This window comes from Vibrio sp. 10N.222.49.A3 (assembly GCF_041475145.1).
GTDB lineage: Bacteria > Pseudomonadota > Gammaproteobacteria > Enterobacterales > Vibrionaceae > Vibrio > Vibrio tasmaniensis_A.
This window is the reverse complement of sequence record NZ_JBFRVM010000024.1, coordinates 1-42,987: the sequence shown is the minus strand read 5'-3', so window position 1 is coordinate 42,987 and position 42,987 is coordinate 1. Positions and strand designations below refer to the sequence as shown.

Annotated in this window: 36 protein-coding genes and 1 other annotated feature; of the genes, 14 read left to right on the top strand and 22 right to left on the bottom strand. The window is 43.7% G+C overall.

Features of this window, described 5'->3' with window-relative positions; genetic code table 11:
- Positions 1–99 precede the first annotated feature (99 nt).
- Positions 100–221 (top strand) — a sequence feature (Phe leader region).
- Between the two features lie 12 nt (positions 222–233).
- From pheA to yjjX, 3 genes are all read left to right on the top strand, one after another.
- Entirely contained in the window at positions 234–1,409 is a 1,176-nt protein-coding gene (gene pheA, locus AB4589_RS04720) for a prephenate dehydratase (protein WP_009848464.1), read from the top strand.
- Between the two features lie 357 nt (positions 1,410–1,766).
- Complete coding sequence (locus AB4589_RS04715) at positions 1,767–4,145, top strand: EAL domain-containing protein (protein ID WP_372099569.1); 2,379 nt, start codon at positions 1,767–1,769, stop codon at positions 4,143–4,145.
- Complete coding sequence (gene yjjX / locus AB4589_RS04710) at positions 4,108–4,629, top strand: inosine/xanthosine triphosphatase (RefSeq protein ID WP_009848462.1); 522 nt, start codon at positions 4,108–4,110, stop codon at positions 4,627–4,629. The genes AB4589_RS04715 and yjjX overlap by 38 nt, the downstream gene beginning before the upstream one ends.
- A 117-nt stretch (positions 4,630–4,746) precedes the next feature.
- Here yjjX and trpR read toward each other — a convergent pair whose 3' ends face one another.
- The gene (gene trpR, locus AB4589_RS04705) at positions 4,747–5,043 is read right to left on the bottom strand and encodes a trp operon repressor (RefSeq protein WP_009848461.1); all 297 of its coding nucleotides are present in this window, start codon (positions 5,041–5,043) and stop codon (positions 4,747–4,749) included.
- Positions 5,044–5,215: 172 nt separating this feature from the next.
- Positions 5,216–7,165 (bottom strand): transglycosylase SLT domain-containing protein, encoded by a 1,950-nt coding sequence (locus AB4589_RS04700; RefSeq protein WP_372099567.1) that lies wholly within the window; start codon positions 7,163–7,165, stop codon positions 5,216–5,218.
- Positions 7,166–7,428: 263 nt separating this feature from the next.
- On the opposite strand from AB4589_RS04700, the gene ettA reads away from it, so the two are divergent.
- The 3 genes from ettA (at position 7,429) to AB4589_RS04685 (ending at position 10,615) form a co-directional block, all read left to right on the top strand.
- Positions 7,429–9,096, top strand: a complete 1,668-nt coding sequence (gene ettA / locus AB4589_RS04695) for an energy-dependent translational throttle protein EttA (RefSeq protein WP_009848459.1) — start codon at positions 7,429–7,431, stop codon at positions 9,094–9,096.
- A gap of 90 nt (positions 9,097–9,186) precedes the next feature.
- Positions 9,187–9,555, top strand: coding sequence for a PilZ domain-containing protein (locus AB4589_RS04690; protein WP_372099565.1), 369 nt, complete (start codon positions 9,187–9,189; stop codon positions 9,553–9,555).
- Positions 9,556–9,604: 49 nt separating this feature from the next.
- Entirely contained in the window at positions 9,605–10,615 is a 1,011-nt protein-coding gene (locus AB4589_RS04685; RefSeq protein ID WP_371710026.1) for a M23 family metallopeptidase, read from the top strand.
- 133 nt (positions 10,616–10,748) lie between these two features.
- Here the strand turns inward: AB4589_RS04685 and tyrA are convergent, their stop codons facing one another.
- The 3 genes from tyrA to nagZ all read right to left on the bottom strand — a co-directional run bounded on the left by tyrA (position 10,749) and on the right by nagZ (position 14,303).
- Positions 10,749–11,876 (bottom strand): bifunctional chorismate mutase/prephenate dehydrogenase, encoded by a 1,128-nt coding sequence (tyrA, locus tag AB4589_RS04680; protein ID WP_372099563.1) that lies wholly within the window; start codon positions 11,874–11,876, stop codon positions 10,749–10,751.
- A 117-nt stretch (positions 11,877–11,993) separates the two neighbouring features.
- Positions 11,994–13,067 carry a 3-deoxy-7-phosphoheptulonate synthase gene (locus AB4589_RS04675; protein WP_372099561.1) on the bottom strand — a complete coding sequence of 358 codons (1,074 nt, stop codon included), beginning with the start codon at positions 13,065–13,067 and terminating at the stop codon, positions 11,994–11,996.
- Positions 13,068–13,313: 246 nt separating this feature from the next.
- The gene (gene nagZ, locus AB4589_RS04670) at positions 13,314–14,303 is read right to left on the bottom strand and encodes a beta-N-acetylhexosaminidase (RefSeq protein ID WP_102249721.1); all 990 of its coding nucleotides are present in this window, start codon (positions 14,301–14,303) and stop codon (positions 13,314–13,316) included.
- Between the two features lie 121 nt (positions 14,304–14,424).
- Here nagZ and AB4589_RS04665 point away from each other — a divergent pair, with 121 nt between their 5' ends.
- On the top strand, positions 14,425–15,540 hold the full coding sequence (locus tag AB4589_RS04665; RefSeq protein ID WP_371710028.1) for an anhydro-N-acetylmuramic acid kinase: 1,116 nt from the start codon (positions 14,425–14,427) through the stop codon (positions 15,538–15,540).
- Between the two features lie 45 nt (positions 15,541–15,585).
- The gene (gene murQ, locus AB4589_RS04660) at positions 15,586–16,506 is read left to right on the top strand and encodes an N-acetylmuramic acid 6-phosphate etherase (protein ID WP_371710030.1); all 921 of its coding nucleotides are present in this window, start codon (positions 15,586–15,588) and stop codon (positions 16,504–16,506) included.
- A gap of 265 nt (positions 16,507–16,771) precedes the next feature.
- On the opposite strand, the gene AB4589_RS04655 is transcribed toward murQ, so the two are convergent.
- Positions 16,772–17,122 carry a DUF2799 domain-containing protein gene (locus tag AB4589_RS04655; RefSeq protein WP_009848451.1) on the bottom strand — a complete coding sequence of 117 codons (351 nt, stop codon included), beginning with the start codon at positions 17,120–17,122 and terminating at the stop codon, positions 16,772–16,774.
- A 332-nt stretch (positions 17,123–17,454) separates the two neighbouring features.
- Between AB4589_RS04655 and AB4589_RS04650 the strand changes: the two genes are divergently transcribed.
- The 3 genes from AB4589_RS04650 (at position 17,455) to btsR (ending at position 21,713) form a co-directional block, all read left to right on the top strand.
- The gene (locus tag AB4589_RS04650; RefSeq protein ID WP_372099558.1) at positions 17,455–18,948 is read left to right on the top strand and encodes a carbon starvation protein A; all 1,494 of its coding nucleotides are present in this window, start codon (positions 17,455–17,457) and stop codon (positions 18,946–18,948) included.
- A gap of 257 nt (positions 18,949–19,205) precedes the next feature.
- Complete coding sequence (locus tag AB4589_RS04645) at positions 19,206–20,876, top strand: LytS/YhcK type 5TM receptor domain-containing protein (RefSeq protein ID WP_371703608.1); 1,671 nt, start codon at positions 19,206–19,208, stop codon at positions 20,874–20,876.
- A 105-nt stretch (positions 20,877–20,981) separates the two neighbouring features.
- Positions 20,982–21,713 carry a two-component system response regulator BtsR gene (gene btsR, locus AB4589_RS04640; protein WP_372099555.1) on the top strand — a complete coding sequence of 244 codons (732 nt, stop codon included), beginning with the start codon at positions 20,982–20,984 and terminating at the stop codon, positions 21,711–21,713.
- Between the two features lie 157 nt (positions 21,714–21,870).
- On the opposite strand, the gene ispH is transcribed toward btsR, so the two are convergent.
- The 6 genes from ispH to murJ all read right to left on the bottom strand — a co-directional run bounded on the left by ispH (position 21,871) and on the right by murJ (position 29,778).
- The gene (ispH, locus tag AB4589_RS04635) at positions 21,871–22,827 is read right to left on the bottom strand and encodes a 4-hydroxy-3-methylbut-2-enyl diphosphate reductase (protein WP_029222924.1); all 957 of its coding nucleotides are present in this window, start codon (positions 22,825–22,827) and stop codon (positions 21,871–21,873) included.
- A 175-nt stretch (positions 22,828–23,002) separates the two neighbouring features.
- The gene (gene fkpB, locus AB4589_RS04630; protein ID WP_135444419.1) at positions 23,003–23,434 is read right to left on the bottom strand and encodes an FKBP-type peptidyl-prolyl cis-trans isomerase; all 432 of its coding nucleotides are present in this window, start codon (positions 23,432–23,434) and stop codon (positions 23,003–23,005) included.
- Positions 23,435–23,628: 194 nt separating this feature from the next.
- Entirely contained in the window at positions 23,629–24,129 is a 501-nt protein-coding gene (gene lspA, locus AB4589_RS04625; protein ID WP_009848445.1) for a signal peptidase II, read from the bottom strand.
- A 158-nt stretch (positions 24,130–24,287) separates the two neighbouring features.
- Positions 24,288–27,146: an isoleucine--tRNA ligase gene (gene ileS / locus AB4589_RS04620; protein WP_372099553.1), complete on the bottom strand. Its 2,859-nt coding sequence runs from the start codon at positions 27,144–27,146 to the stop codon at positions 24,288–24,290.
- 63 nt (positions 27,147–27,209) lie between these two features.
- A complete protein-coding gene (ribF, locus tag AB4589_RS04615; RefSeq protein ID WP_012603275.1) occupies positions 27,210–28,145 on the bottom strand; it encodes a bifunctional riboflavin kinase/FAD synthetase in 936 nt (311 codons plus the stop codon).
- Positions 28,146–28,215: 70 nt separating this feature from the next.
- A complete protein-coding gene (gene murJ, locus AB4589_RS04610) occupies positions 28,216–29,778 on the bottom strand; it encodes a murein biosynthesis integral membrane protein MurJ (protein ID WP_372099551.1) in 1,563 nt (520 codons plus the stop codon).
- Positions 29,779–30,028: 250 nt separating this feature from the next.
- Between murJ and rpsT the strand changes: the two genes are divergently transcribed.
- A complete protein-coding gene (gene rpsT / locus AB4589_RS04605; RefSeq protein WP_012603273.1) occupies positions 30,029–30,289 on the top strand; it encodes a 30S ribosomal protein S20 in 261 nt (86 codons plus the stop codon).
- Between the two features lie 220 nt (positions 30,290–30,509).
- Here the strand turns inward: rpsT and AB4589_RS04600 are convergent, their stop codons facing one another.
- Entirely contained in the window at positions 30,510–30,803 is a 294-nt protein-coding gene (locus AB4589_RS04600; protein WP_009848443.1) for a metalloregulator ArsR/SmtB family transcription factor, read from the bottom strand.
- 100 nt (positions 30,804–30,903) lie between these two features.
- The gene (gene nhaR / locus AB4589_RS04595) at positions 30,904–31,794 is read right to left on the bottom strand and encodes a transcriptional activator NhaR (RefSeq protein ID WP_009848442.1); all 891 of its coding nucleotides are present in this window, start codon (positions 31,792–31,794) and stop codon (positions 30,904–30,906) included.
- A gap of 388 nt (positions 31,795–32,182) precedes the next feature.
- Between nhaR and AB4589_RS04590 the strand changes: the two genes are divergently transcribed.
- Entirely contained in the window at positions 32,183–33,328 is a 1,146-nt protein-coding gene (locus tag AB4589_RS04590; RefSeq protein ID WP_017102996.1) for a Na/Pi symporter, read from the top strand.
- 305 nt (positions 33,329–33,633) lie between these two features.
- Here the strand turns inward: AB4589_RS04590 and AB4589_RS04585 are convergent, their stop codons facing one another.
- The 7 genes from AB4589_RS04585 to rppH all read right to left on the bottom strand — a co-directional run bounded on the left by AB4589_RS04585 (position 33,634) and on the right by rppH (position 41,185).
- Entirely contained in the window at positions 33,634–34,110 is a 477-nt protein-coding gene (locus AB4589_RS04585; RefSeq protein ID WP_372099549.1) for a hypothetical protein, read from the bottom strand.
- 217 nt (positions 34,111–34,327) lie between these two features.
- Entirely contained in the window at positions 34,328–35,722 is a 1,395-nt protein-coding gene (locus tag AB4589_RS04580; RefSeq protein WP_372099548.1) for a transcriptional regulator, read from the bottom strand.
- 152 nt (positions 35,723–35,874) lie between these two features.
- Positions 35,875–36,726 (bottom strand): thymidylate synthase, encoded by an 852-nt coding sequence (locus AB4589_RS04575; protein ID WP_017098344.1) that lies wholly within the window; start codon positions 36,724–36,726, stop codon positions 35,875–35,877.
- A gap of 9 nt (positions 36,727–36,735) precedes the next feature.
- Complete coding sequence (gene lgt, locus AB4589_RS04570; protein WP_372099546.1) at positions 36,736–37,557, bottom strand: prolipoprotein diacylglyceryl transferase; 822 nt, start codon at positions 37,555–37,557, stop codon at positions 36,736–36,738.
- Between the two features lie 57 nt (positions 37,558–37,614).
- Positions 37,615–38,406, bottom strand: coding sequence for a sulfite exporter TauE/SafE family protein (locus AB4589_RS04565; protein ID WP_372099544.1), 792 nt, complete (start codon positions 38,404–38,406; stop codon positions 37,615–37,617).
- An 8-nt stretch (positions 38,407–38,414) separates the two neighbouring features.
- The gene (ptsP, locus tag AB4589_RS04560) at positions 38,415–40,664 is read right to left on the bottom strand and encodes a phosphoenolpyruvate--protein phosphotransferase (protein WP_372099542.1); all 2,250 of its coding nucleotides are present in this window, start codon (positions 40,662–40,664) and stop codon (positions 38,415–38,417) included.
- A 2-nt stretch (positions 40,665–40,666) separates the two neighbouring features.
- Entirely contained in the window at positions 40,667–41,185 is a 519-nt protein-coding gene (gene rppH, locus AB4589_RS04555; protein ID WP_009848435.1) for an RNA pyrophosphohydrolase, read from the bottom strand.
- Positions 41,186–41,801: 616 nt separating this feature from the next.
- Between rppH and mutH the strand changes: the two genes are divergently transcribed.
- Entirely contained in the window at positions 41,802–42,467 is a 666-nt protein-coding gene (mutH, locus tag AB4589_RS04550) for a DNA mismatch repair endonuclease MutH (RefSeq protein WP_086017877.1), read from the top strand.
- A 98-nt stretch (positions 42,468–42,565) separates the two neighbouring features.
- Here mutH and AB4589_RS04545 read toward each other — a convergent pair whose 3' ends face one another.
- A complete protein-coding gene (locus AB4589_RS04545) occupies positions 42,566–42,877 on the bottom strand; it encodes a DUF6482 family protein (RefSeq protein WP_304568374.1) in 312 nt (103 codons plus the stop codon).
- Between the last annotated feature and the right edge of the window lie 110 nt (positions 42,878–42,987).

The following is a 42,987-nucleotide window of genomic DNA, read 5'->3' as shown; positions in this document are numbered from 1 at the left end:
CTGATCGGCATTAGCGCCTCAGGGCGCTATTTTTTTGCTTGACGCTCGTAGCTCGCTTGCTTATTGTGTTTAAACATTCATAAAACAATCACTTTTTATGCACTCTCACTCTTTGTTTATTTTTGACTTCTTTTTTCTTCCGTAAATCGGAGGCTAAGTCGTTTTAGAAAAACAAGTCAAAAACGAACAAGAAGCCTCCCACACTAGGGGGGCTTTTTTATAAGGACACATTTATGACTGACCGAACAATTTCACTAGATGATATCCGCCTTCGTCTCAACGATTTAGACGACGAACTCCTAAAATTACTTTCAGAGCGTCGTAAGCTGAGTATCGAAGTCGCTAAAAGCAAGGTAGAAACGTCAAAACCCGTTCGTGATGCAGTACGAGAGCAACAACTACTAGTCAAATTGATCAACAACGGTAAAGATAAATACGAGCTTGATGCGCAGTACATTACTAAGTTGTTTCATACCATCATTGAAGATTCGGTTCTGCTGCAACAGTCATACCTGCAAAACCTTGCGAATCCACAAAGCCGTAAACCACTAGCTCGCGTTGCATTCTTAGGTTCTAAGGGATCGTATTCTCACCTTGCGAGCCGTGAATACTTCAGCCGCAAGAATATGGAATTGATTGAGCTGAACTGTAATCATTTCAAAGAAGTCGCATCGACTGTAGAATCGGGCCATGCCGACTACGGTGTACTGCCGATTGAAAATACCAGTTCAGGGTCAATTAACGAAGTCTACGATCTGCTACAACACACAACGCTTTACATCGTTGGTGAACTTTCTCAACCGATTGAACACTGCCTTGTCGCGAAAAATGATATTCGTTTAGAAGACATTAAAACGCTCTATTCGCATCCACAACCTCATCAACAATGCAGTGAGTTTTTAAGCCGCCTTAAAGATGTCAGCCTTGAATCTTGTGCAAGCACAGCTGATGCTATGAAAAAGGTGAAAGATCTAGACGGTGATGATGTGGCAGCGATTGGTAATGCATCGAGCGGCAAGCTTTATGGACTTCAACCAATCCAAGGTAACATTGCAAATCAAACTGAGAACCACACTCGTTTCATCGTGGTCGCTCGTAAGCCTGTTGAAGTATCGACTCAGATCCCAGCTAAGACGACGCTTATCATGTCAACTTCTCAAGAAGCCGGTTCTTTGGTTGAAACACTACTGATTCTGCAACGCTTAGGTATTAACATGACCAAGCTGGAATCTCGTCCTATCATGGGTAACCCTTGGGAAGAGATGTTCTATGTGGATTTAGAAGCACACTTAGATTCAGATAATATGCAGCAAGCGATAACGGAACTAACAGCCATAACTCGTCACCTAAAAGTGTTAGGTTGCTACCCAAGTGAGAACATTAAGGCTACTCAGGTTAAGTTGTCTTAACTTTTTATTATCTGTTCCCCCATTTTAACTGCTATAAGCTTTTCACTAATACAAGCATTTGGCCTACTGCAGGCCAAATGCTAAAAGAAAGTAACTAATGGAATAAAACTCGAACTAAGGAATACGCAAAGTCTGTATACTTAAAAATGAATTGGTTGTGTTACTGATTCTCACTCCTATCCACTTCAATCACCCCCACCGTACTTACTTAAACACTCATTACTGATAATTTAATCAGTAAATACAAAAACTTAAAACCCAAACAAAACTCTTCAAACACAATATAATCGATGGCAAGAACTCTCGAAATAACATAAACTTACGTGCTAAAATTTATAAACCATGTTGTGAATAACCATGAAGCTAAGTACTAAAATATTACTTGTGATTGCCCCCGTAATACTGATCAGTACAGCGGCTTCTAGCTATATCATCTATTCCACGCAAAAAAACAGCTTTATCAAACGTGAAGACAATGCCCTGCAATTAAGCATGGAAAAATTAGCAGGCTATTTTCAACAGTCTCGTTCTTTCCTCAACAATTACTCCTACACCCTCACCAATAGTGACCTGGTTAAGCGTTATTTTATGGTTGATGAAAATGTCGACCACCAACGTGAACTTACTGATAACCTAAACGAAACGATTAAGTTATTGCAAGATGGTAACGACAGTTTTACAAGGGTCGCGTTGCTTGATAGCGATCGAGCTCTTAAATATTACGCTGACAATACCAATGATCCTTTCGCAAAAATGGATCCCAAGATATTAGAGTTCATTGAGCATCAATATCAAAAAACGTTAGCAACTTCGAGTACGGACTACATACAGAATTCCCAAGGTGAAGGGGGATTAGTTCATTATGATGTTATTGATAAAAAAACAGTTTCGACACCAATAAACGATCCACCCAACAATGTGTTTTTTGTGGTTGTATCTGTCTCTCTTGATAAGTTTAATTCACTACGAAAACAGATAGAGTTCGACTATCAAACTAGTTTGTTTTTTACCCCTACGTTAGTGACACAGGGGCGTGAGTTAACACAATCTATAAAGCTAGCACCTGGCCTCTACGCCACGCTCGATCCTGCACCATTCTTATTAGACAACAAACTCAAATCTATCTGGAATGAACTGAGCCTATCCTTTGCCCTATCTGCATTTGTCAGTGTTGCCTTACTGCTGATCCTGCTATCTCGCTGGGTGATAAACCCGATCACCCGTTTAGATAGGCAGCTTCAAGAGGTTGAGAAAAAACAGAGAAAAAACATTGAGCGCCTAGGAACAAATGATGAGTTGGGGCGCTTATCCCAACGCTTTTATGATATGTACCAAGAGTTGGATGACACGTACCAACAGACTAAGTTGTTGGCAGAAAATGATCAGTTGACCCAAATAGCCAATAGGCACCAGTTTCAAACCTTCGTGCAGCAGTCGTTGTCAAAACCTAGTTCGAACACCGAAACCTGGGTTCTCTACTTTGATTTAGATAACTTCAAATTTGTGAACGACAAATACGGGCATCAGATCGGCGACTCGATTCTCGTCAGTTTTGCTCAGCGTATCTCCAATATTTGTAACCACTACAAAACAGAATTAAATGCCCACTGTCTGCCAGCCCGACTTTCTGGGGACGAGTTCGTTGTATACATTAATGCTCCAAATCACCAAGAAAATATCGCACATCGATTTTCGAATGATTTACTCACCCCACTACAAAAGGGGTTTGTCACCGAGTCAGGTAATTTCCCGATTACGGTAAGTATTGGTATTGCGACCCACCCTAATGATGGCGATACAATCGAGAAGCTTCTTTCGAATGCTGATACCGCGATGTATCAAGCCAAACATGCAGGTAAAAACCAATTCGCAGATTACTCGTTAGACTTAGATAAAACCATTCAGCGTCAAGCCAGTATTGAGAGCGCCCTCAGAGAAAATAATTTTGATGAAGAGTTTAAGCTCGTTTACATGCCTTATATGGACTCAACAGGAAGTTATATTATTGGTGTAGAAGTGCTATTACGTTGGCACTCAAAACACCTTGGTTTAGTGCCACCCGATGAATTCATTCCTATCGCCGAACAAACCGGATTATTTGAAATAATTGATCGCTGGGTTATCCAGAATGCATTTGCTTCATTCCATCAACTTCAAGCTCAATTCGATCACTCTATTCAGCTATCGATTAACTTATCTTCAGCCGGGATTAAAACCACTCACCTTGCTGATTTCATCAAAGAGCATGCGAAAATCAATCAGATTCCGCCCAATTTGATCGATTTTGAAATCACAGAAACCTTTTACTCAAACTCTCAGGGGTTCCCATTACTTAACCAGTTATCATACATGGGCTATAGATTAGCAATCGACGACTTTGGTTCTGGTTACACCTCGATCACTCAACTGGTTCAATATCCAACTCAGAAGATTAAATTGGATAAAACCTTTTTGGACACCTTGATTGAGACAGATAACCAGAACATAGTGAAACCCATTATCGGGCTATGCCATGCTCAAGGGAAAAAGGTCACAGCCGAAGGAATTGAAACTCAATGCATGCATCAGTGGTTACAAGATGCGCAGTGCGATATGCTACAAGGCTATTATTTTGGTAAGCCAATGCCATTAGAAGAGCTGACGGAATGGTACCGACAGCATCAACTCAATTTTATCGATAATAAAAAGAATCAACCACATGAAATCTGTAATCATCGCATCGCTGAATCCAGCTAAAATTAGCGCCGTTAAAAGTGCATTCTTATCGGCTTTTCCTGATACTGAATTTGATTTCAAAGGCATCAGTGTCCCTAGTGGCGTCGCCGATCAACCCATGAGCAACGACGAAACCTATCAAGGTGCGGTAAATCGTGTTTACAACACGATCCAAGCTCAGCCTAATGCAGATTTTTATGTGGGATTAGAAGCTGGAATAGAAAAAAACGTTACCTTTGCATGGATGGTGATCGAAGCAAATGGCCTACGTGGAGAATCGCGTTCAGCAAGTTTGATGTTGCCACCTGCAGTACTTGAAAAGTTAGAACATGCGAACGAGCTAGGGGATGTGATGGATGAAGTGTTTGGCACCGATAATATCAAACAAAAAGGCGGTGCGATTGGCCTACTAACGCATAACCAACTAACACGCAGCTCTGTCTATCATCAGGCTTTAATTTTAGCGCTGATCCCATTTGTGAATCCAGAGCACTTTCCTATCTAGATCTTCGCTAAACTTCGAAAGCCTCAGAGAACAATCACCAGAATTAAAAAACGCTAACATTCAGTTAGCGTTTTTATCGAATTAATAGACACACTACTCAGAGGTTGCTTAACTCAGTTATTGTTTGAGCAAAAGGTCGGCGATCACGGCTTTCTCTTGTTCAGATTTGGCCTTTAGCTCATTTGAGCCTCTGGTTATCGTCGCGACGCCTACTCCCAGCATTTGGCTAACCTGTCGTTGAGACATCTCACCTTTCATCAGCTCACAAAAGATATTAATTCGAGCAACCAAAGCATCTCGCTCGTCTGGTGTCATCATCATGGTCAACAATAGTTCATGTTGATCTTTTTCGACAGCCGTCTTTACCAAGTCCATCAGTTGTTGCCAATTCTCATATTCAGGTTGTGATGCCATATCTCTACACTTACTTTTAAATTCTGACTTTAAAGAGTCGCTTAACGATTGAAAGCGTCGAACACTTTATACCGAAACACTTGATGTGATCCAATGTAAAAAGGCAGTAAGTGGAAATGGTTCGCACTCACTGCCTTTAATATTACTCAGCTTGGAGAAAAATGCAGAGAGCTTAGTATTTCGTTTTTGCCTCATGGGGCGCTAAAAACGTCCCTTTCTCACCCAGGAGATCTCGATAGTAAGTCTCAAACATCAAGATATTCTGAACGTAACCACGAGTCTCTTTGAATGGGATCATCTCGATAAAAGCAAAAGCATCGAGCTTTTCATCGCTGCGTGATCGCCACTGTTTCACACGACTAGGGCCAGCATTATACGCGGCAAATGCGAAGATGCGGTTATCATCATATTGAGCGAGTAGGCCATCTAGATAGTGGCTACCAATCTCAATGTTCTTGCCGACATCATAAAGATCATCGCTGCCCTGGTACTTAATCTTATGTTTATTGGCCGTGTATTGTGCCGTCTTTGGCATAATTTGCATGATGCCACGCGCGCCAACTGGAGAGCGAGCCTCTGAATCCATCGCACTCTCTTGTCTTGCTAAAGACATCAAAGTAATTGGATCAAAATCGTGCTTCTCGGCATAGAAATTAAACCACCACTTATGAGCGACAGGGAAACGTAACGCAATGTTATCCCACATCTTCGCAGAAATACTCGCCGTTACCGTAAAGTGATTCCATCGCTGTGTCGCAGCATGAGCTGCAAGCATCGCTTTTTGCTCTTTATCTGCATGACTTAATAACCAGCGCCACTCACTCTTTGCAGCCGCTATTTTATCTCGCTCAATCAGCTCACCGATACGAACCAAAGAAGTGTCGAATGGTTTCACCATTTCTGCACTGTATTTAAGGGTCGACGTTGGATAGCTAACTGGCTTATTTAATTGCTTAGCCGCAGCCACACTGTAGAAATTACGCTGACCCAAGATATCTGACAGTCGTTTGTTACCCTTAGCAGTATCGCCTAGTGCAATCTCAGCTCTACCCTGCCAATACTGCCAGCGAAGCGAAGCCTGATGCTTATCATCTAAGCGCGCAATCCACTCTTTCAAGCCAGTCCAATCGGCATGCTGAATCGCTAAGCGAGCACGTCTTTCCAACAAGACTTGCTTTGATGAACTCGCGAGCATTTTGTCTCGCCACGCCATCAACTCTTCAGAGTCGGTATTGATCAAGCGGAACGCTAGGTAATCCGCGAGCTCTTGGGATTTTTCTTTCGAAAATTTTTGAGCTTTCACAACATCATCAAAAACCTCTTGAGCGCTGCTTGCGAATTTCCTTACTAGCTTCTCGAAACCAAATTCAGTTTGAGCTTGGTAGAATTCATTCGCTGGGTGCTTCTTAGCAAACGCGAGTACATTTTCAGGCTTGTTGTACAACGCCTTCATCTGCTTCGCTTGAGTAATTGACTCATCATGATCTAATTGCTTAACCAAGTAGCTCATTAACTTACCGTTTCGACTCTCGAACGCTAAAAGCATTCTGTCCAGAATCAGCTGATCCGTTCTTAAGCCCGCTTCATCCCAACTTTCGAAAAGTGAATCACAGTTATCATCAACACCACTGCCACTTAACCAAAGTTGTTTCGCACCTTTAAAGGCGAGATCTTGATTACCTTGTTCATAATTAGCGCGGTAATAGATACATTGATATTTTTCACCAACAGGCTCTTGGGTTTGAAACTCAAGGATCGTCTTCCACTGTTTTTGAGCCGCCAATAAATCTAAATAAGGCGCTCGTATACGATTGGAAAACGGCAGTGCTTTGTTCTCTTCAATAAAAGCATCCACCTCGCTTGGCGTTCGATCACCTAAGCCCAATAAAAAGGCGCGATAGTCAGTGTAAGGTGTTAACGGGTATGTTTGAATTTTATTACGAAGTGCTGAATAAGCTTTTAGATCACGGTTGTCTAAAACCTCTTGCGCTCTGTCATAAACATCACGCTGCATTTCAAGCTCGGAAGCATTGCTGGCCATAGCCATTGGAGCCTGTGAAAATGAAAACAAAATTGCCGATGCAGCGACAGCAATTTTCGTATTACCAATGCGAAAAAACATTCGCTCTTTCCTTAGTGCGTGTATGAATACGTGAAGTCTATTTACGCCCGACATCACATCAAATGTAAAGAGTTTGAGTGTAAATATTGTTAATATTTAACACATCGCCTCGAAAGCTTATTAAATATAGTTTTAATGACCAATGTGACAATAATAGGTGAGGATTAGTTCAAGAATGGCTTTTCTGTCCTAGGAGTAACATCTTTGAGGATATTGGTATAAAATAGCAAACAATTTTGAACAATAATTAGGATCGATCGGCAATGGCTGAATACGTATATACCATGTCTCGGGTGAGCAAAACTGTTCCACCTAAGCGTCAAATTCTTAAAGACATTTCTCTTAGCTTTTTTCCTGGCGCTAAAATCGGTGTTTTGGGTCTAAATGGTTCAGGTAAATCTACCCTACTACGTATCATGGCTGGTATTGATACTGATATTGATGGTGAAGCACGTGCACAACAAGGTCTAAAAGTAGGTTACCTACCTCAAGAACCTGTACTAGACGAATCAAAAACCGTTCGTGAAATCGTAGAAGAAGCGGTTTCAGATGTTGCTGACGCACTTAAGCGCATCGACGCAGTATATGCCGCTTACGCAGAACCTGATGCAGATTTCGATGCATTAGCGAAAGAGCAAGGTGAGCTTGAAGCACTGATCCAAGCAAAAGATGGTCATAACCTAGAGACAGCTCTAGAGCGAGCTGCAGATGCACTTCGTCTTCCTGAGTGGGATGCGAAAATCGAATTCCTATCAGGTGGTGAACGTCGTCGTGTTGCTATCTGTCGTCTACTTCTTGAGAAGCCAGACATGCTGCTTCTTGATGAACCAACCAACCACTTGGATGCAGAATCAGTTGCTTGGCTTGAGCATTTCCTTGTTGATTACAGCGGTACTGTTGTGGCGATTACCCACGACCGTTACTTCCTAGACAACGCTGCAGGTTGGATTCTAGAACTTGACCGTGGTGAAGGTATCCCATGGGAAGGTAACTACACATCTTGGCTAGAACAGAAAGATGAGCGTTTGAAGCAAGAAAAAGCTGGCGAAAGCGCACGTCAAAAAACGATTGAGAAAGAACTTGAATGGGTTCGTCAAAACCCTAAAGGTCGTCAAGCTAAGTCTAAAGCTCGTATGGCTCGTTTTGAAGAAATGACGACTGGCCAATACCAGAAGCGTAACGAAACCAACGAATTGTTCATCCCACCAGGTGAGCGTTTAGGTGACAAAGTACTTGAAGTTAAGAACCTAACGAAGTCATTTGGTGATCGCGTTCTTATCGATGACCTATCATTCAGCATGCCTAAAGGCGCTATCGTTGGTATCGTTGGTGCCAATGGTGCGGGTAAATCAACACTATTCAAGATGCTAAGTGGCGCAGAACAGCCAGATTCAGGCACAGTTGAACTTGGCGAAACGGTTAAGCTTGCTTCTGTTGATCAGTTCCGTGACAGCATGGACGACACAAAAACAGTATTCCAAGAGATCTCTGAAGGCGCTGATATCATTAAGATCAACAACTTCGAAATCCCTGCTCGTGCATACTGCTCTCGTTTCAACTTCAAAGGCAACGACCAACAAAAGATCATCGGTCAGCTTTCTGGTGGTGAACGCAACCGTGTTCACCTAGCGAAACTGCTAAAAGCGGGCGGTAACGTACTGCTACTCGATGAACCAACCAATGACCTTGATGTTGAGACACTACGAGCTCTTGAAGAAGCACTACTTGAGTTCCCTGGCTGTGCAATGGTTATCTCGCATGACCGTTGGTTCCTTGACCGTATTGCGACCCATATCTTAGACTACCGTGATGAAGGTCAAGTTAACTTCTACGAAGGTAACTATACTGAATATACAGAGTGGCTGAAAAAGACTCTAGGTGCACAAGCGGCAGAACCTCACCGCATCAAGTACAAGCGTATTGCTAAGTAAATTAGCTTGTATTTTGAACAAAGGCCGCGATAATAGCGGCCTTTGATATATCTGGCTTACTATTTACCTATTGATATAGAGAAATTACCTATGCTTGAAAGACGTCAATTTTCACGAGTTATTTATCAAGTCCCGACTGAGATCTCACAAGGACAAGTAAAAGTATCAGGCTCGGTGCAAGACTTATCTCTTCATGGTTTACTCATTCAGTGTGATAAATGGCAGCAACTCAGCCACGATGCTCCTGTTCAAGTCAGCTTTAAGCTCACCAACAGTGATATCAATATTCAGTTAGAAGCAACGATAGTCTCGACCATCAATACCTCAATGCGTTTACGTATAGAGCATTTAGATATTGATAGTATCAGCCACCTTAAGCGCCTTGTGGAACTTAACGTTGGCGACGATGAACTGCTTTATAGAGAGATTGAACACCTTACCGATTTAGGTAGTGAGTGACGTCTCCATTCCCCTTTTTCTATTAGAAGCATTTAGTTAATACAGAACCATGTCTAAAAAAGTTTCCATTACAATCCCCTTAACCCAAGGGGATCAGACGTTTTATTTCGGTCGAAAAGCCGTACTAATATGTACCACAGCCCTTTTTTCAGTGCCTCTATTGATTGGCGGAGCTGCATACATGCACTTTGAGGGTAAACAAGAACTCGCCCTCCAAGCCGATGATGCACAACAATTGATTGAAACACTTATTGTTGAAAAAGAACAAACCGACTTTCTTTACGCTGAGCAGGTAGAAACCAATCACTCACTGTCTCAAGCATTAACCGAGAAAGAAGGCACTATTCAGTTACTTGGTAAGCGTGTATTTGATGTGGAATCAGTGCTTGGCCTGACCGATGAAGAGCCGCTGACTGATGACGTCTCTTTAGAAGACCGAATTGATGCAGCTGCAGTAGATTCGGCAGTCAGAGCCACAATGTTTCGTTTAATTCCAAATGACAGCCCTATGGCTTATCAACGCATATCATCCTCTTATGGTCGTCGCTCTAACCCTATAACAGGTAAACGCCACGTTCATACTGGTATCGACCTAACGTGTAAGCGTGGTGAAGATATAGTAGCGCCAGCAGATGGCGTAATTGAAACCGTGCGCCCAAGTAAGAAGGGCTTCGGTAACTTTATAACGATGCGTCACTCATTCGGTTTCATGAGCTCTTATGCGCACCTACAGAAGTTCAAAGTACGTAGCGGTCAATTTGTGAGTAAAGGCGATGTGATTGCGAGCTGTGGTAACTCAGGTAACTCAACCGGGCCACACTTGCACTATGAGGTACGCTTTCTTGGTCGTTCATTGAACCCTCAATACTTGATGGATTGGACACCTGAGAACTTCAACTACGTGTTTGAGAAAGAGAAAAAGGTTAAGTGGGGTCCATTGGTTCAACTGATTGATAATGTGGTTCGCTTGCAGATCAACCTGACTAACGTGCCTTACATTAGCTCGACCATAGACACCGTATCGAGTGAAGATAGTAAGAAACCTATCACTACTAACTAGTTATTGGTTATTGATTTGGCCTATGATGTTCTAATTGCTTTTAGCCTACAGTAGACCAAATGCTTTCATAGCATTCAGTACAAACAAAAAGAGCGACCATCAGGTCGCTCTTTTTTATGATTTCAAATCGTAATTAGCCACGATGAATCGAGTCATGCGCTTGCTTTAAAAGATTTTGGCTCTCTTGCAAGAACTGCTGCGAGTAGTCGCCAAACCAATCACTGACTTGATTAAAGCTATCAACGAATTTGGCTTTATCTTTCCCATCCAAGATTTCCAATGCTTCACCGAAACGACTATGGAAACGTCGAATCATCTCAATGTTCTCATCTGAAGAAAGAATGATATCACCGTACAAGTTCGGGTCTTGAGCAAACAGACGACCAACCATCGCAATCTCAAGTCGGTAGATTGGCGAGCTTAACTTCAAAAGTTGATCAATGTTCGGGTTCTCTTTACTTAGGTGCAAGCCGTAAGCAAAAGAAGTGAAGTGACGAAGAGCTTGAATCAGAGTCATGCCGTGATCGTGTTCCGCAGCATCCATCTGGCAAAGGCTCGCGCCCCAAATACCAAATTGATTCAGCAACCATTGGTAGCTTTCAGAGCCACGCCCATCACTGTAAACAATCACTTGTTTCGCAAGGCTTGGAACATCTGGACCAAACATTGGGTGCAACCCAACCACAGGGCCTTGATGCATGTTCATCATGGCTTGTAGAGGCTTTGATTTAATCGACGTCAAATCACAAAGAATACAATCGCTTGGTAGGTTACCCAGCTTCGCAATCACACCTTCCGTCAGGTGGATTGGAACCGTGACAACCACAAGACCGGCATTATCTAAGATCTCATCGGCTTTGTCCCAATCTTGACTGCCAAGGATTTTCACTTCGTAGCCAGAAAGCTTGAACATACGGCCAAACAGACCACCTAGTTGACCATTACCACCAACGATAACCACTGAACGCAAATCTGGGTTAAGGCACTTAAAACCAGAATCTTTTTCACTGGCATAAGACTCACGCATCGTACGACGCAAAATATCTTCGATTAACTGTGGCGGAACCCCTATTTTCTCGGCTTCTTGACGACGAGATGCCAACATCGCGGCTTCACGTTCTGGTACATAAATAGGTAGACCATGTTCACTTTTCACTTCGCCGACTTTCTCTACTAGAGCCAGTCGTTGAGCCAGTAAATCCAACATTTGTTTATCGACAGCATCGATTTGGTCGCGTAATTCGTTCAGTTCAACGGCCATTTTATTCCTTACTCATCTATAAGCCCGTACTAATCTAAAAGCCCGCATTGACGCAGGTTCGTTAGCGACAGATCTTAAAATGCCCCATTAGATGAGGCACTTAAATTTAAACTCTGACTAACCTTTCAAGCGGTTCTCTAAGAACGGGACTAATTCCGTATGTGCATGTTTCAATAGTGCCTCAGTTGAATCCCAATTGATACACGCGTCGGTAATAGATACACCGTATTTCATCTCATTGAGAGGTATATCTGAAGATTGGTTTCCTTCGTTAATATGGCTCTCAATCATCAGGCCAATAATCGATTTATTGCCTTCACGCACTTGGTGGATAACGTCTTCAGCAACCAACGGTTGGCGGCGGAAATCTTTACGAGAGTTCGCATGACTACAGTCGACCATTAGTGCCGCCTCTAAGCCAGACTTGCCCAGCTCTTGCTCACATTCGTGTACCGATACTGAATCGTAGTTCGTCTGCTTACCGCCACGTAAAATTACGTGACCATTTGGGTTACCTTGCGTCGTGAGTAGTGCGACTTGACCTTCACGACTGATACCCATGAAACGGTGGCTAGAAGAAGCCGCCTGCATTGCATTGATTGCAGTACCTAGATTGCCATCCGTACCATTTTTAAAGCCGATTGGCATTGAAAGACCACTCGCCATTTCACGGTGAGTTTGTGATTCAGTCGTACGAGCGCCGATTGCTGCCCAGCTGAATGTATCTGCTAGGTATTGCGGACTGATTGGATCTAGCGCTTCCGTCGCTAGTGGGATTTCCATCTCAGCAAGTTCAACAAGTAACTCACGACCAACATGTAAACCATGCTCAATATCGAAAGTGCCATCTAGGTGAGGGTCATTGATCAAGCCTTTCCAACCAACAGTGGTACGAGGCTTCTCAAAGTAAACACGCATTACAATATACAGTTGATCGCTAAGCTGCTCAGATAAAGCTTTTAAGCGTTTCGCGTACTCTTTCGCCGCTTCAATATCATGGATAGAACATGGGCCACATACTACAAGCATGCGATGATCTTTCTTATGAATAATGTCTGCAATAGTTTGACGAGACTCTTGAATGAAACGACGAGCATTATCACTCAAAGGCAGTTTTGCTTTTAACTCCTCTGGAGTAATCAGTACTTGTTCGTCGATGATATTGACATTGCTTAATTCACTTTTCTGCATAACTCAACCTGTATATTTATTTTTACACCCAATATTTCCATTTGGGCTAACAATCTTTAAAAACACAATAACAGCTACAAAAACGATTGCAAGTGTAAACAATAAAAAACATTTAGTGTAAATTTAAATTTACACACTCACTTTAATTAACTCTAATACACAAACCAGCTTAAACTGCACCTCACACATACAAAAAAGGCGATATTTCTCATATCGCCTTCTTCAAACTTATAGAGTGTTTATTTATCACCCAGCATTTAACATTCGCTTAATTTGCTCTGAGGCCTCTTTCCATCGACTATCCGAGTGAAGCGTCGATAAATCAAAGCTGTGCTTTTTAAGCAATGAGTTGGCTAAAGGCACCTCTTGAATTGCTAAATGATCAAGAGCCTCAATTTGTGCATCTCGCTTATTACACATCAGCACCATGTCACAGCCAGCATTCAAGGCTGCTTTCGCTCTATCTGCTGGTCCGCCCATAATGGCAGCGCCTTCCATCGTTAAGTCGTCAGAAAAAACTAAGCCTTTGAATCCAAGCTGCTGCTTCAATACTTTCTGCAGCCAATACAGTGAACCGCTCGCTGGTTGATCATCATAGTGAGAGAAAACCACGTGTGCTGGCATCATCGCATCTAATATTCCAGCTTCAATTTGCGCCTTGAAAATTGCCATGTCGGTTTCAAAGATATCATCTCTAGGATCGTAAGGCGTTTCTAAGTGAGAGTCAGCAATCACACCACCGTGTCCAGGAAAGTGCTTGCCTGTTGTCGCCATACCAACCGACTTCATGCCTTTGATGAAAGCGCTGCTGTGACGAACAATGGTATCAATATCTTCACCAAACGCTCGGCTACCAATCGCTTTACAGTCGTGGCCTTTGTCTAATACCGGCGCAAAGCTCAGATCGATATCATGGGCAATCAATTCCGCCGCCATCAACCAGCCGGCTTGTTCTGCTAACTGCTCACCATCGTTCTTAGTCGCAAATTCTTGAGCTGCAGGGATAATTGAAAAACCATCGCGAAAGCGCTGAACTCGGCCGCCTTCTTGGTCAACGCCAATCAAAATAGGACGTTTCGCTACCTTGCGGATCTCTTTATTTAACGCCGAAAGCTGTTTGCTATCGTGGTAGTTTCGAGCGAATAAGATGAGACCACCAACGGTTGGGTGCTCTAAAATTTCTCTGTCTTCAGCTGTCAGTTCGTAGCCCGCGACATCTACCCACAACGGTCCCATATTTATCCCTTATTAAACCTAATTTCATAAACTTCCCGAGATTATTCTCTTTAAATTTGCTTTACAATGTTTTTAAACCAATCTGTGGAAGACTTTAAGAATGCAGTGCAAGAGCTTAGGAATGGATCGTAAAGAACTGTATATCGGTGTGATGTCGGGGACGAGTATGGACGGTGTTGATACGGCCTTGGTTTCGATTGAAGATTCGCGCATCACATTGCTCGCTCATGATGAGTTCCCAATGCCTGATGATCTCAAAGCGCGTCTGCTTGAAGTTTGTATTGGTCAGAAAACGGATTTGATTGCCATTGGCGAACTAGACCACCAGCTTGGTCATCTATTTGCTGATGCTGTTCTGCAACTTCTCGATAAGTCAGGTACGCCTGCATCTTCTGTGACTGCGATTGGGAACCATGGCCAAACAGTATTCCACCAGCCAACCGGTACTTCGCCATTTACCATGCAGTTGGGTGACGCTAATATCATTGCCGCTAAAACAGATATTCAAACTGTTGCCGACTTCAGACGCAAAGACATGGCGCTTGGCGGACAAGGTGCGCCATTAGTCCCCGCGTTTCACCATACGATTTTTCACCCGCGAGACAGCTCGGTTGTAGTCTTGAATATTGGTGGTATCTCGAATATTTCAGTACTGCGCCCGAATCAGCCTACTCTTGGTTATGATACAGGCCCCGGCAATATGTTGATGGACGCTTGGGTTGATAAACACATAGGTGATAAGTTTGACCGTGATGCACTGTTCGCGCTAACAGGCCAACTGAATCAAGCCTTGCTCGAACAGCTTCTAAGTGAATCTTATCTATCTCAACTGCCACCGAAAAGTACTGGTAGAGAACTGTTCAACCTACCTTGGCTAGAGCAACAATTAACAGAATTTAAAGATCTTGCGACAGAAGATATTCAGCGCACACTTTGTGAATACACCGCATTGACGATAGCGAATGAAGTGGAGACTTATCGCTTGGGTGATCAACCTGCACTCTATGTGTGTGGCGGTGGTACGAGAAATCCATTGTTGATGAAGAGACTGTCTGAACTGCTTCCTAGCTGGGAGGTTGAGTCAACCACCAGTAAAGGCGTTGATGCCGATTATATGGAAGCTATGGCCTTTGCGTGGCTTGCTCAACGTCATGTTCATCAACTGCCAAGCAATTTACCAGAAGTGACTGGCGCAAGCAGAGCGGCCTCTCTAGGCGTTCTCTATCGTGCTGACTAAACAACTTTAGAACCATCATTTTAGAATCACCATTTAAGGATCATTATGAGTAACGACGCTCTCATATCAGCGCTCTCGCACCTCGTTTCGGAGGGGAGAAACCCTGACACTATGGATATTGATCTACTCACCTCTCTCGAAGTGGTTGAAAAGATTAACCAACAAGACAAACAGGTACCACTGGCGATCGAAGCCGAATTACCACTGATCGCGAAAGCGGTTGACAAGATCGCTCACGCCTTTCAAAACGGTGGCCGACTGATCTATATGGGTGCAGGCACCAGTGGTCGATTAGGTGTATTAGATGCCTCAGAGTGCCCTCCGACTTTCGGTGTTTCAGACAAAATGGTTATCGGCTTAATCGCTGGCGGACCAGAAGCGATTTTAAAAGCCAAAGAGGGAGCGGAAGATTCGCTGACTCTCGGTATTGAAGACCTGAAAGCCATTCAATTTACAGAAAACGATGTCGTGGTAGGCATTGCAGCCAGTGGCCGTACACCTTACGTGATTGGTGCACTCAATTATGCCAATCAACTTGGCGCAGTGACGGTTGCATTGTCTTGTAACCCTGATTCTCCGATTGCTGAAATCGCTCAAATCGCAATTAGCCCGGTGGTTGGCCCAGAAGCATTGACGGGTTCAACACGACTCAAATCAGGGACAGCACAAAAGCTGGTGCTTAATATGCTGACCACAGCCAGCATGATTCGCATTGGTAAGAGCTACCAAAACCTGATGGTCGACGTAAAAGCGACCAATGAAAAGTTGGTTGCCCGCGCTGCTCGTATCGTTATCCAAGCAACGGAGTGCGAGAAAGCACTGGCGGTGTCGACACTTAAAGCGACTGATTACGATGTGAAGCTATCGATTTTGATGATTCTAACAGGGCTAGATTTAGAACTGGCCAAGGCTCAGCTTGATAAACAAAATGGCTTCTTGAGAAAAGCGGTCGAGAATAATCAGTAATCTGCTGATACCAATCACAGTAAGTAAGTGATTATAAATAGCGCAGGAAAAATGCTTGAGAACAAGGCAGAAATTTTCGATAAGTAGTTATTCTACAATTAAAATTTCTAACGATGTTATCGAGTGTTTTAACCAGCTAGGATGAACAGTTATTTACTACGATTGGCATTATACTGTTGAGCGTTACTCTCGCTACATACAAAAAGACCAGTACACATGCAGTACTGGTCTCTTTTAGTTTTCATTTGTTATCGCTAGCTTGGGCTTAATAATCGTTCGAGAACTCATCCCAGCCACGTTGCCATTCCATACGGAAACGTTGAGCGTCTTCCGTACCAGAACACACGCCTTCATACACTTGACCAGATAAACCAATCTGATAAGCATGGTTCGGATTACAATATTCAGTCACACCTAGGTGATAACCTTCTGTATAGCTAGCTTGATCGACTCCGCCAAGCTCGGCCATATCTGAATAAGAACGCTGAGTGTGGCCTTTGATACCATCACGATAGCCAATCTCTTGCCAATTGCCTTCAGCTGCTAAATCTTGAACATTGGCGCTGCATCCTGCAAGGCTAAATGCCACGGCGAATAGTGCGATTATTTTTTTCATTTCAATCCTTTATATTTACCTAGCCACTTCCTGATGAAGCGTTATCTTTGTGGTGATTCTCCGCTGAACACTGGCTGATGTCCACTGATGTCTGCTATCTGCCACTGATATCTATTGGTGACCGCTTAAAGCTGATAAGTCACCACTTGTCAGAAGTAAGGCACTTCTCAACACGAATAACCAACCGCTCTACAAACGTAGCAAACCACTCAATCAGTTATAACACCACTTAATTGACTATTCGACCACTCACTCTCATAGCGGAAGTTTCTTCTCATACTCTTCTTTAATATACACCCTGACTTAATTAATACATTCAGGGATAACAAATTATGATGTGGTTTCTTACCTGTGTTGCAGCACTCATTGGTGGCTACTTTATTTACGGTGCCTTTATCGAGAAGATTTTCGGTATCAATGAAAAGCGTCAAACACCTGCTCACACCAAACAAGATGGCGTGGACTACGTTCCGATGTCGACGCCAAAGGTTTACCTAGTTCAGCTGCTTAACATTGCAGGTGTAGGTCCAATCTTCGGCCCTATCATGGGTGCCCTTTACGGCCCAGCAGCGATGCTTTGGATCGTGCTAGGCTGTATCTTCGCAGGTGCAGTACACGACTACTTCTCAGGTATGTTATCTATCCGTAATGGTGGCGCTTCAGTTCCAACTATCACTGGACGTTACCTAGGCAATGGCGCAAAACACTTTATGAACATCTTTGCCATTGTTCTACTGCTTCTAGTTGGCGTGGTATTCGTATCTGCTCCTGCAGGCATGATCACTAACCTAGTGAACGACCAAACTGATTTCGCGATGTCTGCAACAACCATGGTTGTTATCATCTTTGCTTACTACATCATCGCAACGATTGTCCCTGTCGATAAAATCATTGGTCGCTTCTACCCACTGTTCGGTGCACTGCTTATCTTCATGTCTGTTGGCTTAATCACTGCGATTGGTCTGTCTGACGAGCACCAAATAATGGGCGGCTTCGAGATGAAAGACATGTTCACCAACATGAACCCGAATGACCTACCACTTTGGCCTGCTCTATTCATCACTATCGCTTGTGGTGCTATCTCTGGCTTCCACGCAACTCAGTCTCCTTTGATGGCGCGTTGTATGGAAAACGAGAAGAACGGTCGCTTCGTGTTCTACGGCGCAATGATTGGTGAAGGCATCATCGCTCTAATCTGGTGTGCACTTGCTCTGTCGTTCTTCGGTTCAGTTGAGTCTTTATCTGACGCGATTGCAAACGGCGGCCCAGGTAACGTGGTATACAGCGCTTCATTTGGCCTACTGGGTGTATTTGGCGGTATCCTTGCTTTCCTTGGCGTGGTTATCCTACCTATCACTTCTGGTGACACAGCGTTCCGTTCAAGCCGTCTTATCCTTGCTGAATACTTCAACATGGAACAGAAAACACTGCGTAACCGACTACTAATGGCTCTACCGCTATTCGTTCTTGGTGGCATCCTGACTCAAGTAGATTTCGGCATCATCTGGCGCTACTTCGGTTTTGCTAACCAATCAACAGCAGTCATGATGCTATGGACAGCTTCGGCTTACCTACTTCGTCACAATAAACTGCACTGGGTAACAACGGTTCCAGCTGTGTTCATGACTTCTGTGTGTATTACATTCATCCTGAACAACAGCCAGCTAGGCTTCGGTCTGCCAATGCAGCTTTCAACCATCATCGGCGTAGTGAGTGCATTCGGTATCGCAGCTTACGTTATCAAAATTTCAAAAGGCAAAGGCGATATCGACCTTGCTGATGAAGAATCAGAAAAGGAAGCAAAGCCCGTAACAAAAACAGCTTAGCTTTCCCGAAATATTCTCACTCTTCATAGAAAGAGGAGAATAAGAAAGCCAAAAACACTTCGCTTGTTCCACCACATCTTTGATGAACTGGAATCTAAGATCAAAGCCCATCATGTATGATGGGCTTTATTATTTTATCCATAACCACTGAATACGTTAGTTTCCACTTTATAAAAGAAAGACAACCTGCAAAAAGCAAAGCTACCTTTCAGCCTCAATGAGCTTTACACTTAGCAAGCATCTCAATTGGTGAAAATATGGAACTCATTCTCTCTCTGCTGCAACAAACCTGTGTCTACTTAGTAATAGCTTACATGCTAAGTAAAACCCCGTTGATTCTCCCTTTGTTGAGCATCTCTTCACGCTTAAGTCATAAAATAAGCTGCTACGTTCTGTTTTCCCTATTCTGTATTATGGGCACCTATTTTGGACTGCAGATTAATGACGCGATAGCCAATACGCGCGCGATGGGTGCGGTCATGGGTGGTCTATTTGGCGGCCCTGTCGTTGGCTTTGCCGTCGGCTTTACTGGCGGTATTCACCGTTACTCATTAGGCGGCTTCACAGACTTGGCTTGTGCTATTTCCACCACAGCAGAAGGCTTGATTGGCGGCCTATTGCACGTTTACTTGGTTAGAAAGAACAAAGCCAGCCAGCTATTTAATCCATTGGTGGTTTTCTCGGTAACCCTGTTTGCAGAGATTATTCAGATGCTCATTCTTTTAGCGGTCGCGAAACCATTCGAGCAATCTTATGCCTTAGTGTCCGATATTGCCGCACCAATGATCATCGCAAACTCTGTGGGTGCGGCACTGTTCATGAGCATCATCCAAGACCGTAAAACCATCTTCGAAAAATATTCTGCAACCTTCTCTCGTCGCGCATTAACCATCGCCGAGCGTTCAGTGGGTATTTTGCATGGAGGATTCAATTCAGATAATGCGCAAAAAATCGTGCGGATCATTTACGAAGAGACCAACGTTGGTGCGGTGGCGATCACCGACCGAGAAAAAATTCTCGCTTTCATCGGCATTGGTGATGAACACCATATTCCGAACACCCCTATTTCATCGCAGAGCACGCTCACTTCGATGGAACAGAACGACATCATCTACCTTGATGGCAAAGAGAATCCATACCAATGCTCCCTTTCGCAAGATTGTAAGTTAGGCTCAGCGCTAATTATCCCGTTAAGAGCAGGAAACGAAGTCATCGGAACCATCAAACTGTATGAGCCAAAGCTGAAGCTGTTCTCGACCATCAATATGTCGATGGGTGAAGGTATCGCTCAGCTATTGTCGAGCCAGATCCTATTTAGCAACTATCAGCAGCAGCAAACGCTGCTGACACAAGCGGAAATCAAACTGCTGCATGCACAGGTGAACCCACACTTCTTGTTTAATGCACTTAACACCATCAGTGCCGTTACACGTCGTGACCCTGATAAAGCACGTGAGCTCATTCAACATCTGTCTCACTTCTTTAGAAGTAACCTGAAGCAGAACATCAACACGGTAAAACTCAAAGATGAACTGGCACACGTTAATGCGTATCTAACCATAGAGAAGGCACGCTTTACCGATCGATTAGAAGTGGAATGGGATATCGACCCGCAACTGTATGAGTCGCAACTGCCAAGCTTTACCCTGCAACCGTTAGTAGAAAATGCCATCAAACATGGGATTTCTAACATGCTGGAAGGCGGCAAAGTGAAGATCTATAGCGAGGCTTTCGTGGGGGGATTCAAGTTAATCGTTGAAGACAATGCTGGTAATTATCAGAAGCCATCCCAAGATCACGTTGGATTAGGCATGGAGATTGTTGATAAACGACTCACTAATTTCTTTGGACAAGATTCAGCACTAAAAATAGAATCTCAACCACAGCAATTTACTCGAATGAGCTTTATCATACCTATACTGAAATAAAGGCATTTTCGGAGACGAATCACTCCGAGTTGAAACATTTAGAAGCAGACATTTAAAAGAAAAGCGTGAAACAAGCAGGGATAGAACCAAAATGAAGATTGTAGGATGTTAAAGGCATTAGTTGTCGATGATGAGCTTTTTGCTCGCGAAGAGCTGATTGAACTACTCACTGAAACCGGACAAGTAGAAATCATTGGCCAAGCGAGTAACGCGATCGAAGGACTGAAACAGATCAATCTGCTCAAGCCTGATGTGGTGTATTTGGATATCCAAATGCCGCAGGTTACTGGAATTGAACTGTTAAGCATGCTTGATCCAGACACCATGCCCTACGTGGTATTCGTCACCGCCTACGACCAATATGCGATTCAAGCATTTGAAGATAACGCTTTTGACTACCTACTCAAGCCGGTTGAACCTTGTCGATTAAACAAGAGTGTTTGCCGTCTGAATAAAGTCATCAAACAAAACCAAAAAGCGCCAGAACAAGATATCTCAGCGATTGCTCCCTGCCACTTAGAGCAAATCCCGTGTATTGGTCACAACCGCATTGTAATCATGGCAAGCCAAACGGTCGAGTGCGCTTATTCAGATATCAGCGGTGTGCATGTTCGTAGTTCATCACAAACCGCCACCTCACAGTTAACCCTGAAGATCCTAGAAGAAAAGACCGATTTGATCCGCTGTCATCGCCAGTATTTGATCAATATAAAATCGATCCAAGAGATCAAACTGTTGGAAAATGGATTAGCGGAGATCATCACGCTGACTGGTTTTGAAGTGCCTGTCAGTCGTCGCTACCTCAAGACACTAAAGGAGCTACTCGGTCTCCAGTAACCTGTTAGAAATTCGACGCCTTGTTCCAAAGCATGATCAAAAAAGCCAACGTATCAACGTTGGCTTCCTGCTGTTTACAAATCAATACTGTTTGCAAATCGATACTGTTTGCGAATCGATAGAGTTACGAATCGACTTTGTCACCAATCCATAGAGACTAGTCGACTTGCTTAATCTGCAGCTCTTTTGGTACTTCGAAGAACATGTTCTCTTCACGACCTTGAATCTCTTCAACCTCGGTAGCACCCAACTCACGAATACGATCTAAGATTTGGTTTACTAGCTCTTCAGGCGCTGAAGCACCCGCTGTCACACCAATTTTCTTTTTCCCTTCAACCCATTCAGTTTGAATGTCTTCAGGACAGTCGGTTAGATAACCTGGCGTGCCTAGCTTCTCAGCTAGCTCTTTTAAACGAGTAGAGTTCGATGAGTTCTTAGAGCCAACAACTATCACGACATCGACATCACCAGCCATCTCACGAATTGCGTCTTGACGGTTTTGTGTTGCGTAGCAAATATCATCTTTACGTGGTCCTTGGATCTCAGGGAATACGCGACGTAACTCTTCAATCACGTCTGCAGTTTCATCAACTGACAGCGTGGTTTGACTAACATAATGTAAGTTACTTGGATCGTTCACGACTAAGTTCTGTACATCTTCTGGTCTTTCAACCAAATACATACCACCAGCTTGGCTAGCGTATTGACCCATAGTGCCTTCCACTTCAGGGTGACCCGCGTGACCAATCAATACCACTTCCATATGTTTGCGGCTCGCTCGAGCAACCTCCATATGAACTTTAGTCACCAAAGGACACGTCGCATCAAATACCGTTAACTCGCGTTCTTTCGCTTCTTTGCGAACCGCTTGAGAAACACCGTGAGCCGAGAAGATCACGATGTTATCGTCTGGTACTTCACTTAACTCTTCGACAAAAATAGCACCACGTTGCTTGAGCCCTTCAACAACAAAGCGGTTATGCACCACTTCATGGCGAACATAAATCGGTGGCTGATACAGTTCAAGAGCGCGCTCTACGATGCTGATCGCACGATCGACACCGGCACAAAAGCCACGAGGGTTAGCTAACATTATTTTCATTTCATTGCTCATCATTTACCGCGGTACTAAGGTTGTTTCTATAGAGTTCGCTGTCAGCGAGGTTCGCATTCTACAGTGAAGCGCCTAGACAGTGAAGCTCTGGGTTGCGTCACACCTGTAAGGCGATGTTATTCTACTGTTAAGATAGTGATTAACCGCTAAGATAACTACTCCACCGTTAAGACAGTTAGTCCACAGCTAAGATGTTAACGTCAAACGTAACGTCTTGGCCGGCTAATGGGTGATTAAAATCAACCGTCACTGAATCACCTGCAATATCAGTGATAATACCTGGAATTTCCATACCGTCAGGACCAGAGAAAGCCATAATAGTGCCAACTTCGACTTCAGAGTCGCCAACAAACTTAGCACGATCCATATGATGGATATGATCTGGATTTGGCATACCAAACGCGTCTTCCGCCTTCAATTCGATAGACTTTTCAGTCCCCGTTTCAAGGCCAATCAGGCACTGTTCAAAGTTCTCACTTAGGCTGCCATCACCCATCACGAACTTTGCAGGCTTACCCATATTTTCGGTGCTATCGGCAACTGAACCATCCTTCATTTTAATCGTAAAATGTAGAGTTACTGCTGAATCATTTTTAATTGCTGCCACGTTACTTTCCTTAGATTTCTTTATTATTTGAGAATGCATTTTGCTTTGCTCTCATATTAGTTGCAGCATAAAAAAAAGCGCCGTCGGAATCAACCGACAGCGCTTAGGGCTATTCTATTCTGTGAGTCATAGGCTGACTTTAGGACAATCTATTACAAAGCGATTTGCTTGATACTCATTAATGTCTGAGTAGTCTATTGGCTTTCATCTTTCTTACGGAAACCATCTAAGATGATCATCGCGGCGCCGATACAGATTCCCATATCCGCTAGGTTAAATGCAGGCCAGTGGTAAGTACCCCAATAGAAGTCTAAGTAATCGACGACAAAGCCATGTACAACACGGTCGAACACGTTGCCAACAGCACCACCAATGATGATCGCATAAGCAATGTTGTTCCACTTATCTGTTGCTGGTAGCTTGCTCATCCAGTACGTCAGCATCCCCGTTACTGCAAATGCGATACCAGTGAATAACCAGCGCTGCCAACCACTTTGATCACTCAAGAAGCTAAATGCTGCACCGTAGTTATGCACGTACAAAAAGTTAAAGAATGGCAACACCTCAATACGGTTTGCCCAGCCATAACCCATGTTGTCCATAACAAAGAGTTTGATACCGATATCAGCAAGGAAGACCAGTAGGGCCAACCATAACCAACGCACACCAGATTGTTTTAACGAAACTTCACTCATTTCTATTCCTAGTATTTACGAAGTTGGTATTCACTGTTACTCAATTTAAGTGACCTTGATTACCAAACTTGACTAAACACATTTCCTATAATTAAAAATAACCCCAGTTGGTACTGGGGCTATGATTTTTACAAAAAGTTCAGTCTTTCTCTGAGTCGTTATGCGAACTTACGCACTTCGCCTTCACCGTCGATGTTCGACACACAACGACCACAAATTTTCTCGTGACCTTCGATTGTGCCTACATCTGGAGTGTGGTGCCAGCAACGGTCACACTTCTCAGCTTCAGTTGCTGCAACTTCAACGTATAAACCTGCAACGTCTGTCGCTTGAGCTGTATCAGACTTGTCGCTAAGCGGCTTAACAACAGCAGCAGAGGTGATAAGTACGAAACGTAGCTCATCTTCTAGCTTGTTGATTTTAGCAGCCAGTGCGTCGTCAGCGTATAGAGTCACTTCAGCCTGCAATGCACCACCGATCGTTTTCTCTTTACGAGCATCTTCAAGAAGCTTGTTCACTGCGCCACGAACTGACTGGATTTCAGTCCAGAATTCGTTGCTTAGCTCTTCGTCGTCAGCAAGACCAAATAGGCCTTCGAACCACTCGCCTGTGAATACAAACGTGTCGCGTTCGCCTGGCATCTCGTTCCAGATTTCATCTGCAGTGAACGACATGATAGGAGCCATCCAACGAACTAGAGCTTCTACGATGTAGTAAAGCGCCGTTTGGCAGCTACGTTGAGCATGGCTGCCCTGCTTCGCTGTGTACTGACGGTCTTTAATTACGTCTAGGTAGAAAGAACCCATTTCGATAGAACAGAACTGCATTAGACGTTGAGTTACACCATGAGTGTTGTACTCACCGTATGCTTTAACAATCTCTTCTTGTGCAGCTTGAGCACGGCCAACAGCCCAGCGATCAAGTGCTACCATTTCTTCAGCAGGCACTAGGTCAGTTTCAGGGTTGAAACCGTTCAAGTTCGCTAGGAAGAAACGAGCCGTGTTACGAATACGACGGTATGCATCAGCAGAACGCTTAAGAATCTCGTCAGAAACCGCAACTTCGTTAGTGTAATCCGTAGAAGCAACCCATAGACGTAGAATATCTGCGCCTAGTTTGTTCGTTACATCTTTAGGAGCAACAACATTACCGATAGATTTAGACATCTTACGGCCGTTACCATCAACCACGAAACCGTGCGTTAGCACTTGCTTGTATGGTGCTTCGTCTTTCATCGCGATAGATGAAATCAAAGAAGACTGGAACCAGCCACGGTGTTGGTCAGAACCTTCAAGGTAAAGATCAGCACTGTGCGTTCTTTCTTCATTCGGGAAGTTGTACTCTTCACGAGAATCCACAACAGAGAAGTGCGTTACACCTGAGTCGAACCATACGTCTAACGTATCAAGTACTTTCTCGTACTTGTCAGCGTCTTTAGCACCCATCAGTTCAGCAGCATCTACATCCCACCAAGCTTGAATGCCTTTTTCTTCCACAAGCTTCGCTACTTTTTCAATAAGAGTTGGGCTATCTGGATGAAGTTCTGATGTTTCTTTATGAACGAACAGAGCAATTGGCACACCCCAAGTACGTTGACGAGAGATACACCACTCGGGGCGACCTTCGATCATACCTTCGATACGGCTTTGACCCCATTCAGGCATCCATTCAACACTCTTTGTTGACTCTAGTGCTTTTGCACGTAGGCCAGCTTGATCCATAGAGATGAACCATTGTGGTGTTGCACGGAAGATGATTGGAGTTTTGTGTCTCCAACAGTGTGGGTAGCTGTGCTCGTAAGCGTGGTGATGCAGTAGTGCACCCTTCTCTTTTAGAACTTCTAAAACAGAGTCGTTCGCTTTGAATACGTGCTGACCAGCAAATAGCTCAGTATCTGGCAGGTAAACGCCGTTTGAACCAACTGGGTTAGCGATTTCTAGGTTGTACTTCTTACCAACCACGAAATCCTCTTGACCGTGACCAGGAGCGGTATGAACCACACCAGTACCAGAGTCAGTTGTAACGTGGTCGCCAAGAACAGCAGGAACCGTAAAGTTGTAGAACGGGTGGTTGAATTGAGAAAGCTCAAGCTCAGCACCAGTAGCAAAACCAAGGTTATGGAAATGCTCGATACCCGCACGATCCATTACGTCTTTTGCTAGTTCAGAAGCAACAACGATACGTTGAGCAGGCTGTTCGCCATTCGCTTCAACTTGGATAAGTACGTATTCAAGATCATCACGTAGACATACTGCGCGGTTAGCCGGCAGAGTCCACGGTGTTGTCGTCCAGATAACGATAGAGATTTCGCCCTGACCCGCGTGACCTTCCGCTAGAGTAAATTTCTCTAGTAGAGCCGCTTCGTCAGCTGCTGTAAATTTCACATCGATAGATGGAGACACTTTATCTTTATATTCAACTTCAGCTTCAGCCAAAGCAGAGCCACAGTCAGTACACCAGTGAACTGGTTTGAAACCTTTAAGAAGGTGACCTTTGTCTGCGATTTTGCCTAGAGAACGAATGATGTTCGCTTCAGTTCCAAAATCCATAGTGCGGTAAGGTTTATCCCACTCGCCCATGATACCAAGACGTTTGAAGCTCTCTTTCTGACCTTCAACTTGGCCCGCAGCGTACTTACGACACTCTTCGCGGAATTCTGCCGCTGAAATCTTCTGACCAGGCTTACCTTTCTTCTTCTCAACCATCAACTCGATTGGAAGACCGTGACAGTCCCAACCAGGGATGTACGGTGCATCAAAACCAGAAAGGGTCTTAGATTTGATAATAATGTCTTTAAGAATCTTGTTCAGCGCGTGGCCAATGTGAATGTCGCCGTTCGCGTATGGAGGGCCATCATGCAGTACGAAAGATTTTTTACCTTTCTTTGCCTTACGGATCTCACCGTAAAGGTCTTCTTTGTACCAACGCTTCAGCATTTCTGGTTCACGATTTGCCAGATTGCCACGCATTGGGAACCCTGTTTCTGGTAAGTTCAGGGTATCTTTATAATCACTCATCGATTCTTAATTCCGTTATATTGGGCGAAGTTAGACATTATGTTAATCGGTGGAATTATCCGACTAATTCTTTAGCTGAAGCAGCCACACCCTTGCGGCTTCAGCATCCAATTCTATTTGATTCTTTAATGCGTCGAACGACTCAAACTTTATCTCGTCGCGCAGTTTGTGCAAAAGTCGCACTTCTAACTGTTTACCATATAAATTGGCTTTAAAGTCAAAAAAATGTACTTCTAATTGCTGCCTTACACCATTAACTGTTGGTCGTTGTCCAATATTAGCAACACCACCGACAGGAACACCGTCGATATCTAATGCTTCAACAACATACACTCCCGACACAGGAGAAACACAACGTTTTAATGGAATATTAGCGGTAGGGAAACCGATAGTTCTCCCTAGTTTACGACCATGAGAAACACGACCACTGATACTGTAGTCACGCCCAAGCATGGTAGCACTAGAAGCCAAGTCATTAGCCGCTAACGCATTTCGTATCTCAGTGCTGCTTACTCGTAATTGGTTTAAGCAATAGCTTTGGGTGCTCACCACCTCAAAACCATATTTTTCGCCCGCTTCTTTAAGCATAGCGAAATTACCTGTTCGGCCTTTGCCAAAGCAAAAGTCGTCACCAACCACCAAGAATTTCACACCAAGCTTATCAACCAAAAGATCCTTAATGAACGCTTCCGCAGACAAGCTTGCAAAATACTGATTGAAATTCACACACAATAAACGACTAATCTCTAGCTTGCTCAATTGCACGTACTTATCTCGTAAGCGAGTTAAACGCGCTGGCGCTCGACCTTTAGCAAACAACTCCATAGGTTGCGGTTCAAACGTCATGACAACAGAAGGGAGTCCCAGTGCTGTAGCTTGTTTAGAAACCTGACTCAGAACCTCTTGATGCCCTAAATGAACACCATCGAAGTTACCTATGGTTAATACACAGCCATGATGCTGTGCTTTAATATTGTGTATACCTCGGATCAGTTCCATTGTGATCAGCTAAAACCTGTTATTTGCATCATTTATTGTGTGAAACCGACGGATTATATACTAATCAGTATTAATCTGTCGCTGCTTTTAAATGTTTTACTCGGATACCTAAAACCAGTACCGACACAATATAAGCAAAGCCACCAAGTGCGATCAACCCTGTTAGCGTCAACGCTCTTTGGTTGAAGCTCCAATCAAGCCACAGCTGCATATTGTCTAGTTGCCATAAAATCACGCCAACCATCACAGTTCCAGATACTAATAATTTAAGGCTAAACAACAATGTAGTCTTGGTTAAACTATAAACACCCGCTATATGCAGACCACGATAAAGTAGAGTCATGTTCACGAACGCAGATAACGCCGTTGCGATTGCCAAACCAACATAACCATAGAAATAAGCGAAGATCGCGTTGAACACCATGTTAGTGACCATCGCAATGATGCCGTACTTCACAGGGGTTTTAGTATCTTGACGTGAGTAATAGCCCGGAGCCAACACTTTAATCAACATGAAGTTAAGCAAGCCTGAAGCGTATGCCACCAAAGACATGGAAGCCTGCTGTACATCGTGTGGTGAAAACTCGCCACGCATGAAGAGCACCATCAGCATCGGCTTTGCTAAAACAATAAGACCTAACATTGCAGGAATGCCTAGCAATAAAACCATGCGCACGCCCCAGTCCATGGTATGAGCAAACCCTTCCCCTTGAGCGTCTACGTGTTTACGCGACAAAGCAGGAAGAATAACCGTCGCAATAGCAATACCAAACAAACCGAGTGGGAATTCCAATAATCGATCCGAATAATATAGCCAACTGATAGAGCCGGTTGCTAGAAAGCTGGCAATGAAGGTATCGAACAACAAGTTGATTTGGCTCACTGACACACCAAACAAGGCAGGGATCATTAGCGTGCGGATCTTAACTACACCGGGATCTCTCCACCCCCACTTCGGCTTAACCAACACACCCGCTTTAATCAAGAAAGGCATTTGGAAAAGGAACTGGACTAAACCACCAAGAAACACACCGATGGCCAAGCCAATTTCGGGTTGTTCTAAATTAGGAGAGATAAACCATGCTGAACCTATGATCATTACGTTCAGGAACACAGGGGTAAATGACGAAACCGCAAATTTGCCCATGGTATTGAGGATTGCACCAGATAAAGCAACAAAGGTGATAAACCATAAATAAGGAAAGGTAATCTTGAGCATAAAGCTCGCCAGCTCAAATTTTGGTGCTGCTGGGCCATCATTTAACCAATCGATAAACCAACCTGCGCCAAACATCGCAGTGATGACACCCGAGCCCAACACCCCGATAACGGTGACGATAGAAACTAGTACCCCGAGCGTGCCCGATACTTTGGCAATTAAATCTCGAGTCTTATCTTTATCACCAGCAGCGTGATATTCTGTTAATACAGGAACAAACGCTTGAGAAAAGGCACCTTCTGCGAAAAGTCGACGTAAGAAATTAGGGATTTTATTAGCGAAGAAAAATACGTCGGCACTCGCTCCTGCTCCCATCAAATTTGCTACTACTACATCACGTACTAGCCCCAATACGCGGGAAACAAAAGTCATTGCACTGACAATCAGGCCTGACTTTAATAGTCGTTTACTCACACAAACCTCTGACACTGGTTGATTACTTTCAAGCGAGGATAAATACTATCCTGTCCTAAGAAGCATATTTATTAGCATTGGTCTAAAAATGCTGTTAGAATCCCCGCCATCTTAACCGCGATGACCTTTCCATACCAAAGTTTGTTTGGCTACGATTGGTTTTTGCACAAATCATTTGACAATTAAGCGCCTATGAGGGATAGTCCTCGCCCTTAAATTGTCACCGAACTAAGTTTTTGGGAGTTAGACCTTGGCAAACAGTAAATCTGCTAAGAAGCGCGCTATCCAAGCTGAGAAACGTCGCCAGCACAATGCTAGCCGTCGTTCTATGATGCGCACTTACATGAAAAAAACTATTGCAGCTATTGAAGCTGGCAATAAAGAAGCTGCAACTGCTGCTCTTGTAGAAGTTACACCTCTTCTAGACCGCATGGCGACTAAAGGCCTTATTCATAAGAATAAAGCTGCACGTCATAAGTCTCGTTTCGCTGCTGCAATCAAAGCTCTTTAATAGAAATTTGATTACAACGCAAAACGAAAAAAACCGGCCTCGGCCGGTTTTTTTATATCTAAATTTTGATTAACACAGAGATTTTTCTTGCTGAGCGTTACTTGGTTTACTTAAAGATATGCGGTTTGCTGATAGGCACTAACGTTCGACATGAAATACTGACACTTCCTTGTGTCGACCCTACCCCTGGTAAGAAATCACTTCCCCCACCAGCAATAAACTACTTGCAGTACATACCATGCAGCAGGTTAATCATCGCTTTTACTTCTTCACTGCTCAATGTGTAATACACTGTTTGAGCTTCTTTGCGAGTTTCGACCAAACCATCTCTTCTCAACCAAGCAAGATGTTGAGATAAAGCAGATTGACTCAATTCCAACTTGCCACACAACTCCCCAACCGACAGCTCAGTACCATGCAATAGGCACAGAATCTGTAAGCGACGCTCATTGGCCATGGCTTTGAGTAGAATCACAGCTTGTGCTGAATTCTTCTCCATCTCTTTTAAGTTCATAGTTTGGCTCCATACAACCTTTACGCCAAGTCCGGGTTATCAGTATTTCCGGCAGATTATGAAGTCATGATAATCGATATCAATTCATTAACAAACAAGCTCACTCGAACAATTTGCTAAAATCTGCGTCACATACATTTTTTACTGCTGGATGTTGGATCATCCTCTCAGCAAATATGACGTAGTACTCCTCTTTTAACTCCTCGATTCCCCCCAACAATTGCAATGACGTATCTTCCTCAACCTCTGACATATATAGCGTAGGCGCTAAGAAAATAGCGTCGTGGTGGTAACGAGCGAAAGCCTTCATCAATGCCGCGTCATCAAACTCACCCAAAATATCAGGCTTAAGTCCTTGTCTATCAAACCATTGCAGTACTTTACGCCCCATCGAAGTTCGACTTCCTGGGATTAACAGTTTCTTTTGTTCTAATACAGCAGGAAAGTTAACACCTTCCACATTACCTGAACTGAAAAAGCTCATACCACTCTCACCCAACTTTTTACTAAACAGGCCTGGGCTTTGGCTAGAATCCACCGGGCAGTCTGACAAAATCATATCGAGCTTATGCTGAGAAAGTTGTTCAAGTAGCATTTCATGAGTCGATTCAAAGCAGCGTAAATGAATGCTGTTATCGGGTGGGATAGTCGACATTAATATCTTACTGACTAATCTTTTGGACAGTGCATCCGCAACACCGACATCGAACAGAATATTGGAGTGCTGGCTGTAATTCACGATATCCAGCATCTCGTAACTCAGGCCAAACATACGATCAGCATACTTAAAGACTAACTGCCCAAGCTCTGTCGGCTCAACACTGCGACCATTACGCTTGGTTAACTTACCATCCATACGCTCTTCTAAGGCTTTTATCTGACCTGTTACCGTTTGTGGTGTTAGGAATAGGGCTTCTGCAGCTTTAGTAACAGAGCCTTGCTTGCAAACCATCCAGAAGTAATAAAGGTGGTTATAGTTGAGATGCGACATAAATGTGCCGTAAAAAAGAGAAGATAACCTGTTATATCAAATATGACACCTCCACTCAACAAACTCGGAAAAACTATACATAACTATCAATTACTACTTATTTTTACGAAGTGTCTGATTTCATAATGTAATATTTCAACGATTATTTTCAATTTTTCTCTAACTTTTAAGATCTACATCACCTATCAAAAACACGAACAAAAAACTTTAAAAACAACAAGTTAAACCACCACCATTTCAAGACCAAATATTTAAAGAGCAAATCATCACAAAAAAGTCTCACCTAAACCAAAATGTAATATTACTGAAATATTTGTTCTCTAACATCACGCTCAGATTAAACAAACAGACCAAACACAGACTAAAACGGTCCAATGGAGAAAACATTATGAACCAAGCTACTACTGCAGCAGCGCCTATCTCGAGCACAACTCGTTGGCTACGCTGGGCTAACTTGGCATTCATGCTTTACCTACTATTACTTTCAGTTTCAATGGTTGGTACAGGCTTCAAATGGGCAACAGGCGAGCAAGCAAAAGTTCTTTTCGAATTTGCTTCACACCCAGTTGCAGGCTTAATGATTGGTTTAGTAGCAACAGCACTTATTCAATCATCAAGTACAGTTACTTCAATTATCGTTGGCCTTGTGGCAGGTGGTTTACCTGTTGAGCTAGCAATCCCTATGATCATGGGTGCGAACATTGGTACTACGGTAACCAATACGCTAGTTAGCCTTGGTCATGTTCGTTGTAAAGATGAGTTCAAACGTGCATTCGCAAGTGCGACGATTCACGACTTCTTTAACCTATTAGCCGTTGCTATCTTCCTACCACTAGAGATGGCGTTTGGTATTCTAGAGAAAATTTCTCACTGGTTAGTATCACCGATGCTAGCAACAGGTGATATGAGCATGGGTGGTCTTAACTTCATCAAGCCAATCACTAAGCCTGTTGTAAGTGCGATTAAAGAACCACTATCAACGTTTGGCGACACTGTTGGTGGGGTTATGCTTATCGTTCTAGGTATCGCGACTATCTTCGTAGCTATCACGGTAATGGGTAAGCTAATGAAGAGCCTAATGGTTGGCCGTGCTCGTGAGATTCTAAAGAATGCAATTGGTCGAGGCCCTATCCACGGTATCGCTTCTGGCTCTATCGTTACTATCCTTGTTCAGTCTTCTTCAACGACAACAAGTTTGATGGTTCCACTAGTTGGTTCAGGTGTTCTTAAAGTACGTGACGTTTACCCATTCACTTTAGGTGCAAACATCGGTACGTGTATTACCGCGCTATTAGCAGCGACAGCAGTATCTGGTGAGTTTGCAGTATTCGCACTACAGATTGCTCTAGTACACTTGGTGTTCAACATCATGGCAACGGTATTCATCTTTGGTATTCCGTTCCTACGTGAACTGCCAGTGAAAGCCGCTGATATCATTTCAGACATGGCAGTGAAAAACAAAGCTGTAGTGGCAGGTTATCTTGTTGCGGTATTCCTTGTACTGCCTGGTAGCGTGTTAGCACTGACAGCTTAATAGCAAAACAAACATCGCTTATAGCAAAGCCCGCAACCTCCTAGGTTGCGGGCTTTTTCTTTTCTGAAAGGCAGATGTGGGAAACAAAAAGAAGATTGGAGTAGCGAGTGACAAGTTGAAAGCAGATACAGGATGGATGCGAGTGAACGAGTAACGAAAAGCCCGTTTTACTCGCATCTATATATCCCCGTCATTCCCTACAGCGAGGAACGAGCGTGATAGGGAATGACGGAGGTTTTTGATCTTAGTATCACGAATCTCTTCTACTTGTATCTAACTCCCCTTATCTCGCATCTAAAAAACGCTTACTGACCTTGCTCATTACGCAGGTACATAATGGCAACCATGCCGAAGCCGATAAATTGCCATAGATACTGCCCGTCGCTTGCGCCTGTGATGGTTTGAGTGAAAGCCATACAAGCAGTCACAAACAGAGAAGCGAATGCCGCATAGAGTAACCACGGTCGCTCTTTACCGGCCATGAATTCACCAGCTATCACCGAGCGAAGTACCAATAAAAATGGTAAACATTGCAAAGCAATCAGAATAGGAAACATAAAATCGAACGTAGGGCTCAGTAAAACATGACCTACTTGGCTCTTATCCCAAGTGCCGACAATATAGCCTTTCCAGCCAGCCCAAGTGTCACCCGAATAAGCGGTATCGGGTGTAATGAAGCCAAGTAGCACGCCCATCACTTTATCGATAAAGCCATTTTTGAACCAAAAGACGAATAAGAAGATCTGAATTGGAATGATCTGAAAAGCAAACTTCTTCAACATGTGTATACCCCAAATAATAAATGATTTGGTGACCAGTATGTGGAAGTCGATGTTTTTACGCTTGATGCAAGGCAATCGAGCCTAAGTCCAAACAATAATCAAACATGTTGAGAAGTCTGTTGGCACAAGGAAACCTTGCGGAAGAGCCGTTACTATTAGCGGTAACTCAACGTCTTCACTTCAAAGAGAATTTTGTGGTTTAGGAAAGGTTTGTTTTTTATAAAGATTCAATAAGATCAAACAGTTGACCGTTATGCTCTTTTTTCACTTCGGTGTAGCGTTGATAGTTGTATTGCGAACCTTTTTGGTTGTCCGACAGCTTGTCAGCAACGCTGAGCAGATAAAAGCTGATAGGGCTCGGTGTACTTTCAGCAGCGTAAGAGAGGTAAGGGAAAGCTTGATTAGCATGTTGGTTGATTAACAATGCAAGACCCAACGTAAGATTAGCGATATCACAACGTGGGTTCATCTCGAAGGCTTGCTTTGCCAATAGTAACGCTTGTTCACGATCTTCCTGTTCATGGCCTTGTAAGTAAGCCAGAGATTCCGAATACGACAGTAAAGCATTAACCAGATAATTATCTCGCCCTTGCTGTTGAATCGTTTCCAATTGAGTAGCGATATCCGAAAATGGCTGACCACCTTTACCTTGGTAAAAAAGAGAAATCCCCTCAGAGATAACCTTCCAATCGTCGTAGTTATTAATCGAAGTCACTCGATGGCTTACCACTCCATACTCTGCATTCATTGGCGCAATAATGGCTTTGATCTCGAGAATGACATCTCCAATGGCATCAAAGAAATTATCTTGGCTAAAGCGCTTTTCCACTTTCTGACTTTGATTGGGTTGGCGGTTGTTTTGTACAAGCACGCTCAACACATACTCCCCACCCTTTTCTTTGAGCCAACCTTTGAGCTCGACACCATTGTTGGTAAGTGATTGCTTGCCCTGTTTCGATAGCTGAGAGAAATGGTAACCCGATAAGTTTTTAGCCGAATTCAATCCATAGAAAAGGTAGTTATAGACACTTTCTGACATCTCATAGTCGTTCGCAGAGTCGAGTGTTATGTCATGGATATAAACGGGAATTACATCACTTTGATGATCAGAAATAACCGTAGCGTCATTGGTTGGGATATCGCTTTGCCATGCCCAAATTGCTATCAAGCCCATCGAGAATACTGCGGTTGTAATCAGTGCGATGGTTTTCTTTTTCGACTTAGCGACAAGAGCTTTAGGTTCAAGTTGAGATACACTCTCGACGGGGGCAACTTCGACACTAGGTTGAGTCACCTCAACATCGAACAGGTAACCCTGCTTAGGAATAGTCTGAATAATGCGATAAGGCCGTGATTTATCCTGAAGCTGACTACGCAGTAAACTGATGACCTGTCTGACCAAGTTGTCAGACACTTGAGTTCTTTGCCACACATCCGAGGCTATCTGCTGAGTGCTAACCACTTGTCCGCGATTTTCGATGAAATAACTGAGTAACTTTGCCTGCAATGGCTCTAAATGAATCTCTTCACTATCAATCACCAACTGGTTTTTATCAGGGTAGAAAGAAATAGGAAAGTCGTGTTGCAATACAAAGCAATGCGAGCGAGTCATAGTAGTTCTGTGGTTAGAAAAGACCACTCAAGATTATTGGTTTTACGAATAGTAAGCAAGCCAAGCATCAGAAATAAAAAAGGCTGCACAAAGGCAACCTTTCAATCAGTCAGTCAGTCAGTCAGTCAGTCAGTCAGTCAAAGCAGATTAGATTAAACCGAGAATGGGTACTTAATCGCTTCGTGGCATTCGTAGCCTTCAACCCAGAAGTCATCCATCGTCACCCACGTTTCCAAATCTTCTAAAGACTTAATCTCAGGATTGATATGGAATGTTGGCCCCGCTAAAGGCTCACGCTTCAACTGGATATCACGCATAGGTGCGAGTTGATCTTCGTAGATATGTGCGTTAACAAGCTTGTGATAAGCCACGCCCGCTTTCTTGCCTGTGATTTGCGCCATGATAGCGAGGAACACATACACTTGAACCATGTTGAAGTTCAGGCCTAGCGGTACATCGCAAGAGCGCTGAGTGCTGTTTAGGTACAGAGTATCACCAAGTAGAGAGAAGTGATGGCTGTACATACACGGACGCAAACAACCCATGTGGAACTCACCTGGGTTATAGAAGTTTAAGATCTCGCCGCGGTCATCAATGCCGTTTTTTAGATCATCAACAATTTTCTTCAGTTGGTCGATATGACCGCCGTCAGGTTTTGCCCATGCACGTCCTTGAACGCCATAAACACGACCCATGTCGTCTTCACCCTTGCGGTAAGGATTATTTAACCATGCTTCATTCAGGTTAGAATTCGCATCCCAAGTTTTAGTCCCTAGCTTACGAAAATCTTCAGCATTATCGTAACCACGGATATAGCCAAGCAATTCAGCAACTGCCGCTTTCCAAAAACTTTTACGTGTTGTTACCAGTGGGAATTGGTTATTACCAACATCATATTCAAGGTCAGCATTGATCACAGTTAGGCAGCGCTTGCCTGTGCGTTCATTTTCAATCCAAGTACCGTCATCAACGATACGCTGACAGAGATCTAAATACTGTTTCACACCAATTCCTTACTTCGTTTGTTGTGGTAATTCATCTTTGTAGTGACCACGCTTGTATGCCCACACCATCATCAGCACACCGATGATAACCATTGGCAGTGACAAAATTTGTCCCATAGAGATAAATCCACCGAACAAACCTAGGTGAGCATCAGGTTCACGTACGTATTCAACTAAGAAGCGGAATGTACCATATCCTGCTAGGAATAACCCTGACACAGAACCAAGAGGACGCGGCTTTTTGATAAACCAGTTCAAGATGAAGAACAACACAATGCCTTCAAGCGCCATCTCGTAAAGTTGAGATGGGTGACGAGGAAGTGGACCACCATTCGGGAATACGATTGCCCATGGCACATCAGTCACACGGCCCCAAAGCTCACTGTTCATGAAGTTGCCTAAACGACCCATGCCTAAACCAAATGGCACCAATGGCGCTATCATATCTGCGACACCAAAGAACGTTCGACCGTTCTTTTTCGCATACCAGAACATAGCAGTAATTACACCAAGCAAGCCACCGTGGAAAGACATACCACCGGTCCATACCTTAAAGAGGTAAAGCGGGTCTGCTAGGAAAAGTTCAAAGTTGTAGAAAAGCACGTAGCCAATACGACCACCCAGCACCACACCAAGGAAGCCAGCAAACAGGAGATCTGATACTTGCTCTCGAGTCCAACCACTATCTGGTTGATCCGCTCGGCGATTTGCTAACCAAAGAGCAAACATAAAACCAACAAGGTACATAAGGCCGTACCAACGAACTGAGATTGGTCCTAGTTCAATAAGAACAGGATCGATATTTGGGAATTCGATAAAACCCTGAGACATACTTGGCTCTCTATCTAAATTGATTAACGGTTAGCTCAATAGCTAACAGAAAAGACACTACAGCAGCATTGTCGCTGCTATAAACATTAAAAATACCGCAAAGAATTTCTTCAGAACAGAGGTTGGTAATTGAGTGGCCAGTTTCGCACCCACTCGAGTGGTCAACACTGAGGTACAAGATATCGCAATCAAAGCCGGCAGATAAACATAACCTAAGCTATACGCAGGAAGATCATCGACAGAAGATCCATGCCAAATGAAACCTAGCATTCCTGAAATCGCGATAACACAACCGCATACCGAAGATGAGCCGACGGCTTTACGCATTTCCACACCGTGATGATTGAGGAAAGGTACCGACAAAGACCCACCGCCAATGCCCGCTAAACTTGATACCAAACCAATACCGCCACCACACAACACGGTTTTAGCTGAACCCGGCATCGACTTTTGGCTCTTAGAGCGAATAGACAACAGCATTTGCAACGCCAATACCAAGACAATCACACCAAAGACTTTTGGTAAGTATTGAGCTGGAATCACATCGGCCACGAAAGAACCTAGGAAGCCACCGACCACCACTCCGGGCATCAACCATTTAACGACAAATATCTCTACGTTACCCAATTTTAAATGGTTAATCGCAGACGATCCCGACGTAACGATAATGGTTGATAACGAGGTAGCCAATGCCATTTGCATCGCAAACTCTTGAGGGATACCCGCTTTAGGAAGCAAAAAGAGTAAAGCAGGAACCACCAGCAAACCACCACCAATGCCTAACAAGCCAGCTAAAACACCAACAATAGCACCAAGGCCTGCTAGCAAGCCTGTCAGTTCATATGACACGTTAAATCCTATTTTTTACCCGCTCGAATGAAGCCTGTAAATTCACGCTCTTCGAAATAGTTGAGCATCATACTATAGATGTCACTTCCATACGGTTTTGATAGCGCCTCATTTGCCAAATCTTGCAGTTCACTAAGCTTAGATTGACGAATCAAATACTTAGTCCTTGCGACATTTGAGGTGTTCATACTTAACGTCTCATACCCTAACCCAATCAAGAGCAATGCACCCATTGGATCACCCGCAAGCTCTCCACATATACACACCGGCAATTGATATTGCTTACAAGTATCATGGATATGTTTCAATGCCATGATCACTGCAGGGTGCATGGATTCATAGACATCAGAGACACGGGAATTGTTCCGGTCAACCGCCAATAAATATTGAGTTAAGTCATTGGTGCCCACCGAAACGAAATCAACTTTATCCGCAATAAGCGGAAGAAGGTAAAGCATGGATGGCACTTCAATCATGATACCGATACGCGGCATACGCACTCGGTTATCAAGCTCATGCACTTCGTCATACGCTTGTTCAATCAGTTGGAACGCGTCATCCAGCTCCTGCGCACCAGAAATCATCGGCAGCAAGATACTCAAGTTATGGCTTTCACAGCTCGCACGTAGCATCGCACGTAACTGAATAATAAAGATGTCGGGGTGATCAAGGGTAAAACGAATACCACGCCAACCAAGGAATGGATTGTCTTCTTCTATTGGGAAGTAAGGTAACGCCTTATCACCACCGATATCGAGTGTACGCATCACCACTTGTTTCTCTGGGTAGCTTGCCAGCACAGAACGATACTGCTTGAATTGTTCGTCCTCTGACGGGAATCTTTGCTGCAACAAGAAAGAGATTTCAGTTCGATACAGCCCTACGCCATCAACGCCTTGGTTGATAGCGATGTTAGTGTCTGCACTCAAGCCCGCATTAAGCAGGATCTCGACTTGCTTGTCGTCTTGGGTTTTTGCCGGAAGGTACAGCTCGCGATTGACCATAGATGAGAGCTCACTCTCTTCTAGAATCAGCCCTCGATACTCTTTGAGTAGGCTTTTAGTCGGCTCAATAAAGATCTCACCGCTATACCCATCAACAATCGCTCGCTTACCATTAGCTTGAGCTAAGTTAAGATTTACCCCCATGACTGAAGGTATGCCAAGCGCTCGAGATAAAATCGCTGCGTGCGAGTTCGCCGCCCCTTCCAAGGAAATAACCGCTAATAGTTTTTCTTTAGGAATAGACGCTAATACAGAGGCCGTTAACTCACGAACCACCAAAATAATCGGTTTATCTAACGTGCGAAGTTCATGTTCAGAATTGTGGAGGAAATAGAGCAGTCTTTGACCAAGCTCTCGGACGTCTTGCGCTCTCTCCCGAAGGTACACATCTGACATACGAGCAAAACGGTTAGAGTAACTCTCAACAACCTGTCTCAATGCCCAATCGGCTTTGTCGCCTTTCTGAATTTGACTCTTGAGATCCTTACGTAACATGGGATCGTTGAGTAAGTGAGTAAACAGATCAAAGATCGCCAACGCGTCTTTATTGATTTCACTGTCTAAACGCTTTCGCATTCGCTTAAAATCATTGAGAGCATTTTCGACAGCGACTGCCAACAGCTCATGCTCCCTTTCAACATTGAGCGTCGAAGCAGGGTAAACATCGGTGAGTTCAGGCTGAGTGTTGTCCCACCATAAGTCACCAATCGCCACACCCGATGAAGCTGCAATACCTTTGGTCGCAGGTAGCTTCTGTTGCTCTAACAGCCAATGGCCTTGAGTTTGGGCATGCGCCACAATAACCGCAAGTTGTGCTGAGAGTGTAACAAGGAAGGATTCTTCCATCTCACTGAATAAACGGGGGGACTTCTGTTGAATGACCAATACGCCAAGCACTTGCTTGCGATAGATAATCGGAGTGCCGAGAAAAGAGTGATAAACCTTTTCTCCAAGCTCGGGAAAAAACTTATAAGCAGGGTGAGCAGACGCCTGTGCAAGGTTAATAGGTTCAGCACTTCTTTTAACAAGGCCAACCAAACCTTCGTCAAAACCAATGTGAATACTATTGCCTTTGAAGATCAGGCCTTGAGTTGCCATCAACTCAAGACGCTGCATATCATTATTTGCCAAATACACGGTGCAACATTCCGTCTGCATCGCGCTGCATGTCTCTTTAACCAAAATATCAAGAGCCGTCGACACATCTTCAACTCTTGATACGTGTTCAACTATTTCCCTTAGTTGGCTGAGCATGCTTAACCTCTACGCAATTTGCGCTTTCCTTTTGTTTTTCGCTCTTTAAACGGCATTGCTAAAGATGCGAATTCTTTCATCGCTCGACGGTAAACATCTCGCTTGAAAGATACAACTTGTCGAACTGGGTACCAGTAACTCACCCAACGCCAACCATCAAACTCAGGTGTGCTTCCACGCTGCATATTGATATGCGATTCATCGCAATCTAAGCGTAAAAGAAACCACTTCTGTTTTTGTCCAATACAGACAGGTTTAGAATCCCACCGAACCAGTCGTTTGGGCAGCTTATAGCGTAACCAATGACGACTTGTCGCGACGATCTTTACATCCTTTTTAGTAAGGCCAACCTCTTCATATAACTCGCGGTACATTGCCTGTTCCGGAGTTTCACCTTCATCTATCCCCCCTTGAGGGAATTGCCATGAATGTTGCCCGTATCGTTTAGCCCAGAAGACCTGACCATGGTTGTTACAGATTACAATACCAACATTTAATCGGTAACCATCGCCATCTATCACTGGCCAACCTCTATCTAAATTTTTAATTACACTGATTTTTCCACATATCCCCAATCGGAGCAAACTTAGTGACGTGACAAGCGCTATATTTATGAATAATAACTACGAATATGGATAAGTTTTGCTCAAATCTTAGTTACCCACACAAGAGTGAGACATAGACCACATTTATTCACCTTTTCTGTGAATAACTATGTGAAGAATTACCCGCAATCGTTTTTTTTAATCCATAGATTTATCAGAACCAAAAACAAAAACCCATCCACTGACAACAAAAACAATTAAAAATCAATAAATTAAAACAAATCCATCAATTTTAAAAACATGAAAAAATAAAAAGATCTTTTAAAAATCACCCATGGTTAAAGATCAACCACTCCGATGTTTATCCACACTAGTAAGTGAAAGATTCATTTCAAACCCTATTTAGCAAGCATTTTACCCCCTGCAAACCCCTGTTTATTTATCCACTAAATTAATATTTCAATTAATTACCTTCATGTCCTGTGGATAACCATGAGTTTGATCCCTTTTCTAGCAAGGCGATCATTTCTTAACCAGTCGTCATATGGTGATAACTTCTGGTAAAATCATTTTTTTGATCATGCCTTTTATTATGAAACCAGAACCACAAACACAACAAGAGCTGTTAGACAGAGCATATGCTATTGCAGGAATGACCTTCAAAGAGCTCGCCGATGAAGCCAATATGGTTGTACCAAACGACCTAAAGCGAGATAAAGGCTGGGTTGGACAACTATTGGAATGGCACTTGGGTGCGCCAGCTGGCAGTAAACCAGAACAAGATTTTGCCAAGCTCGGGATCGAGCTAAAAAGTATCCCGATTGGTTATTCAGGGAAGCCACTCGAAACCACCTTTGTTTGTGTCGCGCCATTGATGGGCGTGCAAGGCATAACGTGGGAAACCAGTCACGTTCGAAACAAGCTGTCTAAAGTGTTGTGGATCCCGGTAGAGGGAGAAAGAGAGATCCCACTGGCAGAAAGGCATGTAGGATCCCCTTTATTGTGGACACCAACCCAAGCGGAAGACGAGATCTTAAAAAGGGATTGGGAAGAGCTCATGGAGCTGATCGTGTTAGGTAATGTTGAACAGATAACAGCAAGACACGGCGAAGCACTGCATTTGCGACCAAAAGCCGCCAACAGTCGAGTGTTAACAGAAGCTTACGGTGCAAGTGGAAAACCAATAAAGACCAAACCTCGTGGTTTCTATCTACGAACTCAATTCACCCACAGATTGCTGACAACCCATTACGCATAGAGGTTTTATCTAGCATAGATAGGCTAAAAGATCAGTACGTTATAAACCGTCTCAATTTAGAAGTAATTTCTCACTACAACGCTCGTTAAAAATACTCTCTAATGAGGTTTGAGCGCCAGTTCAATATCGCAGTAGCTTTGGTTGGGTTCATTACCAAACTCATCATACGCGTTGTGCAAGCGAAGGTAGGCCTTTTCAAAGCCAAGCCGGAGTAATTCCTCTTTCACTTGCTCCAAGGATCCAAAGTGAAGCGGCTCGCCGTCTTGCTTTACCGGTTCTAGCTTGTGTTTGTACTCCACCGCCAGTAAATATTCAGAGATATCAGAGCAACCAATAACGTACACTTTCGGTGTCTGATAAGAGTCTTTGTGCTCTCCATGTAACCACATGTCTAATTGATGCTTCTGCATAGTCAGCCTCCCTTGCTCTGTAAAGCTTAGCCGAACTATTTACCTTTACTAGATAACGACTTAAAAAAGCAAAAAAAGAGAAGCAAGAGCTTTAATGCCGTTCACTTAAG

Bases quoted from the DNA above. Each gene is read 5' to 3' on its own strand.
- ispH (WP_029222924.1), bottom strand. From the start codon at position 22,827: ATGAGCAATGAAATGAAAATAATGTTAGCTAACCCTCGTGGCTTTTGT.
- AB4589_RS04600 (WP_009848443.1), bottom strand. From the start codon at position 30,803: ATGAACTTAAAAGAGATGGAGAAGAATTCAGCACAAGCTGTGATTCTA.
- tyrA (WP_372099563.1), bottom strand. From the start codon at position 11,876: ATGGCCGTTGAACTGAACGAATTACGCGACCAAATCGATGCTGTCGAT.
- lgt (WP_372099546.1), bottom strand. From the start codon at position 37,557: ATGTCTCAGGGTTTTATCGAATTCCCAAATATCGATCCTGTTCTTATT.
- AB4589_RS04655 (WP_009848451.1), bottom strand. From the start codon at position 17,122: ATGAAAAAAATAATCGCACTATTCGCCGTGGCATTTAGCCTTGCAGGA.
- ribF (WP_012603275.1), bottom strand. From the start codon at position 28,145: ATGGAACTGATCCGAGGTATACACAATATTAAAGCACAGCATCATGGC.
- AB4589_RS04645 (WP_371703608.1), top strand. From the start codon at position 19,206: ATGGAACTCATTCTCTCTCTGCTGCAACAAACCTGTGTCTACTTAGTA.
- nhaR (WP_009848442.1), bottom strand. From the start codon at position 31,794: ATGTCGCATCTCAACTATAACCACCTTTATTACTTCTGGATGGTTTGC.
- trpR (WP_009848461.1), bottom strand. From the start codon at position 5,043: ATGGCATCACAACCTGAATATGAGAATTGGCAACAACTGATGGACTTG.
- pheA (WP_009848464.1), top strand. From the start codon at position 234: ATGACTGACCGAACAATTTCACTAGATGATATCCGCCTTCGTCTCAAC.
- AB4589_RS04590 (WP_017102996.1), top strand. From the start codon at position 32,183: ATGAACCAAGCTACTACTGCAGCAGCGCCTATCTCGAGCACAACTCGT.
- btsR (WP_372099555.1), top strand. From the start codon at position 20,982: ATGTTAAAGGCATTAGTTGTCGATGATGAGCTTTTTGCTCGCGAAGAG.
- AB4589_RS04650 (WP_372099558.1), top strand. From the start codon at position 17,455: ATGATGTGGTTTCTTACCTGTGTTGCAGCACTCATTGGTGGCTACTTT.
- murQ (WP_371710030.1), top strand. From the start codon at position 15,586: ATGAGTAACGACGCTCTCATATCAGCGCTCTCGCACCTCGTTTCGGAG.
- ptsP (WP_372099542.1), bottom strand. From the start codon at position 40,664: ATGCTCAGCCAACTAAGGGAAATAGTTGAACACGTATCAAGAGTTGAA.
- ileS (WP_372099553.1), bottom strand. From the start codon at position 27,146: ATGAGTGATTATAAAGATACCCTGAACTTACCAGAAACAGGGTTCCCA.
- AB4589_RS04685 (WP_371710026.1), top strand. From the start codon at position 9,605: ATGTCTAAAAAAGTTTCCATTACAATCCCCTTAACCCAAGGGGATCAG.
- ettA (WP_009848459.1), top strand. From the start codon at position 7,429: ATGGCTGAATACGTATATACCATGTCTCGGGTGAGCAAAACTGTTCCA.
- AB4589_RS04715 (WP_372099569.1), top strand. From the start codon at position 1,767: ATGAAGCTAAGTACTAAAATATTACTTGTGATTGCCCCCGTAATACTG.
- yjjX (WP_009848462.1), top strand. From the start codon at position 4,108: ATGAAATCTGTAATCATCGCATCGCTGAATCCAGCTAAAATTAGCGCC.
- AB4589_RS04545 (WP_304568374.1), bottom strand. From the start codon at position 42,877: ATGCAGAAGCATCAATTAGACATGTGGTTACATGGAGAGCACAAAGAC.
- mutH (WP_086017877.1), top strand. From the start codon at position 41,802: ATGAAACCAGAACCACAAACACAACAAGAGCTGTTAGACAGAGCATAT.
- nagZ (WP_102249721.1), bottom strand. From the start codon at position 14,303: ATGGGACCGTTGTGGGTAGATGTCGCGGGCTACGAACTGACAGCTGAA.
- AB4589_RS04585 (WP_372099549.1), bottom strand. From the start codon at position 34,110: ATGTTGAAGAAGTTTGCTTTTCAGATCATTCCAATTCAGATCTTCTTA.
- AB4589_RS04665 (WP_371710028.1), top strand. From the start codon at position 14,425: ATGGATCGTAAAGAACTGTATATCGGTGTGATGTCGGGGACGAGTATG.
- lspA (WP_009848445.1), bottom strand. From the start codon at position 24,129: ATGAGTGAAGTTTCGTTAAAACAATCTGGTGTGCGTTGGTTATGGTTG.
- AB4589_RS04700 (WP_372099567.1), bottom strand. From the start codon at position 7,165: ATGTTTTTTCGCATTGGTAATACGAAAATTGCTGTCGCTGCATCGGCA.
- AB4589_RS04690 (WP_372099565.1), top strand. From the start codon at position 9,187: ATGCTTGAAAGACGTCAATTTTCACGAGTTATTTATCAAGTCCCGACT.
- AB4589_RS04580 (WP_372099548.1), bottom strand. From the start codon at position 35,722: ATGACTCGCTCGCATTGCTTTGTATTGCAACACGACTTTCCTATTTCT.
- AB4589_RS04675 (WP_372099561.1), bottom strand. From the start codon at position 13,067: ATGCAGAAAAGTGAATTAAGCAATGTCAATATCATCGACGAACAAGTA.